The sequence below is a fragment of the Olivibacter sp. SA151 genome (genome assembly GCF_054130995.1).
The window spans coordinates 3,575,628-3,633,298 of record NZ_CP096391.1 but is presented as its reverse complement, the minus strand read 5'-3'; the positions used below and the strand labels follow the sequence as shown (position 1 = coordinate 3,633,298).

Sequence of the window (57,671 nt, the reverse complement as noted above, 5' to 3'; positions counted from 1 at the left end):
CCGCCTTTTCACGATCTTCGCTCACAATAGTTACATGTCCCATTTTACGAAAAGGTTTTGTGAATTTCTTACCGTAGAGGTGTATATAAACCCCTTCTTCCGCCAGTACCTCTTCAAGCCCCTCATAAATCGCCAGTCCTTCATAATTGGCTTCACCGAGCAAATTAATCATCACCGCATTGCTACGTGCAGCGGTGTTGCCTAGCGGCAAATTGAAGATTGCGCGCAAATGCTGTGCAAATTGCGATGTATAGTTTCCTTCAATTGTATGATGTCCGCTATTGTGCGGTCGGGGGGCGAGTTCATTTACCAGAATATTTCCATCCGGCGTTAAGAACATTTCCACTGCAAGAAGTCCTACGATTTGAAGATCCTCTGCAATCTTTATGGCTAACTGTTCGGCTCTTTCCTGTACTTCGAAAGGTAAAATGGATGGGGAAATTAAAAACTCAACCAAATTAACCTCTGCGTTAAATTCCATTTCAACCATTGGAAAGGTCGATACATCACCTTTATCATTTCGCGCTACGATGACGGCGATTTCCTTTTCGAAAGCCACCCATTGTTCAATCAAGCTCGGTGCCTCAAAGGCATTTACTAAATCAGCTTCATCTGCAATTTTATGCACTCCTTTTCCATCATAGCCATCTTTTCTCAATTTTTGTATATAAGGAAAGGGGATGGTTAAATCTTTTAATGCATCTTTTGAAGAAATCAACTGGAAGGGTGCTGTTGGAATATCGTTTTGTTTAAAAAACTGTTTTTGAAGTCCTTTGTCCTGAATTAAGCGGATGACACGCGCCTGAGGAAAAACGACAACACCCTCTTCCTCTAGTTTTTCCAGCGCATCTACATTTACTTTTTCGATTTCAATCGTAAGCATATCTACTTGCTTACCAAACTTATAAACTGTGTCAAAATCGGTTAGTGATCCTGCTTCAAACCGATCGCATAATTTTTTACATGGGGCATCCCGGTCTGGATCCAATACTGAAACACTTATGTTCAGATTGATCGCTTCTTGGATAAGCATGCGTCCGAGCTGTCCGCCACCAAGGATGCCCAAGCGTAAATCGCCATAAAAGTCTTTTTCCATAGATGTGTTTAGTTAAGGAGTAGCTTAACTAATAATTGTATTTTTTAAGAGTTTATTTTTTCGTTAATAATGTGTTCCGATCCTATTTTCTTTTGAAGTTCTAAAAATGCACCAATCAGCGCCTCAGGTCGGGGAGGGCACCCTTGCACGTATATATCAACCGGAATTATCTTGTCTACTCCTTTTACTACATGATAACCGTGTTGCCAGTACGGGCCCCCGCAATTGGAGCAGGACCCCATGGATATAACGTACTTTGGTTCGGGCATTTGTTCATATAAAAGCCGTATCCTATCAGCCATCTTAAATGTGACGGTACCCGCTATAATAATAACATCTGCCTGCCTTGGAGAAGCCCGCGGAAAAACACCGTATCGATCCAAGTCGTAAGTAGCGGCCATTGCACCCATCATTTCGATGGCACAGCAAGCGATACCGAAACTCACGGGCCACATGGACGATAACCGTGCCCAATTAAGGAGGTCGTCCAACTTTGCTACAACAATACCACTATCTGTTTGCGTGCTTGTACTCATTACGAATCCTTCTTTACAAATTTAGGTTTAAAAGCAGGTTTAGCGAGAGCAGACGGCTTATCCGACTGTACATCCTCCGTCTTATTCGTTGCTTGAAATGGCCTTAGCTTATAAGTCGCTCTGTTAATGTTCTCATAAACTTCGAGTGGGATTGTACCTGGTAAGGAAGGGAGGCTCGGGTTAGGTTTTATCCATTCCAAATCGCCTTTTTTCCAAACATAAAGTAAACCAACCAATAGAATTCCAATGAATATGAACATTTCCGCCAAGGTATACCAGCCCCATCTACCATCTGCATGGATTAAATCAGCAGCACCAAAAATGGTTGTCCATGGAAAAATAAACACCATTTCCACATCGAATAAAAGGAATACGAGGGCTATAACATAGAACCGCGAGTTAAACTGAACCCACGAACTTCCCCGCGCCACTTCGCCACATTCATAGGTGCTGCTTTTTGCCGAACTAGGTTTACGGGGAGACAATAGTTTTCCTAACAATAAAGTGAAGAGAACCAAGAACGTTCCAACGATCAGATAAATAAAGACCTTGCCAAATTCCGTTATTTGAGAACCATCTTCCATAGGTTCAAAAATAATAAAAAAATTGCTCAAAAAGATGTCGAATTTCTTTTCCCTGTTTACAGTTCAAGCTTTATCCGCTAATATGTCTTATGATTTGTTCTGCGTGAACGCGTGAGTTCTCGATAAACCAAAGGTGTGTATTCATGCCTCCGCAAACTACGCCTGCGAGGTACAAATGTGGAATATTAGTTTCCATTGTTAATTCGTCATGCTCCGGAATCAATAAATCATCAGGAGATAACCTAATGCCCAGTTTTTTCAGAAAGTCAAAATTAGGCTGATAGCCGGTTAAAGCTAACACAAAGTCATTTTTAATGGTAATCGGACCTTCAGGCGTAGCGATATGAACCACATGTTCTTCAATGGCTGTTAAACAACTATTAAAGTAGGCCTTGATTGAACCCTCTGCTATACGGTTGTCGATATCCGGACGCACCCAATATTTTACACGATGACTGATTTCATTTCTTCTTATCACCATAGTCACCTTAGCACCTTTGCGATACGTTTCCAACGCGGCATCTACAGATGAATTGCTACTACCTACTACCACTACCTGCTGATTTGCATAGTAATGGGGATCATTATAATAGTGTTTTACTTTCGGTAAATTCTCTCCCGGTATTTGCATCAAGTTAGGTTTGTCGTAAAAGCCTGTAGCAAGAATCACATTCTTTGCCCCAAAGACATTCTTTATGGTTTGGACGGTAAACAGATCATCCTTTTTCGTGACGTTTATTACCTCTTCGAACAAGCGAACGTTTAGTGAAAATTTTTGCTGTACTCTCCGGTAGTATTCCAATGCCTCCAGTCTCTTTGGTTTTGGATTAGTGGATACAAAGGGCACGCCCCCGATTTCCAGCTTTTCAGAGGTCGAAAAAAAGGTCATGTGCTGTGGATAATTGAAGAGTGAATTCACTAAACAACCCTTCTCTAAAATCACATAACGTAGCCCGGCTTTTTCGGCTTCAATTCCGCAAGCCAAACCAATGGGGCCGCCGCCTACAATGACGATGTCGAAAATATCCATAGTATCTAAACTAAGAAGTTACTTAAGGGAACGATCAATGAAGGTCCTTTAAGTAACTATAAACAATTTGCTTGTACAGAGCAAAATTAGAACGAACAGCCTATGTGGAAGACTATCCGGAGGAAATACTTGATAGCCTATTTACCGGCGGCTTTTGCATGATCAGCCAAAAACTGAGCCAGACCACTATCAGTAAGCGGGTGCTTCAACAATGTTAAAATAGCTGAAAGCGGTCCTGTCATTACGTCTGCTCCTATTTTGGCGCACTCAATAATATGCATGGCATGACGTACGGAAGCTGCTAGGATTTGCGTTTCATAGCCGTAGTTGTCATATATCAGGCGAATATCTTCAATCAAGCTTAAGCCATCGGTAGAGATATCGTCTAAACGGCCAATGAACGGAGAAACATAAGTGGCTCCGGCTTTTGCAGCCAAGAGTGCTTGTCCGGCAGAGAAAACAAGGGTGCAATTCGTTTTGATACCTTCACTGCTGAAGTATTTGATCGCCTTTACTCCTTCTTTTATCATGGGTACTTTAACGACTATTTTGTCGTCCAGTTTTGCTAGTGCAAGCCCTTCTTTAATAATATTTTCATAATCAGTGCTAATCACCTCCGCACTTACGTCACCATCTACAATATCGCAAATAGCTTTGTAATGATTGATCACATTTTCTTCACCGCTAATGCCTTCTTTCGCCATTAGGCTTGGATTTGTTGTAACTCCGTCTAAAACCCCTAAATCTTGCGCTTCTTTGATTTGCTGAAGATTGGCGGTATCTATAAAAAATTTCATAAGATATTATTGTTAAAACTTGGTTTTGATTGCAACAAAAGTAACTAATATTTGCTATTTTAGTAAAAGATAAGTGTAAAAAGAGGAAATAAAAAAAGGGCAAGCCCCTTTTATCGCACCGCTCAACCTTTTACCCTTGCTGTGTTCCCACCCTGGGGGAGTTCAAAGGGAGCTGGTCGTAAAAGACTTACCCACCGCAAAAATAGGAAAAAAACTTAATTTACTAAGTTTTTTTATTGAAATAGTGCTAGATCATTGGAGATCAGACTGTTTTTTTTATGCTGTATGCATTTTCATATTTGAAGCGCTTGCGAAAACATAGTTTACGATTTTTTTAAGTTTATTGTGTTATTCTAGATATTTCATCAAGTTTTTATCACAAAAAATAATAAAAATTTAATATTGTCGAATATTAATGTTATTTTAGCAATCTATTTAAACTAAGCAATAACAATGACAGTTGAAGATATGGAAGAACAGGGATTGTATCGTTCTGATTTTGAGCATGATGCGTGCGGGGTTGGTTTTGTGGCTCATTTAAAAGGATTAAAAAGTCACCGTCAGGTTCAGGACGCGTTGACGATGTTGGAGAACATGGAGCACCGAGGGGCCTGTGGTTGTGATGAGGAAAGCGGCGATGGAGCCGGTATTATGATTCAGATACCGCATGAGTTTCTTTGGGAAGAATGTAGTAAGCTGGATATAAGACTGGGAGAACCGGGTTACTACGGCGTGGGGATGACGTTTTTACCCAAGGAGGAATCACTGAACGAACGTTGCAGAGAACTTATTAAGGACTCCTGTGCCCAATTGAGGCTTAATTTTCTCGGCGTACGCGAAGTGCCTGTAACGCCGGAAGGAGTGGGAGTGACCGCCTTAAGTGCTGAGCCTAACATTATTCAATTTTTCGTTGAGCGTCCTAAAGAGGTTCGTAATACGGAAGATTTCGACCGAAAACTGTTTGTGCTTCGGCGATTACTTGTAAAAAGAATAAAAGAAGAGCTGGCAGAAGCAAAGGAGCAATTCTATATGCCGTCCCTATCCAGTAAAACACTTATTTATAAAGGACAGCTAACCACTTATCAGGTGCGTTCTTATTACAATGATTTGTCGGATGAGCGGGTGGTTTCTGCCTTTGGCCTGGTGCACTCGCGTTTTTCAACTAATACTTTTCCTTCCTGGAAATTGGCGCAACCATTCCGCATTGTTGCTCATAATGGAGAAATAAATACGCTTACAGGAAACTTGAATCGCTTCTACGCTGGTTTAAGGTCTATTTCTTCACCTTATTTTTCGGATGAAGAGCTTGATATTTTACTTCCTGTAGTAGATCCGGGATTATCGGATTCTGCTTCCTTGGATAATGTGGTAGAATTGCTTTTACATAGTGGGCGTTCTCTGCCGCACGTGATGCTTATGTTGGTACCCGAAGCATGGGATGGAAACACTTCAATGGATCCGTTGCGCAAAGCCTTTTACGAATACCATGCCACTATTATGGAGCCTTGGGACGGCCCGGCGGCATTATGTTTCACAGACGGAAAAACCATTGGTGCTACGCTCGATCGAAATGGATTACGACCCCTTCGTTATGCGGTAACGAATGATGATCGGGTAGTGGTAGCATCGGAGGCGGGCGCCTTGCCAATAGATGAGAGCATTATTATTAAAAAGGGCCGCCAACAACCGGGAAAGATATTCTTGGTTGATATGGAAAAAGGGGAAATTTTGAGTGATGCGGATATCAAGCATGAATTAGCCACTAAACAACCTTATGGCGAATGGCTTGACAAGTATAAAATCCATATTAAAGATTTGGCAGAGCCGCGTGTTACCTTCACCTATCTTTCGAAAGAATCTGTATTTAAATATCAACAAATATTCGGCTACTCAAGAGAGGATATCGAGGGTATCTTGATTCCGATGGCACTAGATGGAAAAGAGCCGGTAGGTTCTATGGGAACAGACGTGCCCCTGGCTGTGCTGTCTGAACATCCACAACATCTTAGCAGTTATTTTAAACAATATTTTGCGCAAGTAACCAACCCACCGATCGATCCGATTCGGGAACGTTTGGTGATGAGCTTATCTACCTTTATCGGAAACTCCGGAAATATTTTGGATGAAGATAAAATGCATTGCCATTGCGTTGCTTTGGAACATCCTATTGTTACTAGCAGGGATCTGGAAAAATTGCGTAGTATCGATACCGGAATCTTTCAGGCAAAAACATTGCAAACCTATTTTAAGGCGGACGGAAAAGAAGGTTCACTGGAAGAGGGCCTGGCACGTCTATGTCGTTATGCCGAGGACGCCGTCCGCGACGGATTTGAAGTATTGATATTGTCTGACAGGGCAATTGATTCGCAACACGCAGCGATCCCTTCGTTATTGGCGGTATCGGCGGTTCATCACCATTTAATAAAAACGGGCTATCGGGGCGCAGTAGGTTTAGTGGTTGAAGCAGGTGATGTATGGGAAGTTCATCATTTTGCTTGTTTACTTGCTTTTGGTGCTACGGCTATTAACCCATACATGGCTCTTGCATCTATAAGGACATTGAAGGAGGAAGGTGTGATCGAAACATCCCTCACTTGGCCTGAGCTGTCTAAGAATTACGTTAAAGCTGTTTGTAGCGGATTGCTTAAGATATTCTCAAAAATGGGAATCTCTACTTTGCAATCATATAATGGTGCGCAAATTTTCGAAGTATTGGGAATACATAAAGATGTTGTGGATCGATACTTCTGCGGTGCGGTATCCCGAATCGGTGGCTTAGGATTGGACGATATTGCGCGAGAAGTTTTAAGTAAGCATGATCGTGGATTCCGTAGTGAAAAGAAAACCAATCTGTTACCCGAAGGGGGAATTTATGCTTGGCGTAGAAGAGGGGAGGCACATTTGTTTAACCCCACGACGGTACACTTACTTCAGCAGGCTTGTAGAACCGGTAACTATGAAATTTACAAGCAGTATGCAGCGCATATCAATAACCAGAAGGAGCGTATGTACACCTTACGCGGTCTCTTTGATTTTGCTAAACACCGTGCTCCCATTTCGTTAGACGAAGTAGAGCCGGCAGAAAATATTATGAAACGCTTTGCTACCGGCGCCATGTCTTTCGGCTCTATCTCTCATGAGGCGCATAGCACGCTGGCTATTGCCATGAACCGAATAGGAGGGAAAAGTAATACAGGCGAAGGTGGTGAAGATGAGATCCGTTATAAGCCATTGCCTAATGGTGATTCAATGCGTTCGGCAATCAAACAAATTGCTTCTGCTCGTTTTGGTGTAACGTCAAATTACTTAACGCAAGCCGATGAATTACAAATTAAAATGGCACAAGGGGCGAAGCCGGGTGAAGGTGGTCAGCTTCCGGGACATAAAGTGGACGAGTGGATTGCCCGAGTTCGTCACGCAACGCCGGGTGTAGGTCTGATTTCGCCTCCTCCGCATCACGACATTTATTCTATTGAGGATTTAAAACAACTGATTTTCGATTTGAAAAATGCAAACCGCGCAGCCCGTATCAATGTGAAACTGGTGTCAAAAGCGGGTGTAGGAACTATCGCTGCGGGCGTAGCGAAGGCGCATGCCGATGTTATTCTCATTGCCGGTTACGATGGGGGTACGGGTGCTTCTCCGATTAGCTCAATTAAGCATGCAGGATTACCTTGGGAACTTGGTTTAGCCGAGGCGCAACAAACCTTGGTCAAAAACCAGCTCCGTAGCCGTGTGGTATTGCAAACCGATGGACAACTTAAAACGGGAAGAGACTTAGCAATTGCCGCTTTATTGGGCGCTGAGGAATGGGGCGTAGCTACCGCTGCTTTGGTTGCGGGAGGCTGTATCATGATGCGTAAATGTCATTTGAATACCTGCCCGGTTGGCGTTGCAACGCAGGATCCGGAATTGCGTAAGTTGTTTACAGGCAAGCCGGAAGATATTGTTAACCTGTTCAAATTTTTAGCAGAGGAATTGCGCGAAATCATGGCAAGCTTAGGTTTCAAAACCATTAATGAAATGGTTGGAAAGGCACAGTTCCTTAAAGTCCGTGAAGATATTAATCACTGGAAGGTCAATAAGCTCGATTTGTCCGGCATTCTATATGCACCCCAAAACCCATCCGGTAAGAGCCTATACCAAACCGAATCACAAGATCACGGCATGGATATGATTTTGGATTGGGGTATGTTGAAACAAGCTGCTAAAGCCTTAGAAAGTAAGACACCTGTATTTGGTACATTCAATGTGAAAAATACAGATCGTACCATCGGAACGTTATTATCTAACGAGGTTTCAAAAATATATGGTTCAGAAGGACTGCCCGATAATACCATTAACTTCAAATTTGTTGGATCAGCAGGACAGAGCTTCGGTGCTTTTGCCGCAAAAGGTTTATCTTTTGAGTTAGAGGGCGAAGCAAATGACTATGTAGGTAAGGGCTTGTCCGGTGCACAATTGGCAATTTATCCTGCAAGTAGCAGTCAGCTGGTTCCGCATGAGAACATTATTATTGGTAACGTAGCACTTTACGGCGCTACCTCCGGGCACTTGTTTGTATGCGGCCAGGCAGGTGAACGTTTTGCAGTACGTAACTCAGGAGCAACAACCGTTGTAGAGGGAGTTGGTGATCATGGCTGCGAATATATGACCGGTGGACGGGCACTGATATTAGGCGAAACAGGTCGTAATTTTGCTGCCGGTATGAGCGGTGGTATTGCTTGGGTATATGATATCAACGGTACCTTTAAAGATCGTTGCAATCTTGAGATGGTTGATCTAGATCCGCTGGATGAAGAAGATGAAACGCAAATTATTAATTTGTTGAAACGGCACATTAATTTGACAAATAGTAAACTAGCCTCAAGTATTCTAAGTAACTGGAAGAACGAGCGTAGTCTATTTGTAAAAGTATTCCCGAAAGAATACAAGCGTGTTTTACAGACGAAATTGGTTGAAGCATAATATTATTAGGTAAGAGAAATGGGAAAAGTAACCGGGTTTAAAGAGTTTGAAAGACAGCTCCCCACAAAAGATACTCCTGAAGAGAGACTTAAAAATTATAAAGAATTTGTTCATACGTACAGTGAGGAAGAATTAAATACACAGGCTGCCCGTTGTATGAACTGTGGCATCCCTTTTTGCCATTCAGGTTGTCCGCTCGGAAACGTTATACCTGAATTTAATGACGCTGTGTACGACGGTAAATGGGAAGAGGCTTTTGAAATACTATCCTCAACCAATAATTTTCCTGAGTTTACCGGGCGTATTTGTCCGGCACCGTGTGAATCGGCTTGTGTATTGGGTATCAATCGCTCACCGGTGGCAATTGAAGAAATTGAAAAACACATAGCGGAAATAGCTTACCAAAAAGGTTTTGCCAAAGCAAAACCGGTGGCTATTAAATCGGGTAAAAGCGTTGCGGTTGTTGGTTCAGGCCCTGCCGGTTTAGCCGCAGCAGCCCAACTGATTAAGGCGGGTCATGAGGTAACGGTGTTTGAAAGAGATGATAAACCGGGCGGTTTATTACGATATGGCATACCGGACTTTAAACTGGACAAGTGGGTGATCGATCGGCGTATTGAGCTGATGAAACAAGAAGGCGTTGTTTTCAGATGTAATGCGGAGGTGGGCGTCAATGTGCCGGCCGATGAATTGAAAGCCTTTGATGCCATCGTGTTGGCAGGGGGCTCTACCATTCCAAGAAATTTGAATATTCCCGGAAGAGAACTGAAAGGCGTTTATTTTGCAATGGAATTTTTGAAACAGCAGAATAAGCGTGTTGGTGAGTCTGCCTATCAGGAAGAGGATATCTTAGCAAGCAATAAGAATGTATTGGTGATCGGTGGCGGTGATACCGGATCTGACTGTGTAGGTACTTCAAATCGTCATGGAGCAAAAACGGTTACGCAGTTTGAACTAATGCCTAAGCCGCCTGCTCAGCGCACGTCCGCGATGCCTTGGCCTACTTATCCAATGCTTCTTAAAAATACCACATCACATGAGGAAGGCTGTGAGCGGTTTTGGAGCATCAATACCAAGGCGTTTTTAGGTGATGAGCATGGTAACTTAAAAGGTGCACTGGTGGTTGATTTGGAATGGGAAACTGATGCCCTGGGCAGACCGGTTAAATTTGCAGAAGTGCCTGGATCGGAACGTGAAATACCTTGCGAGCTGGCTTTATTGGCTATGGGATTCTTACATCCACAACATGAAGGCTTGTTAAAACAGCTTGGTGTTTCTTTAGATGCACGCGGCAATGTCAATGCAGCTGAAGGCAGCTATAAGACAACTGTTGATAAAGTGTTTGTAGCGGGTGATATGCGCAGAGGGCAATCATTGGTCGTATGGGCAATTTCTGAAGGACGCGAATGTGCTAGGAAAGTAGATGAATTTCTTATGGGGAAATCGGTACTCGAAAGTAAAGATTCGATTGCGTCATACGCATAAGATTTTTTAATAGTAAAAGCGGCGGTACTCCTAGGAGTCGCCGCTTTTTAGTTTTAGTTTCCGATAGAAATCCCATAAAACGATTCCCGCCGAAATGACAACATTAAAGGAGTGTTTGGTCCCGAATTGGGGGATTTCAACGCAATAATCGATCAGCTTCATTGCTTCTTCTGAAACACCATTTACTTCATTGCCGAAGATTAACGCATAGCTTTCGCCTAGCACCGGGGTGAAACGATGCAGCATAGTGCTGCCTTCCGCCTGCTCTATGGCGATTATTTTTTTTCCTTCCTGTTTTAAATTAATTATCGCTTCCTCAATATTCTTTTCGTATTGCCAGGCCACAGATTGTGTAGCTCCTAAAGCTGTCTTTTCTATATCCCGATGGGGAGGGGTACCGGTAATTCCACAGAGAAGAATGCGTTCCACCGCAAAGCCATCAGATGTTCTAAAAACAGATCCTACATTATGTAGGCTTCGCACACTATCAAGTACAACCGTTACCGGCAACTTATCTAATTGTTTGAATTCGTCAACACTGGGGCGCCCCAGTTCGTCCATTGATAATTTACGCATCCTTTGGTCTTATAAAGAAAAAAGACCTGAATTTTTATCCAGGTCTTTTTTAATATTTTGTTATTAGCTTCTTATTTGCTTTCTGCAGTAAGTTTATCTAAAACAGCATTATTTTTGGTGACTTGGCTATTTTTTGGCTCTTTCGATCTACTTCCAACTTCAATATTGCGGCCAAGCTTTAAGAATTGTACCTCTAAACGTGATACAGTTTTATTTCTTCTATCTTTTCTTTTTAAGCGTGTAACTCCCATGGCTTTTATTCTTTAATAAATCTTTTAATGAGGTCGGAAGCGGATTCGAACCGCTGTAGGAGCTTTTGCAGAGCTCAGCCTAGCCACTCGGCCATCCGACCCTTTCCGTTTAGGCTTGCAAAAATAGTAAAATTATCTTTCTTTACTAATTTTTTTCAACTTTTATGCAAATTATCTTTTCTGCTTATTTCCGAACAACATATAGCGGCTGAAACTGCTACATTGAGCGATTCAGCGTTTCCGAAACTTGGAATCGTGATACGTTGTGTTTTATTGCTGATCAGATCGGGCGCAATACCGTTCCCTTCATTGCCTAAAATAATGAATCCCTCACTGCCGAAATCGGTTTCGTAAATGGATTGGCCGTCCAAAACCGTCGCAAAACTCGGCAGCGTGACATTCTTAAGAAAAGCATGCAGGTCTGTGTAGTGTATAGAAACATGTGCTAAAGAACCCATGGTAGCCTGTACCACCTTTGGATTGAAACATTCTACAGTTTCTTCCGAACAGATAATATGTTTGATGCCGAACCAATCTGCCGTTCGGATAATCGTGCCTAGATTGCCGGGGTCTTGAATAGTATCTAATACTAGAGAAAATTGATCTCGTAATTCATCCTCCTGAACGGCAACTTCACTTGGCGTTTCTATTAATGCCACTATTCCCTGTGGCGTTTTCAGTGTGCTAATTGCCTCCAAATCACGTTCCGATATGGGATAATGTTTTATTTTCTCTCCGAAAATATCGATCTTTGGCCCTACTTTTGGAGTATAGTAAATACTATGTATTACATAATCTGAGTGAAAAAAATCCGTTATGGATTTAAAACCCTCTACAATAAAGAGACCATGTTCTTTTCTGAACTTTTTTTGATGTAAGGATTTAACAAATTGAAGCTGAGACTTTGAGAGCATCGCAATTATCTTACTTGTATTTTTTTGTATTCATAGTGCTCACATCACTATTTTTCTCGTCTTGCAGATCCACGAGATTGTTGAATGATGACCAGGCATTGGTTACAAAGGTAAAGTTAAATGGGATAAATAAAGAATTTAAAGAGGGTGCTGAAGCTTATGTTCAACGGGAAATCCGTCCGAACTCCAAGATAAATCTCTTCATTTATAATTTTGCAAACAGTAAAGGTGGAAAATATCGAACGGATAAAATTAGGAATGTCGGCGAACCTCCCAGTATACTAGACAGTTCCTTAGTTGAGATTTCCCGAAACCAAATCGAAAGGTTCCTAGTATCCAAGGGTTATTTTAATGCAGAAGTCAAAAGCCATATTTACGTGAGACGTAAAAAGGCAGAAATTGACTTCGACGTGAAGCAGGGAGGCGTTTTTAAGATCCGTTATATTGAGCATGAGATTGCTGATCCACAGGTTGATAAATTGTACAAACAACATATTGCACGCTTTCCCGTATTGCGACCGGGTATGCGCTTCGATGCAGATACTCTGGTAAAGGAGCGTGAGTCAATCTATAACCTTATGAAACATAATGGATATTACGATTATCTACGTCAATATGTTCGGTTTGAAGTGGATACCAATATGAACAGTAGCCAAGCTGATCTTAGGCTTTTCATCGATAATCCCGAGGGCAAGAGTGGGCACACTGTTTTTAAAATCGATAGTAGTTATGTTGTCATAAAAAACAGTGATGGAGAAGTCGGAATAAACAAACCGGATAGCACTCAGTTAGCTCATGGCTTGGAGGTAAAGGATTATACACAACGTTTTCGTCCAAAGCCACTTGCACGGTACATTTATCCCAAAATTGGCGATATCTTCGACATCGAAAAGGAGAACCTGACTTATGATCGATTATATGAATTAAATAGCTTTAGGGGAATAAGAACCAGCTATAAGAAAAAAGACTCCACGCATCTCACTGTTCATTATGAGTTGACGCCCTTGAAGCGGATGTCTAACCGTGTGGAAGGTGAATATGTATTCACCTCGGGGCGGAGTGGTTTCAATATTGGTAATACTTATACGAATCGAAATTTATTCGGCGGTTCTGAGCAGCTTGAGATCAAGGCACGTTTTGGCGCTTTGTTCGATTCGCAACTCGGAGGTCCTTTGTGGAGCAGGATCTGGAACCGCGACTTACAGTTTGGCGCTAATTTATCCATTCCACGATTGATCGTTCCTTTTCGTATCCCGTTAGTAGGTAAAAATGGTATGCCCCATACGATTTTTTCAACCAACTGGCAGATATTTGATCAGTTGAATACCTATAGCAATCGCTATATTATTAATTCGATCTCCTATAACTGGTATGATACGAAATATAAATTGCACAGTGTTACGCCAATATCCCTCGAATATCGACTGGGACGATTAGACAACGCATTCAAGGATTCCCTGCAGAATAATGGCTACGAACTTTATGTAAAGAGTAATGACCGTGCCTATTTTGGTATTGGCAGCCAATATACTTATACGTTCAATACTTTGCGGTTGAATACATACGATAACTTTTTATATTTCCGGGGTGCATTGGATTTAAGTGGTAATACGCTTAACTTACTCAGTAAGATCATTAATTTTAAGAAGAATGATATCGGCCAAAATACCATATTGAATGTTCCGTATTTGCAATATGTTAAAACGGAGGTTGACTTCAGGATATATAGGCATCTAGGGGGAGAACGCCAGTTTGTGGCCCGCATAAACGCCGGTATAGGTGTTCCTTTTGGGAATAATTCAGAGTTCCTGATTTTCGAAAAGCAGTTTTTCGGGGGCGGGATGAATGATCAGCGTGCCTGGCAGGCGAGAACTTTAGGTCCCGGTAACTACAATCGGTCGATTTTAACAGAAGACTTGAGAAATCGACTCCGAAATCTTGATCAACTGGGAGAAATTAAGATTTTCAGCAATTTTGAATATCGGTTTAAGTTGTTGAATGATTTTTTTGGTGCTAAATTGAAAGGGGCAACCTTTACAGATATCGGTAATATTTGGCGATTAAAGGAGAGCGCTGAAAACCCCGGCGGTGAATTTAAGTTTAATAAGTTCTTGGGGCAAATGGCCATTGGGGCGGGAGCCGGCTTACGGTTTGACCTGCAGTACTTTGTTTTCCGTTTTGACGCAGGTATTAAAGTCAAAGACCCACAATTCGAAGGCGCTGATCAATGGGTTATCACGGATTTATTCAATAGTCGCGAATTTAAACGAAACTATAAACTAACCAACGGACCGGATCCTTATAATTTCATTCAATATAATTTTGGTATTGGTATGCCTTTTTAGGTATTAGTAGTAAGTTGTTAGGCGTTAGCTATCGGCGACGGAACGTTGCTTTTGAAGTCCAGCACATAACAATAAAGAGACATAGATACTGTGCCTTGACAGCAATGTTACAAAGTAACACTTATATTAGAAAAAACTCCTTATCCCCGCAGATACCGTCTCAAAAAGACCTTCGAAACTCAGTCCTTTGTTATAATTGAAATAAGCAAAAGCCAGCAGCGCGACGATGGCCAACAAAATAAGCCTTTTATAAATAGTTGCTATAAATATTATGACAAGCGGAATCAACAATAAGAAAACCCAACTGATTTTAATTGGCTTTAGCCCGTCATCATTCTTCATGACATAATACAACTTACTATGCGTACCATGCTCATTTTGATGCTTAAGAAAGACAAAAGAAGATTTATCAATCTCTTGTGGAGAAATGGCGACCCCTCCGGAAAAATTAAGCTGCTGTTTAAATCCATTAATAACAAATAGGAACGTACCGTTAAGCTTATCTGTTGGTTCATCCAGTGAATCGCAGGCGATAATGGCTAATTTGTTATTTTTGATCAGATTCTCCTTAACAATAAAATTATCTAAATGATATCGTTGCTTTGCCAACACCAAATTTGTAAAGGAAAAGAAATAGATAGCACATAGCAATAAAATCGAGCTCTTTTGTTTCATCTGTTTCATTTGATACCACCCACCGCATTCTACATACAGGATTAGGCGCTCAAACTTAGATAAAATGCGCTTTATTTGCAACGACGAATCTAAGTATGTTGAGGTTATGGCCATTTTTTTGTGAAAGGTCGTATAATATAATGATGCACTCTTTGTTAGGTTCTTCTCCGGGAAATGTTTAGTTTAGGGCTACGTAAATTAGCGATGCTGAATAACCTGTTCAGGGCACGCAATAAGTGCGCTGAATGTAAAAATTAAAAAAAAGTCGAAAATTAATACTACTAATACGGTATACTTTATATATTTGCTAAATGGAAATATTATCAAGTCGTTTCGATACTGTTTTTTGGCTTAACGATTTTTTAATGTTATTTAAGTTTTTTTGTGTTTTTAGCAATCGATTAGGTTGAGCATTTGACAAATGAACTCGACATCAACATTTAATAAGGGGTAAACGATGCAAAGTTTCAGAACGGAATTAGAGAATCCAGTAGTGGAGCAAGATATTATAGATCTTGAAAAGAAAATCCATGCCTTTAGACAAGGTTCTATTCATGACGAAAAGTTTAGAAGTCTCCGGCTTGCTAGAGGGATTTATGGACAACGCCAACCCGGTGTACAAATGGTACGCATAAAGCTTCCGTTTGGAAAAGTGACTTTTAAGCAATTTTTGAGAATAGCTGATATCGCCGACGAATATGGAAGTGGTAATTTGCATTTAACTACGCGTCAAGATATACAGATACACTACGTGAGTTTGGATCGGACGCCGGAGCTTTGGTCCAAATTGGCAGCCGATGATGTGACTATCCGTGAGGCTTGTGGTAATACCGTGCGAAATGTTACAGCCTCTCCTACAGCTGGTATCGATCCGGACGAACCTTTTGATGTTTCTCCTTACGCTTACGCTACTTTCGATTATTTTTTGAGAAACCCAATTTGTCAGGAAATGGGGCGCAAGTTTAAAATTGCCTTTTCATCCAGTGAAAAAGATACTGCATACAGTTATGTGCATGATGTCGGGTTGATACCTAAAATTGATCCAAGTGGCAAACGGGGCTTTAAAGTCGTTATAGGCGGTGGCTTAGGTGCACAACCTATTTTGGCGCATCTTATTTATGAGTTCTTGCCTGAGGATCAGTTGATTCCTTTCATTGAAGCTGTTATACGCGTGTTCGATCGGTATGGTGAACGCAATAACCGTAATAAGGCGAGAATGAAATACCTGATTCAAAAATTAGGCTTGGATGAAGTCTTACAGCTTATAGAAAAAGAAAGAATTGCCATCAAAGCTAAACAACTTCCAATAGATATTGATGCAGTAAAAGCACCGAATATTCCGGTGAATACAGTTTTAGAGGATGTATCGGACGCAGAGCGTCTTCAATATGAATACTGGTTAAAAGCCAATGTATTTGAACAGAAACAGAAGGGGTACTATGGCGTATACATCAAAGTGCTTATTGGAGATATAAAAACGGATCTGGCAAGGGAATTCATTTCCTTGATTCAGCCCTTGGTAGCCGATGAAATCCGTATCACCCAAAATCAAGGCTTATTGCTGAAATACGTACCTGAAGCGCATTTACCAGCTTTATTTCACGCATTGAATAAAATCGGCTTTGCTAAAATTGGTTTTGATTCGGTAGCGGATGTTACTACTTGTCCGGGTACGGATACCTGTAATTTGGGAATTTCCAATAGTATGACCTTGGCAACGGTATTGGAAGACCTCGTGTATGAGGAATACCCCGAGTTTGTCTTCAACAAGGACATCAAGATCAAAATCAGTGGCTGTATGAACTCCTGCGGACAGCACGGACTTGCCGAAATAGGATTTCACGGTAGTTCGTTAAAGGCAGCAGGAAAGGTGGTGCCTGCTGTACAGGTAATGCTTGGTGGGGGAACGGTAGGGGATGGTGTCGGACGCGCGGCTGAGCGCGTTATAAAGACGCCGTCAAAACGCGCTACAGACGTTTTAAGATCTTTACTGGATGATTATAAGGCAAATGCGGAAAAGGGGGAGCGATTTCAGCAATATTACGATCGCCAAGGGAAGGATTACTTTTATCAATTGTTGAAACCGCTGGCAGATCTTTCCAGCCTAAACGAGGAGGAATTTGTAGACTGGGGGCATGAGGAAACCTTCAAGACGGCTATTGGGGTAGGCGAATGTGCGGGCGTGGTGATAGATTTAGTAGCGACCCTACTTTTGGAAGCAGAAGAGAAACTTAGCTGGGCTAACCAAGCCTTGGATAATGGCGCTTGGTCAGACGCTATTTACCATGCCTATAGCACCTTGATAAGTAGTGCAAAAGCGATGTTGTTGGATAAAGGAGTGAATAGCAGTACGCATATCGGTGTTATCAACGATTTTGATGCAAAATATGTGGACAGTGGTGAAATCGATCTTCCAACAAGCTTCGCGGAAATGGTGTTGAAAATTAATAAAGAAGAACCTTCTGCCAATTTTGCTCAGGCCTATTTTAAACAGGCCGAGGAATTTTTAAAACTAACGAGAACTAAACGAGAGACGGTATTACAATCATGAATGATATAAAAAAGAATAACGCACCGAGAATAACCTTGGTGGGTGCGGGGCCCGGCGATCCCGAACTGATCACCTTAAAAGGTTTAAAGGCTTTGCAAGGGGCGGATGTTGTACTGTATGATGCACTGGTTGGTGAAGAACTTTTGCAATTTATTCCACCAAACGCTACAAAGGTATATGTAGGGAAACGCTCAGGTGATCACAGCTACTCACAAGAGGTAGTAAATAGATTGATGGTGGATTATGCCTTGAATTTCGGGCATGTGGTACGACTAAAGGGAGGTGATTCTTTTGTTTTCGGACGAGGTTACGAAGAGCTTGAATTTGCCGCCGCTTACCGTATACCAGTAACTGTTATCCCTGGTATATCCAGCTCTATCGGTGTTCCGGGTCTGCAACATATTCCTGTTACGCATCGCGGACTGAGTGAAAGCTTTTGGGTGATTACCGGTACCACGTCTTCAGGAGAGGTTTCGCATGATGTCTATCAAGCGGCACAAACAAAGGCGACGGTAGTTGTACTCATGGGATTGAAGAAGCTCAAGGAAATCGTAGAAATTTTTAAAGCAGCGGGTAAGGACAAATTACCGGTGGCTATTATACAGAAAGGCTCAACGCAGGACGAAAAGTTGGTGGTAGGAAACGTGCATAACATCGTAGATAAAGCGCAACAGGAAACGATTACAGCTCCAGCTATATTGGTATTCGGAGAGGTGGTTTCTTTGCACCCATCATATAAATCGATTGTAAAGGAGTATGCCTCAGTTATTGGAGAATGATGCAGCCCTTTTAGCTGCAAGCAATGAAAACGCTATAGGAAATCAATTGTTTCCCGTTTTTTTAAAATTAAACGATTTGCACACCCTCGTAATCGGGGGTGGCCCTGTTGCATTGGAGAAATTACAGGCACTTCTTGGAAACAGTCCTCAGGTAAAAGTCAAGCTTGTAGCGAAAGAAATCATTCCGGAAGTATATCAATTTGCTGAAACGCACACACAACTTCAAATCTTCCAAAAGGCATTTGAGCCGACCGATATGGATGCCGTTCAGTTAATCGTGGCGGCCACAAACAACAATGAATTAAACGCAGAGATCAGAAAAGCTGCTCACGAACGGAAGCTTCTGATCAACATAGCCGATAAACCATCGCTTTGTGATTTTTATCTTGGATCTGTCGTTAAAAAGGGAGATCTCAAAATAGCAATATCAACGAACGGTAAATCACCCACAATTGCTAAACGATTAAAAGAAGTACTAGCTGAAAGCATACCGGATGAAATTGACCAAACGCTTCAGCAAATGAGTGCTTTACGGGGGAAACTGAAAGGGGATTTTTCTGACAAAGTCAAAAAATTAAATGCAGTAACTGCGACGCTTGTTACATCGGAACCAACGGAAAGTGTTCGTCGGAATTTTAAGTGGCTTATCTGGTTGGCTATAATTTTTTCGATGACGATTGGTGTCTTGGTTTTTTGGCATAAAGAGCCGGAATTCCAATCATTTTTAATGGAGCTTGACCCTGTATTCTATTACTTTTTAGGAGCAGGCTTTGTCTTTGCTATGGTGGATGGTGCAATAGGAATGTCCTATGGAGTTACTTCCTCATCTTTTTCCCTGGCAATGGGCATACCGCCTGCACCGGCGAGTATGGGAATACACTTATCAGAAGTGCTTAGTAATGGTATTGCCGGATGGATGCATTACCGCATGGGCAATGTAAATTGGAAGCTTTTTAAGTTGCTGCTCATTCCCGGTGTGGTTGGAGCCGTGATTGGGGCTTATCTACTTTCATCCTTAGAGCATTACAGCGCATATACAAAACCTTTAGTAGCTTTGTATACCGGTATTTTAGGAGTAGTTATTCTAATGAAGGCCTTTAATATCAAGAAAAATAAAAAAAGAAAAAAAATTGAGCGTATTGGCTTACTGGGTTTCTTTGGAGGCTTTATTGATGCGGCATTTGGCGGAGGGTGGGGATCCATCGTACTATCCAACTTAATTGCAGGTGGCCGACATCCATTATTTTCTTTAGGAACGGTTAAGATCACGCGATTTTTTATCGCTATATTAAGCTCCCTTACCTTTATTTCCATGCTTGGGGGTGCTCATTGGGAAGCTGTTTTGGGATTGATTCTGGGAAGCGCACTGGCAGCACCTATTGCGGCTAAGGTTTCTAATAGGATATCGGCAAAAACAATTATGGTATTAGTTGGTGTCATTGTCCTGATCGTAAGCTTAAGAAATATTGTACTATTTCTAACGCATTTATTTGTTGGATAAAGTTTTAAGGAGGTTCAGAAAAAATAGCTGAACAAAAATAAATCAAAATGGACTTACACGATTTGAAAGAGAAGCTGAGGGGACTAGACATAGTTGGGTCGTTAACATTTTTGGCAAAAGAATTTAATGACAAAATTGTTTTTTCTACCAGCTTCGGTTGGGAAGACCAGGCTTTAACGCATATCATCTTCAGTAATAATATACCTATAAAAGTATTTACACTGGAAACAGGGAGGTTATTTCCAGAGACCTATTATGTTTGGAATCGAACATTGGAAATTTATAATAAACCCATTCACGCCTTCTATCCTGACAAAAACTTGCTGGAAGAGATGGTGAGCACGAAAGGGCCCAGCAGTTTTTATGAGTCGGTTGAAAATCGGAAAGAATGCTGCTATATTCGCAAAATTGAACCGTTGAAGCGCGCTTTAGCAGGTAATGCTTGTTGGATTACCGGTATTCGGGCTGAGCAATCAGCTAATCGACAAGGAATGGATAACATCGAATGGGATGAAGGAAATCAGATCATTAAATTTCATCCTATTTTCGATTGGACTTTGGCTGATGTAAAGGCTTATATAAAAGAAAATCACATCGTTTACAACACCTTGCATGATAAGGGTTTTCCTAGCATTGGATGTGCCCCGTGTACCCGAGCAGTTAGAGAAGGAGAAGATTTCCGTGCGGGACGATGGTGGTGGGAAGATCAATCAAAGAAAGAATGCGGCCTACATGCCGCTCAATCATAATGTAATTAAAATGAGTAAAAACAGTTTAGATTATTTAGATCAGCTAGAAGCAGAGGCTATACATATTCTGAGAGAAGTGGCTGGTCAATTTGAAAAGCCTGCTCTCCTTTTTTCCGGTGGGAAAGATTCTATTACGTTGGTTCGTCTGGCTGAAAAGGCGTTTAGACCGGGGAAGTTTCCTTTCCCATTGGTACATATAGACACGGGCCATAATTTTGAAGAGACTATTATTTATCGCGATAAAATGATTGAGCGAATTGGCGAAAAGCTAATCGTCGGCTATGTACAAGATTCGATCGATGAAGGAAAGGTCATCGAACAAAAAGGAAAAAATGCCAGCCGTAATGCGCTTCAAACTGTAACACTGCTAGATACCATAGCGAAAAATGGTTTTGACGCCTGCATTGGTGGTGCTCGGAGAGATGAGGAAAAAGCACGTGCCAAAGAGCGTATATTTTCGGTTAGGGATGAGTTCGGACAATGGGACCCTAAACGACAACGCCCTGAATTATGGAATATTTACAATGGGAAAATTCACAAAGGCGAAAACGTCCGCGTATTTCCCATTAGTAACTGGACTGAATTGGATGTCTGGAATTATATCCGAAGGGAAGGAATTGAGCTTCCTTCTATATATTTCGCTCACGAGCGGGATTGTATTACACGCAATGGACAGTTGATGGCTGCTTCACCCTTTCTCAATATGGACGAGGAAGACAAGGTCGTCAGAAAACAAGTGCGTTTTCGTACGGTAGGAGATATGACTTGCACGGCGGCAGTAGAGTCGAGCGCAACCTTAATTGACGATATCATCGACGAGATCAGTCAATCGAAAATCAGTGAGCGTGGCGCCCGGATGGATGATAAAGTTTCGGAAGCCGCTATGGAAGATCGTAAAAAAGGCGGTTATTTTTAATGGTTGCCAATTGTAAGTATAGCAGATAAAGGAAATAAAAAAAGGTGCCAAAAGGCACTAAAATACAAAGAGAGAAATGAATATATTGAAATTCTTTACGGCTGGTAGCGTGGATGACGGCAAGAGTACGCTTATTGGACGGATGCTTTATGATACAGGCTCCATTTTGGCTGACCAACTGGAAGCATTGCAGAATTCCAAACGTAAAAATGACGATGGAAGTATCGATCTAGCCATATTGACCGATGGCTTACGGGCAGAGCGGGAGCAGGGTATTACGATTGATGTTGCCTATAAATACTTTCAGACAGAAAAACGTAAATTTATTATAGCCGATACGCCGGGCCATATACAGTATACTCGTAATATGGTGACGGGGGCATCTACCGCCGACTTAGCAATTATTCTAATTGATGCACGTAATGGCGTTGTGGAGCAGACCATTCGCCACTCTTACCTTGCGTCTTTATTGGGTATCAAACATTTAATTGTTTGTATCAATAAGATGGATATGGTTGACTATAGTGAAACGGTTTTCGATGCCATTATTTCAAAATACAAGGCACTGGCTCATCAATTAAATTTGCAACAGGTCAATTATATTCCCGTGAGCGCGCTTAAAGGAGATAATATCGTGCAAAAGTCTGAACACATGCCTTGGTATCAAGGAGAAAGTTTGTTAAATTATTTGGAAAACGTAGATGTCAGCCATGATTTAGATGTAGAATACGCGCGTCTGCCCGTACAATGGGTTATTAGGCCACAAACAGAAGAGCTTCATGATTACCGTGGCTATGCCGGTAAAGTTGCCAGCGGGACCTTTAAAGTGCATGATGAAGTAACAGTGTTGCCCTCGGGATCGAAGTCGACAATCACTAAAATCGAACAGCTTGATAAAAACCTAAACGAGGCCTTTGCCGGTCAATCGGTAACCATTCATTTAAAAGATGATATTGATATCAGCAGAGGGGATGTCATTGTAAACAGCGACAGTTTACCTTATCAATCACAGACCGTAGAAGCCGATTTATGTTGGATGGATACAAGACCTTTAGACCTGTCGTTAACCTATCTTATACAACACAATAGTAAATTATCTCGTTGTAAAGTTCAAGAAATCGTCTACAATGTAGATATCAACACACTGGAAAAACATAGTGCTGACGAATTTAAGTTGAACGATATTGGTCGGGTACGGTTGAAAACCGCTGATGTACTTCCATTTGATTTATATGATGACAACAAAGCAAATGGAGCAGCCATATTGATTGATAGTCGAACCAACTTGACGGTCGGAGCGCTTATGTTCCGCGTGGCGCTTGACTATTAAACAACCTTATGTTTATTTAATATAAAAAGAAAACGCTATCGAACTTCGATAGCGTTTTCTTTAGAAGAGAATGTTCGGTTTAGATTCTAAATCCTAAACCAACAGTCCAAACACGATTGGTTTGCTTCATATCTGTTCCTTCGAATCGTGCGTTTAAGTTAGTCAATCCTAAGCCATAACCACCATGGATCATTAAGCCGTTGGTAAACTCAAACCCGCCGATGAAGTTCAAACCAAAATCAGTTGATTTCAATGCACCGTCGCCTCCGAATTCAAAATCAGGAATGTCTGTTTCCGAAGAGCCGCCATTGTTAGATTCCCATTTGTTCTTACCTGAAATACCAAAAGCGATGTAAGGACCAGCCCCAAGGAAGAAGCTACCTGCATCAGCAGTTGGAAATTTAGCCACAAAGTTTACTGGCACTTCTATCCACATAGTATTCTGTTTGTAAGAGCCAAATTGATTTTCTTCAAGTTTTCCACCTTTTCCTTGTAAAGAGATACCAGGCTGTACATAAAACCAATCAGTCGCAATAGGCGCATCCAAAAAAGCAGTTATATGGAAATTGGTCGTTGAACCGGTAGATGATACGCTTTCTCCATTGTTGGAGAAATTGTACTTAGGAAAGTTAACACCTGCTTTTAAACCAAAGCCCATTTCCTGTTGAGCAAATGCTCCTGTTGCAAAAAGTAAAGCTGTAATCGATAATAATAACTTTTTCATGATTTTCTTATTTTTTAACTTTTTATTGTTGTTAGTCAAATTACAATAGCTAAGCCAAAAAATGCAACTATCTGTAAATAAGCTTTTTAAATTTTATTTAATTTTTTGGACAGCTGTACTTATTTTTAGACAGTGATCTTAATGTTAGAAAAATCTGACGAGCTTTTAGAACAATGAGAGCTGATTGTCTTCCGATTTAGCAATGTTAAAATTGGATACAGTTAGCCCCAGCAGCCTTATAGGTTTGCCGTCTATGGGTGCTGCTTTTAAAAGGTCAATTCCAAAGGCTTCCACTTGGTCCAGATGGATGAGATTGGAATGGGTGTAATTGCGGGTAATTTGTTTGAAATCAGCAAATTTAATTTTAAGTGTCAAGGTGCTGCCCAGTACTTGTTTTGCCTCCAATCTCTTAACCACCCGTTGCGCGATCAGTTTTAGTTCCGTTATGAGTTCCTGTTCTTCCATTAAGTCGCTTGTAAAGGTATCCTCGGCACCAATTGATTTAAGCTCCCGAAAAGTTTGAACGGGACGTTCATCTATTCCGCGGACAATATTGTAGTAGAAATTTCCTACTTTACCAAAGAGATTCAGTAGATGGTCCTTTGATAACTTTTTTAAATCGGCTCCTTTATAGATTTGCAAACTATTCATCTTTTTTGCCGTCACTTTACCGATTCCGTAAAATTTTTGAATTGGCAAGGCTTCTATAAACGCTTCGATTCTTGACGGACCGATAAAAGTAAGCCCGTCGGGTTTATTCATATCCGACGCTATTTTAGCAACAAATTTATTCGTGGATACACCTGCCGAAGCTGTAAGATGAAGTTCGGTTCGAATAACATTCTTTATCTCCTTCGCAATTTCTATTGCAGAGCCAATTCCCAGTTTATCTTCGCTGACATCTAAATAAGCCTCGTCAAGGGATAAAGGTTCAATAATATCGGTATAGCGATGAAATATTGATCGTATTTGATTGGAAACAGATTTATAGACTTCGAATCTCGGGCGTACAAACAAGACCTGTGGACAGAGTTGTTGCGCCTTTCGGGAAGACATAGCCGAGTGTATACCATAGGCCCTCGCTTCGTAGCTGGCGGTAGCTACCACACCGCGCTGATCCGGTTGTCCGCCAACAACAATGGGAATGCCTCTATATGTTGGATTATCCCGTTGTTCTACCGATGCATAAAATGCATCCATATCTACATGAATAATCTTACGGAACGACATAAATACAAGTGAAGTGTTATGCCTTTTTCTGCAACAATGAAAGGGCTAAGTTTTCTAATTCGTCCAGATCAAACGGTTTTCTAAGATAACTGTCGGCACCTGCTTCTTCCGCCAAAGTAGGTAAATTGCTATTAGCCGAAAATATAATAACCGGAATATCTTTTAAATGGGAGGTGGCTTTTAAAGTTTGCGTTCCTTTTACACCGCCCAGTCCAGGTATCCAGTTGTCTATTAAGATGATGTCCGGATTAGCCTTTTCTACCTGTTCGATAATATCCTTGCTGTGAGGAGATGATATAACCTCAAAATCTAAGTTCTCGAATACCACAGAGCAGAAGTAAAGGATATCCTCGTCATCATCAAGAATCAGTATCTTGTTCCGCATTCTCTTTTCTTATTGCTTTTTACAAAAATACTTTTTTCATGTTAAGCACCTAAATTTTCTACTAATATTTTACGCAACATCCCATAGGGTTTGAATGGGTGTGCATCCAAATCAGAAGTAAATACCTATTTTTATGACAGAAACATCTGTCTGGCTTACAATGCTGCAACCTAGACAAGGCGCCTTTCTTTGAGTTGAATTTATATTTCTCTAGTCTTGATGCTCACTGTAAATACGCATGGCATTTTTTGGCAACTGTTGCACATGCAGTAAATATTTGGTTACATTTTGATCCCAATCCCTACGGTAGTTATATCCTAATTGTTGAGCTACATACGTTGCAACTTCCCTAAATAGCTCGATTGTCTTATAGAGGGCAATCCAAGTATTATCTAAATGTGCATCTGAGTAAGTGGCTAAGAACTTTTTATATACTTCCCTTTCTAGGTATCGCTCATAGAATTTGCCAAATTTACCCGGATTAACCGTGAAATCGTGACGACATCCAATATACCAGTCCATCATCTGCATCAAAGCAGCATGGATCACTTGGCTGAATAATTCTTTAACCAGTACCAATTCACCACGCCATAAGCCTTTAGCTAAGCCGGCAGTGGTGTACCAAAATTCATTGCAGCAATCTTCAAACGAACGTGCCGAAGGCTTTTTTACTATATAGCTAGCATCACTAGCAGGAGGGAGTGGCCTTTCTTTGAAAAGGCCGTTTTTGTCCCAAATTACCTTACAAAGACTATCGTTCGTAAAATGGTGCAAACGTTCGAGCGGCACGATGGTTAAATCAATGCGATTACCATCTTTAAATTGCAATAAATAAGAAAATGCGCCAGCCATCTCAGGCGTTGGTGGGTATAATTCCATGTCTTCCGGTATTTGCATAATCATAAGCTCGCCAAATACCTCCAACCAATCTGCATTTAGGTAACGTGGTTCAAGACTTTCAACTACGTAAATAATGTCGTAATCCTGAAATATATCCTTGCTTACATTGGGATTTGATCGAGAACCATCTTGTAAAACGCCGAGGATCTTTGTGTCTTTTGCCGCAACGCGCAAAATTAATTCCATCATTTCACTTTCGCTTCTGCTAATTACAGGTTTGTTTGTCGTCATATAGAACATTCTTTATTACTTTGCAAGATTGATTTCATGAAATGCTTATAAAGCATTATAGGCTTTGTTTCCGTAAGACTTAAAGGTTTTATGCTTTTTTTTGCAAGAGCGATAAAGCTAAGTCTTCCAGTTCGCTTAAGTCAAATGGCTTTTTCAAGTAGTTGTTTGCTCCCGCCTCTTCCGCCAAACTAGGTAGGTTACTGCTAGCAGAGAATAAAATAACCGGTATATTCTTTAAATGGGGTGTATTTTTTAGTATTTGTGTCGCTTTTACGCCCCCCATACCCGGTATCCAATTATCAATTAAGACTATATCCGGAGCTGCCTGTTCTACTTGTGTGATAATATCCTTACTGTGAGGAGACGATATTACCTCAAAGTTCAGGCCCTCAAATACGACAGAGCAAAAATATAATATATCCTCATCGTCGTCGAGAATTAATATCCTGTTCCTCATTATTTTATGTGCTTATGACGCGTAGCTGTCGATGATTTGTGCTAGTTGATTTTGTGGCACTACGCCGCTTTGTCGCCATTTAATCTCCCCTTCTTTAAAAAGAATCAGTGTGGGAACGCCTCGAACTTGATAATTAGACGCGGCTTTCGGATTTTTATCTACATCAACTTTTAGTATGGTGACTTTATCACCAAATTGCGATTTGACTTCATCTAATATCGGGGCCATTATCTTGCAGGGACCACACCATTCTGCAAAAAAGTCAACCAGTACGGGGGTTTTTCCTTTGATGATTTCGGAGAATGTTGCCATTGTATATTAGTTAATATAACTACTAATCTAATAAAAAAATGGATAAATCTAAGAAAAATTGCAAAATAAACTTGTGAAATATAGAATCGTTCAGTTAAAATATAGCTTGGGTCTTTATGGTTGATTTAATGTAAATAGACGGGGAGGGGGGACGCACGAAGGCTTGATAGAAAGCAAAATTTTTTATATCTTTGTAGGCTATATATTACATGGGGTCGACCGGAATTGACAGGATGGAGACGGTTATGTAAGCATGCAGTGCGTTGTTAGTCTAGCACTATAATCTGAACTTTCAACCTTATAAATGGCGAAAATAACTACGCCTTAGCTGCCTAATTTAGAATTAGCATAGCTTTTGTTCCGTTGCAGTCTGCTTCGTGCTGTAACATCGGGAGCATCGATCAACGAAGCTAGCTGACTTAGCGGCACGATGAGTTGGCGAAATTAAGTGCCTACGGAAACTGGTATAGGTAAGCGACCGGCCTTCCACTTCCCGACAATTAAACGGAAGCTAAGCATGTAGAAAGCATATACAGTACCATGTTTGGACGAGGGTTCGAATCCCTCCGGCTCCACCAAACCCTAAAAGGCCCGGCTTTTGCCGGGTCTTTTACATTTTACTCCACTTTAATGAGATGGCTGTGCCTTGAGTGTGCGGAACGCAGGACACGGATTTCCGTCATTACCAATTGAATATATCAATATTCGCTTTGATGTTCATGGTTTTACACATAAGGAAGCTTGGCTAATCCAGGTGTTGTATTTACAGTGAAACACCTGGATTTAATCATCAGAAAATCAACGTTTTTTTATCCTCTTAGCCTCATCTGAAATTCTAGCAAAAGATTTGGCTCTTTTACGCTTTTCATATTCAGAAGTCGAAAAATGCCAAGATTCTTTTCGCAATTTGAGATAACTATTGTATACTTCCGGTTCTAAAATGCCACTGTTTACAGCTTCAACAACGGCGCACCCGGGTTCATTGATATGCATACAATTCTTAAAACGGCAGGATTCTGCAAAAGCAGAAACATCGAGCATATCTGCTAATGCCTCAGCATTGTCTGAGGCTAAGCCGAATTCTCTTATACCGGGTGTGTCTATTAGAATGCCACTATCATCCATCAAGACCATCTCTCTTCGTGTTGAGGTATGTCTCCCTTTACCTGAGGACTTACTTATTTCAGATGTTAAAAATACCGTCCGTTCACACAGTGCATTAATTAATGAACTTTTTCCAACGCCCGACGATCCTACCAATACAATCGACTCTCCCCGGCTGACAAATTTTCGTATAGGAAGGATTGTTTCGGGAGAAAGAATACTCGTGAAAAATACCGGTATCTGGCGATCAATATGTTTCAGCGACTCATTGACTTGGTGACGATTGAATTCCAAATCAGATTTAGTGAGTATTAATATCGGCTGTATGTTTTCTTCTAATACCTGAAACATAAAGCGCTCCATTCGGCGAACGCTGAAATTGGTATCAAGGCTTTGTACAATAAACGCCTTATCGATATGGGATGCAATGGCCTGTCTTTTGGATACGGTTCCGTTCTTTCTTCGGTACAGGGTATGTTTACGTGGTAAAATATCAACGATTATTCCTTTGTTATCGTCAAAGGGTTGAAAAATAATCCAATCGCCCGTACAGGGAAGTTCAAATGATGACCTTCCATAAAGCACATTACCGCTTAGTTCGCATAGTAGCACACCATGCTCGGCGATAACTTCGTAATTGGTCTTGTTTACTGCCGAAACGCGGCCATGAAAAAGATGTTTATATGCTGAATTTTGTTTTAGTTGGAATAAACTGTCGTTCCAACCATATAATGATAAGTTATTCACTACCTTAATAATTTAAAATGATGAAATAAAATTGCTTAATTCTCTATCATCCGAACGGTTTGCAACATATAAATCACCCTTGGTAATATAGGAATTACCAAGTCAGCGATTTTAGAAACAAGCCCTCGGAATTAGGCAATCATTCCAACCACCAAATTATAATATGTGAATAGCTGTTTTTGCATAAGATACAAAGATACAAAAGATTAATTCAATGTCCACTATGATTAGGACGAATATTAAAAGAAATGCCGGCATTGGCAATCAACTTTTGTGAGACGCTTTTTTGACAGCACCGCAAATAATAGAAAAAGATAGCCCCTCCAAAACACTTATGGGAAGCGCGGAGGGGCTCAACCTAAACCTATTTATCATAAAAGTACTAGATGAATCAGATGATTGCAAGAAACGTTCTAGGCATTCCGCTAATTGTTACCCGATTTCCCAATGGATGAGAAAAAGTGATCTATCCTAATGCTTGTTACCCTTCTCCTAAATTGTGGTACACGGAAAAAGCCAAATAATAAAAGGCTGATTTTGCAATGCAAACCAGCCTTTTCTTGGAACTCTATTATTATGTTGTCAAATCATTCCAAATATAGAAGTAGTATGTTAAGCCGATATTATGGCTAAATTATCTATTCTATGTCTGGCAAAAAGAGATCGACAAAAAACGAACGTATAATAAGTCATTAAATCAACACGGCTTTAAGGGTAATACATTAACACTTATGAAAAAGTGTTCTTAATCCAAGATTTTCGCTTTTCAAACCAATACACTTACTTATTAAGCTTACTGTGTACGACCCGGATAGTTTTCCAGTCCTTTTTCAATGCAACTTATGGCGCTGGCCAAGTCTTCCAGGCATAAAACATAAGCAAGCCTAACTTGCTGTTCACCTAAACGGGTATCTGAATAGAATCCGGTTGCCGGTGCCATCATAACCGTCTGGTTATTATAGTCAAATTCTTCCAGCATCCATTGGCAGAACTTATCCGCATTATCAATTGGTAGTTTCGCAACTACATAAAATGCACCACCCGGAGTAGGGCAGTAGACACCTGGGATTTTATTCAGTCCTTCTACCAGTAAATCTCGTCTTTTTGTATATTCACTGATTACATTATCAAAGTAACTTTGTGGCGTGTCAATAGCAGCTTCGCCTGCTATCTGGGCAACTGCTGGAGGGCTTAATCTTGCCTGTGCAAATTTTAAACCGGCTTCCAGTATCTCTCGGTTTTTGGTGATTAAACAGCCTAGTCGAGCGCCACATGCACTATACCTCTTGGATACGGTATCGAAAACGACGACATGATTTTCCAATCCTTCCATATGCATCGGAGAAATGAAGGTATTACCATCGTAACAGAATTCTCGGTAAGCCTCATCAGAAAAAAGGTAAAGATCGTGTTTAAGGCAGAGTCCTTTCAGTGCCTCCATCTCTTCCTGCGAATAGAGGTATCCCGTAGGATTGTTGGGGTTGCAAATGATAACGCCTTTCGTCTTCGGACCAATCAACTTTTCAAATTCGGCAATATTGGGTAAAGCAAAGCCATTATCTATACTGGAAGGAATTGGCTTTACTTCCACACCGGCCATGCATGCGAAGCCGTTATAATTGGCGTAAAAAGGCTCCGGTATAATCACTTCATCTCCGGGATCGAAACAAGATTCCATGGCAATTGTAATTGCCTCCGATCCGCCGGTGGTTACGAGAATGTTATCTGCTGAGATATTATAACCAATGTTATTATAATAAGTGCTTAACTTTTCGCGATAGCTGGCATTTCCTTGTGAGGGAGTATAGGCCCACACCTTGAAGTTAATGTTTTTAACGGCATTGAGCATGGTTTCCGGCGTTTCAATGTCAGGTTGTCCGATATTGAGATGGAAAACTTTTTTGCCCATTTTTTTTGCTTCGTCGGCATAGGGTGTCAATTTTCTAATAGGGGAAGCGGGCATGCGCTTACCCTTGTTGGATATTGTTGGCATAATATATTGTTGGCAATTTTGATACAAACTTACTAAAGTAAATCAACAAAAAAAGCCGCTTAGTTTATGAAGCGGCTTCCTGTTGTTCTTATTAAATGCTTTATTTTACTACTTCTCCTTTTATATAAAGGGACTTTAGCGGCGTCTTTGCATTTGAACGGATGGTTACCGACTTGCTGAAAGGTGCCGCCTGGGCTGCGTTGAAGGTTACACTGATGGATCCCGCTTCACCCGGCTTTATCGGCGCATTTGTGTACTTGGGAACGGTACAACCACAAGAAGACTCGACTTTGGTAATAATCAAAGGTTCAGTTCCTACGTTCGTAAACTTAAATTCATACGAAACGGGTTTACCTTGGGGAATCTTGCCAAAATCATAAGTCTCTTTTTCGAACTTAAACTCTGCATTGCCATCTACTTTCCAAGCCGTGAAGGCTGTGAAAGCCACTAAAAGCGTAAAAATGGTTAATAGTTTTTTCATTTGCATACATTTTTTAGCGATGAAGTAATCTGCCGTTATCTGAGACAGTCTCATCTTTTTGTTTTTGTATAAGAATCTATTTCCTATGCTTTACAGCACCTTTGCCGGTGCTGTCCAAAAGCAAGCAAATTTCAATTCTTCGCATAAATTTATAACAAAAATATGATAAAAGGCAATTATAATGCCAATAAAGTAAGTAATATATTTGTTTCTATTTGATAGTGAAGCGCTTCATTTTATGGTGCCAACTAGTGCGAAACAATTCCGTTTTTTTATAGTCGACTAATAATGTTACTTTTACAGAAGAATGAACCAATTTAATTTATGATATAATGCTTTATGTGCACAACTGAAATTTTGTTTGTTCTTTATGTGAAATTTTAAAATAGCTTTGGGGTTTGTCGGCATAACGCAGAATTTTATATAATTTTTATTACTTTTGAATTTTAAGCATGATTTCTTGATATGTCAGATACTCACTTGAAATATACGGATCCGATTGATACCTCGAAACTTAGCTTTGAAGATTTTAAAGCTACAGTATTGAACGATTATCGCATTATATGCGAGAGTAGGGAAGCTAGCTTGTTAGGACGGAAAGAGGTGTTAACGGGAAAAGCCAAGTTCGGCATTTTCGGTGATGGCAAGGAGGTGGCACAGATTGCAATGGCAAAGGTCTTTAAAGAGGGAGATTGGCGTTCGGGTTATTATCGAGATCAGACTTTTGCTTTTGCTACCGGTATATCAAATGTGTATGAATTTTTTTCTCAGATGTATGCACATCCGGATATTGAGGCGGAGCCTGCATCAGGAGGTCGCATGATGAATGGCCATTTTGCTACACGCGAGCTAAATGCCGATGGAAGTTGGGTCAATCAAACGCAGCTTAAAAACTCTTCGGCAGATGTTTCTACCACCGGCGGACAAATCCCGCGATTGCTTGGCTTAGCGCAGGCGTCGAAAGTATATCGAGAAAACAAGGAGCTTGCTTATTTAACGCATTTTTCAAACAATGGGAACGAGGTGGCTTTTGGCACGATCGGTAATGCTTCCACTTCGGAGGGGGTTTTCTTCGAAGCATTCAACGCTGCCGGCGTGTTACAGATTCCCTTAGCTATTTCTGTTTGGGATGATGGTTACGGCATTTCGGTCCCCAATAAGTACCAAACGACGAAAGAAGACATTTCGGAAGTATTGCGAGGTTTTCAACGAGATGAAAAGGGGGAAGGGTATGAGATATTCAAAGTGCGCGGGTGGGATTATCCAGGCCTTTGTGAAACTTACGAACGTGCTATTCGTATGTGTAGGGAGGAACATGTTCCGGTATTTATCCATGTGATAGAGATGACGCAACCACAAGGGCATTCCACTTCCGGATCTCACGAGCGATATAAATCAAAAGACCGGCTCGACTGGGAAGCTGAATATGACTGCCTGGTGCAGATGAGAAAATGGATGCTCGAATCGGCCATCGCAACGGAAGACGAACTGGTCATAATTGAGCAGCAGGCGAAAGAATTTGTGAAGGAAGAGCAAGTGAGAGCTTGGAAAGATTATATAGGCGCTTTTGCCGAAGAAAAAGCAAAGGCTATTGAATTGCTGAATGCGATTGAGCATAAGTCGGCAAAAATTTTAGCTAATCGACTAAATGCAATCAAAGAACCGAATTTAAAGCAAATTTACGGTACCATTAGAAAGGCTTTAAGAGAATTGAGGGGGCAAGAAAGCCAAGGAAAGGATGCTTTAATCCGATGGTATAGAAAGCAACAAAATGTCAATTACGAACGTTATAATTCAAAGCTATTTACTGATACGCCGGAGGCGCCGGATAAGGTAGAGATGGTACCGGTGGCTTACGATGAAGATGCAAGAATGGTAGACGGGCGCGAGGTGCTTAACGCTTGCTTCGCTGCCAATTTTAGTCGTGAACCGCGTTTATTGGCTTTCGGTGAAGATGTAGGAGCTATCGGCGATGTAAATCAGGGTTTCGCAGGCTTGCAAGCTAAATTTGGCGAACATCGTATTTTTGATACCGGTATTCGGGAAACGGCTATCATCGGACAAGGCTTGGGTATGGCACTAAGAGGACTGAAGCCAATTGCTGAAATTCAGTATGTAGATTATCTACTATATGGACTCACGGTAATGAGTGACGATTTGGCGTCTTTAAGTTATCGTACCAAGGGTGGGCAAAAGGCACCTTTAATTATTCGTACCAGGGGACATCGCTTGGAAGGAATATGGCATTCAGGTTCGCCTATGTCGATGATCTTAGGCTGCTTGAGAGGACTTCATGTATGTGTACCACGTAATATGACGCAAGCTGCCGGTATGTACAATACCTTGTTGCGGTCGGACGAACCGGCGCTGATGATTGAGAGTCTGAATGGTTATCGCTTGAAAGAACGAATGCCTGCCAATGTGGGCGATTTCACGGTTCCTTTAGGAATCGCTGAGGTGGTGAGAGTGGGTAGCGATATTACGGTTGTTTCTTATGGATCTACACTTCGCTTGGTACAGGAGGCTGCGGGTGAACTAAGTGAAATGGGAATTTCGGTTGAAATTGTAGATGCACAAACCTTACAGCCTTTTGATAAACTACATACTTGTGGGCAATCGCTCTCAAAAACCAGCAAACTGTTGGTAGTAGATGAAGACGTTCCTGGCGGAGCTTCTGCCTTTATATTGCAACAAGTGTTGGAAGAGCAAAACGGATATTTCCATCTCGATTGTAAACCTCGTACTCTATCCGCTAAAGCACATCGGCCACCTTATGGTTCGGATGGGGATTACTTTACGAAACCATCTGTAGATGATATCATCGAGATGATTTACTCGATGATGCATGAATCCAATCCTGATAAATTTCCGGAAATTATCTAAAAAAGAAGTTAAAAGTCGTCATTTCGATTAGGCAGTGCGAAGCTGGAAATTTTCTAGTTTATATTCATCGCACTGGTCTCAACTGAAATGACGACGATAGATAGAGATCGTTACGCACGACCTAAATTCAAATTGCGTAAATAGTGATCAACAATTACTAAGGCAGCCATCGCTTCTACAATCGCTACCGCCCTGGGAACAACACAGGGGTCGTGCCGACCTTTTCCTGAAATCTCTGTTTCTTCTCCTTGCTGGTTAATCGTAGATTGTGAACGCATAATCGTTGCGACAGGTTTAAACGCGACCCTGAAATTGATGTCCATACCATTTGAGATACCGCCTTGAATACCACCTGAAAAGTTCGTTAAGGTTTTAAGCGAAGTCGCCTGCTTAATAGGATTAACGAAAATATCGTTATGTTCTGAACCGCGCATGCTTGCACCGCTAAAGCCTGATCCGTATTCGAAACCATGAACCGCATTGATACTTAACATAGCTTTGCCTAAATCGGCATGCAATTTGTCAAATACCGGCTCACCTAAACCGACCGGAACTCCCTTTATAACCGCACTCACCACGCCACCAACGGTATCTCCCTCTTTTCTGACGGAATCAATAAAAGTAATCATTTGGTTGGCCGTAGCAGGATCGGCACATCGAACAATGTTTGCTTCCCGAATAGCCACTAATTGATTTACATCCAGATCTCCCAAATTAGGGGCTTCTATATTTCCAACGGCTGACACGTGGGCAAAAATGCTTATACCAAGTTCTTTAAGAAAAAGTTTGGCCACAGCCCCTGCTGCTACTCTTGCCGCAGTTTCTCTAGCCGAAGAACGTCCACCTCCTCGATAATCACGTATGCCGTACTTCGTTTGATAAGTATAATCGGCATGAGAAGGACGATACTTATCCTGAATATGAGAATAATCCTTCGAGCGTTGGTCTTCGTTTGGAATGAGCATTGCCAACGGAGTGCCGGTAGTTTTTCCTTCGAAAATGCCGGAAAGAATTTTAACGGTGTCGCTTTCCTTTCGTTGGGTGGTGATTTTTGACTGACCAGGTTTGCGTTTATCGAGCTCAGCCTGTATAAAATCAAGGTCGACACTTATATTTGGAGGACAGCCATCAATGATTACACCAATAGCATCTCCATGAGATTCTCCAAAAGTAGTAATACGAAAGCTCTGTCCGAATGAATTTCCTGCCATAGGTAATAATTTTTGTTAAAGTAATTGTATGTTCTCGAAGGACGCTTGCTTAATCTAATATAAAACCTACGCTTGCCAAATGCTCCCAGAAAGCGGGGTATGATTTCCCCACTACCGCAGGATCTTCGATTACAATCTCGTCAAAAGCAAGAGCCAACGGAGCAAAGGCCATTGCCATACGATGGTCTTCGTAGGTTTTTATTACGGTGCTTTTTGGCATCGCTTTGTTTGATGTCCTCAAGTGATAAATTTGATTGTCTTCAAGCAATTGCACTCCAAATTTAGCTAATTCATTTTGAAGCGCTAAAATACGGTCTGTCTCTTTGATCTTAAGGGTTTCTAAACCGGTAAAGCTTGCATCGTATCCCAGGGCTGCACAACAAGCAATAATGGTTTGTGCTAAATCAGGGCATTCTTTTAAATCAAAAAACCGTTTGCTGTCCGATGTAGTCGTTTTCTCAATTTTAACACCTTTATTTTCAAAGGTGGAACGAACACCAAAGTTTGCCATGATTCCAGCAATTGCACGATCGCCTTGTAGACTGCGATCTTTAAGTCCGGGTAAAAATAAGCAACTACCCAGCGGCGCAAGTGCTACTACGGCATACCAGTAAGATGCGGCACTCCAATCAGGCTCTACGTGTAGGATCGAATCTTGTACGGGTTGCTTGCGGATTGTAATGCTATTTTCATTCCACTCATGAGTAATTCCTGTTTCTCTTAACATATCCAAGGTCATATCGACGTAGGGTTTGGATGTTAAGGTGCCTAGGATATTTAGGCGAAGACCCTTAGGAAGAAACGAAGCAACAAGTAATAAAGCGGATAGGTATTGACTGCTGACATCACCTTTTATAAAGACTTCTTCCTGCTGTTGCGTGAAATTACCATGTATTTGCAAAGGAGGGAAGCCTGGTTGTTCAATGTAATTTATATGCGCGCCAATGGTTTGAAGCGCATCAACTAAGATACCTATGGGACGTTGTTTCATCCGTTCAGACCCCGTTAATACGAAGGAGCCCGGAATGGTTGAAAGGTAGGCGGTAAGGAAACGCATAGCCGTTCCCGCAGGTCCGACATCAATTGTTCGGTTTTCCTGCGGTGTATGCAGCGAGTCCAAAACAGCTTTCAGGGTTACAGTATCATCTGCATTGGATAGATTCTCGATGCGAACTTTTCCTTTGCTGAGCGCGCTTAAAATAAGCGCGCGATTACTTTCACTTTTAGATCCGGTTAATTGAACGGTGCCTTGTATGGCCCCGTTCGGATACGATACGCTGAGTGTTTTCGTGTTCATTAGGCCTCCACTGCTGGTTTGGCGTTCATGATTTGATTCTGTTTGCGAATAGATTCACCGTGAATCAATTCTAATAATTTAACAGTAAAGTCTTCCTCCAGGTTTAAGGCCTTTGCAAATTTGCTGCGTTTCTCGATGATTTCCTCCCAGCGATTTACCTGTAAAATCGTTACTTTATTGTCTCTTTTGTATTCACCGATTTTTTCAACGATTTTCATTCTATCTGCAACTTTTTTGATGATCTGATCATCAATAGCATCAATCTCTTTCCGCAGGGCAGCAAGTTTATCTTCGAATACGGGGTCATTTGATTCTGCTTTTCGAAGGGAAAGGTTGTTAATGAGATCTGCTAATGCTGCCGGAGTTACTTGTTGCTTTGCGTCTGTCCAAGCTACCGATGGGTCGATGTGCGACTCAATGATAAAGCCTTGCATGTCCAAATCCACTGCTTTTTGCGCTACGTAAGGTATTAATTCTCTTGTGCCGCAAATATGGCTAGGATCATTGATGATAGGAAGTTCGGGGGCCACCGTTTTTAACTGAATAGCTAGATCCCACATAGGCTCGTTACGGAAAGCTGTTTTTTCATAGGAAGAAAAACCACGATGTATTGCGCCCAATTTCTTGATTCCTGCGCGATTGATACGCTCTAAAGCACCAATCCACAACGATAGGTCGGGATTAACCGGGTTTTTTACTAAGACTGGAACATCGACGCCCTGTAGGGCATCAGCAATTTCCTGAACGGTAAAAGGATTGGCAGTTGAGCGGGCACCTACCCATAGTATATCCACACCGGCAGCTAACGCCTCCTCTACATGCTTGGCGGTAGCCACTTCTGTTGCGGTCAATAAGCCGGTCTCTTCTTTAGCTCGTTTTAACCATTCCAGGCCGATGCTTCCAATGCCTTCAAATTCGCCCGGACGAGTACGGGGTTTCCAGATGCCTGCGCGTAACACAGAGATCTTGCCGGTGGCAGCCAGCAAATGAGCCGTAGCAACTACTTGTTCTTCTGTTTCGGCACTGCAGGGTCCCGCAATTACTAAGGGTTCTTTGCCGGTAGCTAACCATGAGCTTAAGGGCAAGATGTCTAAATTTAGCTTCATTGTTCTATTGTATTATATTTTGTATTGCTGTTAATAATTTCTAGTTTATTATACCTTATCGTTTTTTATATACTCGCCTAAAATGTTAAAATTAATGGTGTGTTTGAGCGTTTTCCGAATCGCTGCATCGTAGTTGTTTTGTTTTTTCCACTCAATGTCCACGTAAAAATCATATTCATTGCGCTTTCCCAATACGGGCATCGACTGGATTTTACTCATGTTTATTTGCTCTTCAGAAAAAAAGTGAGTACACGAGCTAAGGATCCGATACTATTGTCTGTTTGAAAGAGCAGCGTTGCTTTGTTGGCTTTGGGATTTTCTGTTTTTTCCTTGGAGAGAATCAGGAAGCGCGTATAGTTCTTTTTGTTTGTTTCAATCCTCCGATCAATGATTTCCAAACCATATAATTTTGCCGCTAACTGATTCGCTACAGCTGCCGTGTCAGTTAATTTATTTTCGGCGATTTTTTTTGCGCAGGAGGCCGTATCGGTACCTTCCGTTATTTTAAATTGAGGGTGTTCCTCCAAGTAATCAGCACACTGCCGTAAGGCAATAGGATGAGATTCTACCTTTTTGATCTGTTCTAGCTTAGTTCCTGGTAAAGCTAGCAGGTTAAGCTGAATGCTTAAATAGACCTCACCTACAATCGGGAAGTGATAATCGTGCAGTAGTGTGTAGTTAGGAAGCAAACTTCCGGCAATGGAGTTTTCGATGGCCATTACAACATAGTCTGCCTCATTCTTCTTTAAAGCCTCGCATGTATGTTTAAAAGTTTCGCACTCCACCGTCTGGATGTCTTGACCGAAATATTTGAAAGCTGCTTCCTCGTGGAAAGAAGCACGTGTTCCTTGAATAGCTACTCTTATTTTGCTCATTTTAAATCTCAAAAAAAAAGTCCCGGTGAACAACCGGGACTTTCTTATACATTTTATTTCTTTATACATGCATATTAATCCCGGCCCTTACTGCTAAAGTAAAAGTAACCAAAGAACCAATATGCAGCTGTGTATTTCATTTTTTCTTTTTGATACCGCAAATATATGTAAGAATTATTATGAAACAAGAAAAAAAATAAAAAAATGTAAATATTCTTTCTTGATGCAGTTCTCTTCAAAAGAAAATAGCTGCATCAGGCATCGTTGTTTAGGCACTTGGCGATGAAATCAAAGTGCCCTGTGTATAGTTTTCGTTGTGTTGCGATAAATCTAAACCTTGCTCTTCTTCCTCGGAAGTAACACGAAGTGGCTGAATCAAATTAACCAGCTTAAAGATGACGAAAGATACTGCAAAGCTGAAGGCTACAACGATAAGCATCGCTTTCAATTGGGTGAAAAAGAACTCTGGATTGCCATAGAAGAGGCCGTCGTTACCTATTGGATTCACCTTTTTGCTGGCAAAAACACCCGTCAACAACATGCCAACCATACCGCCTACGCCATGACAAGGGAATACATCCAACGTATCATCCAAAGCTGACTTAGATTTCCATTGAACGACAAGATTAGAAATGATAGCCGCAACCACGCCGATGAAAATGCTTTGCGGAATTGCTACGAAGCCCGCTGCGGGGGTAATGGCTACCAGGCCGACAACCGCTCCGATACAAAAACCTAGTACAGATGGTTTTTTTCCTTTAATGACATCAAAAAACATCCAGGACAGGCCTGCTGCAGCGGCGGCTGTATTGGTCGTGCCGAACGCTGATACCGCTAAATCATTTGCAGCCAGAGCCGACCCTGCGTTAAAGCCAAACCAACCGAACCAAAGCAAACCGGTGCCTATTAATACATAGGGAATGTTTGCCGGTGGTACTTCTTGGTGTTCGAGGTGCGATTTTCTGCGTTTTAGTACCAATGCTCCTGCTAGGGCAGCGCAACCTGCAGATATATGTACCACGGTTCCACCAGCGAAATCAAGCACGCCCATCTTAGCTAAAAAGCCTTCGGGGTGCCAGCTCCAGTGTGCCAAGGGAGCATAGACAAACAGACAGAACAATACGATGAAAAGGATGTAGGATGTAAATCGGATGCGTTCGGCAACGGCACCGACTACTAATCCAGGGGTAATGATGGCGAACATTAGCTGAAAAAGTGCAAATAAGGAAAGTGGAATCGTAGGTCCACCGCCCCAAGGTTCACCGGAAATTACATTATTAAAGAACAGAAATGTTTTTGGATCACCAATGAAACCGCCTATCGAATCACCGAAACAGAGGCTGAACCCAACAATAACCCAGATTACACTTACGATTCCGGCCGCAACTACACTTTTGATCATCGTGGAGATTACATTTTTTCGATGCACCATACCTCCATAAAAAAAAGCCAAACCGGGAGTCATCAGGAAAACTAAGGCTGCTGCCGTAATTACCCATGCAATGTCAGCTCCACTGTAAACGCCCTCACCATTAAATGCTGTGACGGGTTGAATAAAAATTGAGGCAATAGCCACCGCAATCAAGACCAGAAAGGGTGTCGATTGTTTGATTGAATTTGTTTCCATAATTGTACTTAAAGTTGATTTCTACTATTTTCTTTAGAATGCGTACACAGCTGCAATTAAAAACTGTGACGCTGTTTTTGTCGTATTTAAATTCTTTTTGAAGAATATTTCCTCCGAACCGGAGTCGAGCCGGAGTTCGGGTATGATCGTTAAAGGACCCGCTTTTACATTCCCGCTAAGAGTGATAGCCTTAATCGAAGTGCCTTCCGTTTTTACATTATCTACCGTTGTGTCCTTGTTTTTGAAATACTCGCCCCGTGCACCTAAGGCAAAGGCATCAGAAAAGGCGTACTGGGCGTACAAGGCACCGCCGTGATAACCACCTTCGTCATCGGAAATCTTATAATTTGCACCGTTCAGACCGAGTTTGAATGCGTCGGTTATTTGGTAAGAAGTGGTTAAGTCGAAGATGGTGCCGGTACCACTTACGTCAGGTGCCGAATGGCCATTAAGAAAATTGAGGTATGCATCCCACCCTTCTACAGGCGAAACGTGAAGTTGGGCCCCCACATGTGATACGCCATTGAGATCCTGGTATTGATTCCAGTCATTGAAAAGACCAACCATTAAACTTACCTTCTCTGAAAAGGTGTACGTGCCCTTTATTCCAGCATTTTGAAAAGGACCTGTCGAAAAAAGATAGGAAGTAGAGTAGTTAAAGTTACCCGTAGGTGAAATAATTTCATATCCTATAAAGGTTCCCATGAAACCTGCAGTCATTGAAAACTTGTCGGTAAAATCATAACTAACATACAGGTTTTGCAAATGGAAGGAATCGCCATCTTTGCCAGGAACAATGGATTGACCTTGTCCGCGAGGGCCAAAAGAAATTTCTCCAACAAAAGAAGCTTTATTCACCTTTTTGCTGACAGCTAGGTCTAACATACCTAGTGAAATAGAATTTTGCTCATTAGCAAAGCTGGTAGGGATATTGGAATACCCATTTTCCGTTCTATACCCGGAAAAATCGTACTTATAGTACATGTCAGCCGAACCGGTTATGACTAATGGACTTGTTTCATTCTCTTGAGCATTTGCACCTAGGGCAAGGGCGCAAAACATAAATGTTGAAGAAATTTTGGTAATCGATTTCATTTTTTTCGTTTGGTTTACGGTGTTTGGATAATTTGATAACGGTTTTTTTACTGTTTAGTCTTTTTTATTTCATGCAATTGTTTTGTTATGGTTTTTAAAATTGTTGTTTAACTGGAATTTTATTCTATTTTTTTTATAGAAATTAGTTTTAGGTTATTTTTTTGATATATATATCTTTCATTTTTTGTCAAATCTATAATTGTTGTTGGTTATTTCCAAAAAAAAATGACTTTTTTTGATAAAAAAATAATATAATGATGTTTTTATTGGTTTTATGGCGGTTTTATTGAGGTATTTTATTCTTTATATGTAATTGTATGGAAATATCTTTTTACTTCTTTTTGATTTTTGTTGCTTTTGTATTGAAGTGTCCGTTGTTTTTTAATGTTTTTTTCTTATTTGCCTTTTTTTTAAGATTAGATTGGTTGTTTTGGATAAATCTCGCAAGAAAGCCGAATTCACTATTGACTTGCATCTGTTGCCATTTATCCTTGTTCCGAAGTTTATAATGGCATTCTAATACTTGTAGCGTATCCTTGCTTTTAATCGCATGTGCTGCGATCGATCTACTATGAAAGCTGGTGCAAAAATTTTTGGGTCTCCTATAATCATATGCTTACTGCTAAATCCTAACCTACGGGCACAAGGTCTAAAAGATAGCTGGGTGGGACGCCAGGTCCACCGAATTTTTAATGACACAGCTTCTGCCGCGGAAAAAAGCTTTACGGTTTATCCCACTTTTGGCTATGCGCCCGAAACGGGGATAGAGCTGGGGGCTTCGGCCCTTCAGCTATTTCGTGCTAAGAACGATTCATTGAACAGGTTGAGCGAGCTGCAGGCGTTCGCTTTCTTTACTTTTAAGGCTCAGTATGGCTTATGGCTTGATAATGCGATATACGGCGACAAAGACAAGTGGTTTTTTCTGGGAAGAACGCGTATCCAGCGTTTTCCTCTGTTTTATTATGGTATCGGGCCTCGTACCGGAGAATCTAATCATGCGGTGGTGGACGCTTTTAGCATTGCCTTTAAGCAACGTGTTTTAAGGAAAATCAGTAAGGATTTTTTTGTTGGCCCTGAGGTTGATTTTCAACAACTCACCGATGTGTCTTTTAATCGACCTGCTTCAGGAGCGCCAATGCTTCCTTTGGGAGCAGATGGTTCGTTAAACCTCGGACTGGGTGCGGCTTTGGTTTATGACAATAGGCACAATGTGTTAAATGTAAGGAAAGGGTTCTTTGGGGAGCTTTCTTTTTTGAACTACAGCCCCTCATTGGCCAGTGATTACCGCTTTAATAGTGTTAATTTAGATATACGGTCTTTTCATGTGCTAAACAAGCGCAATACCCTTGCTTGGCAGCTTTTTGGCAACTTTGTCCGTGGAGATGTACCCTTCAACCTGTTAGCCCTGATGGGGGGCGATATGCTGATGCGTGGCTATTACCAAGGTCGGTATCGAGATAAGAATATGTTAGCCTCACAGGTTGAGTTTAGAATGTTGCCGTTAGCGTTCAGTAAAAGGGTAGGAGCGGTTGTATTTGGATCAATGGCAACGGTGGGTCCGAGCATTGACGCGCTTAGCTTTTCCAATCTAAAATGGTCAGGTGGTTTTGGCCTTCGTTATTTACTCTTTCCAAAAAAGGATATTTATATCCGTTTGGACATCGGTTTCACACAAGAAGGCGCCGGTTTCTATATTTTCAATGGAGAGGCTTTTTAGGATTTTTTTTTCATGCGGGTAAACAAAACGAATTTCCGGGCTGTTTTCTTTATACATCCGATAATAAACTGTATATGGAGCAAATGAGGATCCCTGAGGAAATGCTAGTTCATTTCAATTATGAAGCGAAAGATGTACCGCAAACGGTGCGGGAACTACGCCCCATCATATTCCAGGACGGAAATGACTTTTGTTGTGTGTTGGGACCTGATATGAAAAAAGGCATTTTTGCATGTGGTTTATCGCCGCAGGAGGCGTTGAAGAATTGGCAACGTAACTTAGACGAACGGATAAAGAACCATTCCGACAATGATGAAGTAGCTAATTATGTTGTAGATGCATTAAAGGCTTCAAACAAAAAGATTTGGTGATGATCTTTTTGAATAGCGGTAATACATAATGGACGCGTTTATAATAAAGGACATAACTACATGCTATTAATGTTGTATGTAAGATCGGATCTGCAGGCGATATGCACGGAACGATGCAAACAATTATAATAATAGCGGGTTTTTTCTTTGATTTGCAATGTCTTTAAAAAGATTCTCTTAAAGACGGCTAAAAAAAGAAAAAAATGCTTCTTCCAATTGGAGACGATAATCGGGATCGGAAGACGATCCCATTTGTAAATTATATACTTATCGCTATTAATATATTCGTGTTCGTTTTTTGGCAACATTTCGGTAATAATATTTATTTCACTTTTGCTTATGCAACGATCCCCGCGGAAATATTAACAGGTAGGGATATTATCACTGAGAGTCAGCTGATTGCTGACCCCTTTACTGGAGATGTTTTCGAGCTGCCGGGATTACAAAAAACACCTGTACCGGTTTTTTTAACATTGATAACTTCCATGTTTATGCATGGCGGCTGGGCCCACTTGGGAGGGAATATGCTGTATCTCGGTATTTTCGGCGATAACCTGGAAGACCGTATGGGACATATCAACTATTTGCTCTTTTATCTGCTAACAGGAACATTAGCCGGTTTGAGTCATGTGTTCAGTACTTTTATTCTTGGACAAGATCTACTGATTCCCAGTTTAGGTGCGTCGGGCGCCATTTCCGCTGTATTAGCAGGATATATGGTTTTGTTCCCGCGAAGAAGCGTTTACGTATGGATTTTATTCGTTGTGATCTCCGTACCGGCTTTTCTGGCGGTGGGACTATGGTTTCTTTTCCAAGTATCAAATGGTCTTGGTGCGCTAGGTGGGCAGCAAGCGGGCGGCGTTGCCTATGCCGCCCATATTGGTGGTTTCCTTTTTGGCTTATTGTTGGTAATGCGATTTGTAAAGAAAAAGAAATTTAGAAAGAGGGTATAAAGCCAATATCATCCAAAGCAATCACACCGGAGGGCGACTGATCAAAAATAAAGGAGATGCTTTGCAGATTATTTAAATCGAATGAAGCGCTGTTTTTTTTCAACCTGCTTAGATCAAAGTAGAAGAAGTCGGGTATCGCTTCGGCATCTTCGTTTGCATTGAGAAAAGCATATTTTGTCAATTTTTTCTGTATCTGCGGTTGTAAAGGGAAACAGTTGCTCAACAAAAAATGAAGCCGATTTCCTGAACGGTCTACCAATTCTATTGTGAAATCAATGGGCGGCATTTCTTCGATATTTTGCTTTTGTTTTTTCTCTTTCGTACTTGCATCCTTTTCTTGTCTTTTCTCTCGCTTACTCTTTTTTCCCTTTGTTAGGTGAAGCGAACTTTCGTCGCTTGTTGTAAGGTTAAAGACAAGCGCCTTATCTTCTGTTGCCAAATGGATGCTGTCATTAAAGTTAAATGTATATTTACCAATTAGCTTCTTGTCATCTTCCAAATTCCACCCTATATAGGCTACACGTGAGAGATGATCTCCCCACATTAGCTTATGTTGTGCTTCTCTCCACACACTTAAATTCGTTGCATTTATATTTACACCAGGTATGGTCGCTGTCGTCAGATTCAAGTCTTCTTCATAGCGTGCCAGGAATATGGACTTGCTTGATTCATACTGGTTAAAATAGATTTGTTCGGGAAGCCAATCACGACCACATCGGTAGTCCATAAATAAAGGTGTATAGGCTGTCATACCTCTTAGATGTACGTCAAGGAAGGCGCTAATATAAACCTTGGCTATTTGTTCCTGATCTTTTGCCTCCATGACGTTGGTCATGTTAAACTGGTTGATGAAAGGTCGACTAGCGTCATATTTACCCCAGCTTGTATTGAACTGCCCATGGTTGGCATGATGAACATACAAGCCTGCCTTAAAACCTTGATAAGAGGGATTGTATTGAATACGCTTATATGTACTTAGTCCTCCATACGACTGCATATCCATATCGTGTGTTCCCTGTATTACAAGATAGTTGATGTCTTGAAGGGGGGCTAAGATGGATGCAGGTTTGTATTGACCATCTACGGGCGCTATCGCTACATAAGCTTTGATGGAGAAGTTAAAGTCGAACTTTTCATTTGCATTATCCGGAAAGCTGGGTAGACTATTGAACAAGGCGGCATGAGACATCGCTTCACCGCCACGTGAGTGGCCCACTAAGGCGATGTTATTCATATCAACGCGCCGATAAAATGGATTTGATTGATCTTCATTCCATTTTTTCCACAGTTCCAAGTGTTTTAACATTAACCATCCGCGTGTGCCATTTTCTTTTTCCAAACCACCTCGGGGCATATCAGTAAAACTCCCATTCAAAAAATTCTCGTCAACGGATGCAACGATATAGCCTTTGCTGGCAAGTAGTTCGCCTAAGTAATCATAGCCACTTTCTGACCAGTCTTGCGCCAGATGATTTCCATGTACAATCAAAACAAGGGGAGCAGGCCCTTGTAAGTTGTTTGGATACCAGACCATCGCGTTTAATGGAAGTGCCGTTTCATTAAAACCGAAATACCAAGTACGCAATTTACCTGAAATACCGGTCCAAGATTTTAACAAAAAGGATGCGTCTACAGTAGGGGATTTTATGGTAGCATCTTTGCCATATATTGTACGATGTTTATCGTTCCCCGATCCATAGCTTAAAAAGGAAACCTGCCATTTACCTCTCTGCGCTGGATTGGCTGCCTTTATGGTTGGGGGAAGTTTTGCCAGTAACTTGTAATTTTTAATGGACTCGACCCTTCTTCCGGGATATAGAAAAAGAAATAAACCAAGTCCCAAACCAACAAGTCCCAGACCAAAGACCATAATAGCCGGTAATTGCCTTTTTCTTGTATGTTGGCTTTCTTTATGTTGTCTCCAATAAGATAAGGCACCAAAAATCAAGGCAGGGAAAATAATAACGAAGCCGATAACGATCCAATTGTATGGCCAACTCAGTCGATCAAAAAATAAAATAAAGAAAATGACAAAGGCGATGGATTGTCGAAAATAGCGTGGGGTTTTTGCGGCAAGACCTATGGCAAAACTGATGATAACAGCAATGAGATAAGACGCGATAACGTAACAGAATAGAGTGAGCAGATAATAACTGAATCCGACAGCCGAAAGGAAACCATCAATTGTATTGAAAGCAAAAAAGAGCAATGAGACAAGGAAAATTCCTATCCCGCTGGCTTTGAGCGTTCGATTATTTGGCGTGAAAAATGCAATTGCTTTTTGGAACCAATTGCGAGTTCGTTTCCACCAACTATTAGGATGCTGTTGTATGTTTTGTTCCATTGTTTAAACCAACAAGTAAAAAATTACAAATCGCTTGATATTAAGGTGTAAACGAAGGTACAAAGCTTTTCCAATATAAAATTGTATGATATTAGCCTTGCGTATTGCTTATAATTTTCTGTATTGATTGGGAGTGAATCCTGTTAGCTTTTTAAAAATTTTCGTGAAATGGGCTTGATCCGAAAAGCCGCAGCGGTAAGCAATTTCAGTAAGTGTGGCGTGCTGCGATTTCAGTAGGATAAGTGCTTTTTCGACTTTGATCTGGCGCAGATATTCACCGGCTGTACAGCCAAAATAACGAGCGAAATACCGAGAAATTGTTACTGGATGTACTTGTAGATAGTGAGCCAATGTATGAAGGGATAATGGCTTATCCCATTCGTCATACAGGATCGATTTAATTTTTTTTGTCCATTCAGGAAAAAGATGTTCCCTTTTGTTGGATTTACCGTTTAGTGTTAAACAAAGCTGTTGAAGCGACAGGGGAGTATCCGCATCATTTAAGTAAATTTCACGCATAATCTGCATGAGGCAAGCGGTATTGATTGATGGCAGCGCTTCGAACATAAATGATTCATCCGGTATCGAGATATCATAATTCTTGAAAAAGTCAGCGGTTAATTCCATATTAAATATCCGCGTTCCCTGCACATAGTTCAGGTTTTGATGTGGTATTCCGGGATAATAGTACAGACTAGTACCAGCCATTTGTATTTGTGTCCCCTTTTCTCTCAATTCCCTGCTGCCTCCCGACAAAATATGTGAGAAATGCGGGTTACTATGGTAATGCCATTCGGATGACATGCCTGGCTTAAACGTTGTTTCACTTGCTATAATGCCGTCAAATATCAATTGTTTCACTTTTTCACCGACATAAGTGCCTATTTCAAATCGGACGGGAGGACAAGCCAGCATGTGGAATCGGAATTAATGTTAATTATAGTATAGACGATGAAAGTGCTGTGTTGTTACGCCTAATTAACTTCATTTTATGAATTCCTTTCATCTCTGTGCGATTGCAAATATTCATCATCACAACAGATATTCAATGCTTCTTATAAACCTTGAATCTCAGATGGCTAAGTGATAAAATCGTTAATTTTAATTATTCCGGCCAACTACATGATCGTTCTTCATATCCAACAGCTTAATAGCTGATGCTGCAACGATTCCACCTAGGGTGTACCAAGCTACCGTGAGAATTTTACTGACCATACTTTTATTGATTGGTGCGTCGTTTAATCCCAAAGGTTTTGTAAGACCGATTGCTCCAAGTCCGGCGGTTAATCCGTAACCTGCGCCTCTCCAGAACAAGCCCTGTGGATCGCCTTTCCCAATAGCACTGTAATACATGGTATTACTGGCAAGATCGCTTAAAAGCGTAGTCGTATACAATTTTTTTCCGGTTGGAGGTGTTATGCCAACAGTTCGACTGGTTTTCTTGATAGCTTCCTGACCGACCTTGTCGATTTCCGGCGCTTCTTTAAACAGTTTTTTAGCACTTTCGTGAATGATATTTAAAATAAGGGCTCCTGCTAACCCCCCTAACATATTAATTGCGAACTTCATATCGTTTTCTCTTTTATCTTCGATGCATTATGACCAGCTACCGTCAGCCGATCGCTTAATCCCTAAAAGAACAAATGACGATAGATAATGTTGTAAATGCCTTAAATTTCATGCGTGAGAATGATGCTAGCCAAGCAAAATTCATCAATAGCTGCCTATTGGTTGAGTCGACTATTTCTTTATAGGCTTATTCCCTTTACATTTGCAGATATGGATTCAATTAAACGACTATGCGGTGCGTCAACCTGTTTTCTCTGTAATCAAGTTAGCGATGAAATATTTAGAGCGATTAAGGCCAAAGGCACCCAAGGTCAAATAGCTAAAGGCCAAATACTTTTTAAAGAAGGCGATAAAGCTGATACCATTTATTTTATTACAGAAGGTTGTATCAAGACCCATATGAAATGGAGCGAAGATCGGGAATTTATACTCCATTTTAATCGGCCAGGCGAAGTTCTGGGATATCGGGGAATGGGAGGCGACTTGAAATACCCAATTTCCGCAACTGCCCTCCAAAAAAGCTACGTATGTTCGCTTAGCCTCGATTCCTTTGACCGCTTGTTAGATGCCGACTCAGCTTTCGCCAGAAAATTTTTGAACTTTCATATTAATGAATTACGCGACGCCGAAAAAAGAATGCGTGATTTAGCATTAATGGAAGTGAAGGGAAGGGTAGCGAATACGGTTATTACCCTAGAAGCACAATTTGGCTGCGATAACCTTGGATTTATTGCAATTGAACTAAAGAGGCAAGATTTGGCTTATTATGCAGGAACGGTCTATGAAACCTTCTTCAGAATGCTCAAACAGCTGGAGGAAGAGAATACGCTCGAATTAAATGGAAAGAAAATTAAGATTTTAGATAAGAAGCTATTACAAGCCTATTGTGCCAATTAAACACTATCAGATTGATTCAAAGGTGATTCGGACTGTGATGTAACAAAAATTGATGGAAAGATTTTTTAAAATATGATATAAGTCATATTTTTGCATCAAATTTATAACATGTCAACTAAGAAGTCCGGAATTCCTATTTCCGTTTCCTTGTCATCCACTTTGGAGTCGGAGGCCATTTATCCTCAGCAAGTAAGGAACAAGAAAAGATTAATCATGATATCTTGTTATGCCGTAGCTGTAGGAGCAGCCATCAGTTTAATTGCTCGTTTTTTAGTCTATTTAATCAGTCTAATAACCAACTTATCGTTCTATCAAAACTTATCATTTCATGAGGTTTCTCCTGCCCATAATCAATTGGGAATGATCGTCATCGCTATACCTGCGTTGGGCGGTATTATTGTAGGATTAATGGCTAAATATGGGTCAAAGGCAATTCGAGGTCATGGTATTCCCGAAGCCATGGAGCAAATTCTGACGAATGAGAGCAAGATACGTCCTACTATCACTTACCTAAAGCCAATTTCCTCAGCAATAGCGATAGGAACCGGTGGGCCTTTTGGTGCTGAAGGGCCGATTATTGCTACCGGTGGGGCTTTAGGTTCGACTTTAGGTCAGTTATTACGCATCACGCATACGGAACGGAAAATTTTGCTTTCAGCAGGAGCCGTGGCAGGAATGACAGCCATATTCGGGACACCGATAGCGGCCATTTTTCTAGCGATTGAGTTACTCCTTTTCGAATTTACACCTCGTTCCATTATTCCTGTAGCACTGGCCTGTATAACGGGTGCGGCAGGACATCACTTATTATTCAGCGCCGTTCCTGTGTTTTTCAGCGGTGCCAACATCGATGTGGTTTCGAACGTATCGATTTTCTTTTATAGTTTAATGGGATTGCTGATCGGTTTTTTGGCAATTTTAGTGACCAAGTCGGTTTATGCGGTTGAAGATTTGTTTGAAAAATTGCCAATACATTGGGTATGGTGGCCCGCAATCGGTGGAATTGCTGTAGGACTGATTGGCTATTTTTTTCCTCGCACACTGGGCGTTGGTTATGAAAATATTACGGATCTCCTTTCGGGTAAGATGCCGCTGTATTTTGTTCTGACGTTGTGTGTTTTTAAATATCTTTCCTGGGTTTTAGCCTTAGGTAGCGGTACGTCAGGCGGGACATTAGCTCCGTTGTTAACGATTGGAGCTGCTTTAGGCGTGCTAATTGCCATGGTCTTTAAACATTTAATGCCCGATTTGGATATTAACCTGGCCCTGGCTGCTCTGATTGGCATGTCAGCCATGTTTGCAGGTGCATCAAGAGCCTTGCTTACTTCTATCTTATTTGCATTGGAAACGACCGGTCATTTTAACGCCCTTATTCCCTTGCTTGCTGCCTGTGTTGCTTCTTATACGGTATCCTATCTATTTATGCGCAATACAATCATGACTGAAAAAATTAGTCGACGCGGTGTTTTAACCCCTGATGAATATGAACCGAATTTATTGGAAATGGTTAATGTTGGCCAAATAATGGAGCAGGTAGCTGTGACCGTGTTGGAGACAGTAAGTATCCTGGAAGCACAAGATTGGTTCAATAAATCGACGGAAAGACCCGATTATTTGATCATTGTTAATGAGGAACAACAATATGTGGGGCTTATCGCTACAAAAGAGCTATATAAATTTACCGGCGATGACAAAACACAAGTAAGTACGCTAATTGAAAAACCGGTTAAGCCCCTTTATACAGATAACAGCCTACGAGCTGCATTGAACGTTATGTTAACAGAAAATAAGCACTGCCTTCCTGTCATCGATAGAAAGCGTGAAATAGCTGGGCTTATTACCTATGATCGATTGCTTAACTCTTTTCAGGAAATATCGGCTAAAAGTGAACGACGGACAATTAACATTTCACTCCGAAGAAGAGGGCTTAAATTTATCGCTAATCGTAGACGACCAAATCATATTCGATAAGTTGCTTTTCCGATTAAGATTGTAAAAAAATACAACTTTTTGTATTTATAACTGTTCCTATATACAGTTATTGTTGATTTATAGTAGGGAGGAGTTATGCCGGAATTACCCGATTTAGAGGTTTTTAGTAGAAACCTTACGAGAATCCTTAAGGGGAAAAAACTGGAACGGATACATGTTCATGAGCATAAAAAAGTCAGTGTTCCGGAAAAAGAGCTCAAAGAAGCTTTGGAAAAACGTGAATTAAAGAAAGTATATCGCTTAGGAAAACAACTTTATTTCGATTTCGGAAAAAATGCATTATTATCTCTTCATTTAATGCTTCACGGTAAACTGGTATATACCAACGAAGAAAACCCTAAGTATGCCCTATTATCCTTGAAATTCGAAAAGGCTCAAACGCTCTTCATAACAGACTTTCAAAAGATGGCCCATATTCAGCTAAATCCGAAGCGGACAGCGTCGGTAGATGCTTTGTCGGATGATCTGCATGCTGAACGACTGTATATGATCCTTCAAAACAGCAAGGCAACTATAAAAACACTTCTAATGGATCAACATATAATCGGTGGTATTGGAAATGCCTATGCGGATGAAATTCTTTGGGAGGCAAAGATTGCACCGCAATCTATCGCCAATAAAATACCAAAAGAAAAAGTAAGCGAATTAGTGGAAAGTATTAAAGAAGTTTTATTGCAGGCGGAAAAAATGATATTAAAAGAACACCCCGATATCATAAGCGGTGAAATTCGCGATTTTATGAAGGTTCATCGTGTGAAGGCCAAAGAAGATCCACAAGGTAATCCGATCCGAACGGAAAAGATAGGTGGCAGAACTACTTATTTCACAGATCGCCAACATGTCTACGCTTAACTCAAGTGCATCGATCGATATTGTATAGAGCTGGCAACGCTTACTTAATTAATAACGCTTTTAATATTTTAACACAGTGAACTAGCTGAGGATTAACGAGTAGATCAATAAAGGTCTTTCGTTTCTTTTTGCTCCCAGCTTAAGAAAGGCGCCTGTGATTCGTTAATTTGTCGAAATTCGAAGGGAATTCTTCTTTCTGTTCCTGTTAAATTTATTTCTTCATAAATAAAAGCATCATCAAAGCCAGCTTGTGCTGCTACAAATCTTGTCGCCGCATAGACTACACGCGATGGCCGCGCCCAATAGATCGCGCCTAGGCACATAGGGCATGGTTCACAAGAAGCATAGAGTGTGCAGTCATCCAATTGATATTCACCAAGGTGTTTGCAGGCATCTCGTATAGCTACAATCTCCGCGTGTGCGGTAGGATCTATAGTAGATGTCACTGAATTGCATCCTTTGCCGATTATTTTGCCGTCCTTTACAATGATACACCCAAAAGGCCCTCCTTTGTTCTGTTTAACACCTGTTACCGCTAAATCAATTGCCTTCTTTAAAAATATTATATCGTCTTTTGAAGCCATCGTTAATCATTACCTCAGCTAATTTACAATTTTTTGTACGTCTTTCGATCATACCCTACGAATGATATATTGATCATTATTCCATGCTTACTTCCATTTTCCAATCTTTGGGTTGGTTGTTCCAGTATATGCTTACGTGCTCGTTGCTTTTATGCCTTAGAACCTCCAAGTTGATTCGTAAACTGTCTACTTGGATACCACTTAGTTTTATCCAGCTTAGAAAGCTTGGCAGGTAAGGTTTATTAAAACGAATAACTTTTTTGTCAGGAATAATTTCTAAACCAAGCAATGATTGTAGCAACAAGAATACCGAAGATACGGACCACGCCTGCGGGGAGCAGGCTACCGGATAAGCCGTTGGCCCTTCACCCTGACGTCTCTCAAAACCACAAAAAAGTTCAGGTAATCGTTGAAGAGGAATAAAGAGCGAAGCGTCAAACAACGCAGTCGTTAATCGGGCTGCTTCAACGACAAAACCATATTTTGCAAATCCACTGGCTATCAGCGCTACATCGTGAGGCCAAATAGAGCCATTATGGTAAGACATCGGATTGTATCTCGCTTCATTTGCTGCTAATGTGCGGATACCCCAACCAGCAAATAGATCGGGATGGAGTAAGGTTTTTACAAGTTTTGATGCCAAATGTTCATAGGCAATCCCCGTAAACAGCGCATGCCCCGCATTCGAAGTGTTTATCATACATGGTTTTTTGTCGCCATCCAGCGCTAAAGCAAAGCACTGCTTCTCTTCGATCCAAAACTGTTCGTTGAATTTTTTTCTCAAGTCAAGGGCACTCTTTTTCAGTTTTTGTGCAACGGCTGTTTTACCTAAGGCGTATGCTATATAGGATGCGGATTTCTTGGCGGCATATACATACCCCTGAACTTCACATAAGGCAATAGGGCTTTTGGCCAGTGTACCATCAGCATGTGATATGGCATCAAAGCTATCCTTCCATCCTTGATTAGTCAATCCTTTTTCCGCTTTATGTTGATACTCTACAAAACCATCACCGTCAAAATCACCATAGTTGTCGATCCAATTTAAAGCAGCTTCAATGTGGGGCCATAATTGCTTCATTGTAGAAAGATCGCCTGTGCGTTGATAGTAAGCGCCAGCTAACATAATGAAAAGTGGGGTAGCATCAATTGTTCCGTAATATTTTTTAAAAGGTAATTCGTTTAACGCAACCATTTCGCCATTTCTCATCTCATGCAGTATTTTTCCTGGTTCAGCATCTGAAGCTTTGTCTTCTTGTTCGGCCTGATGTGCGGCAAGAAAGAGCAATACCTCTTTAGACAATTGTGGGGCGAGCCACAATGTCTGCCAAGCGGTGATGATGCCATCCCGTCCGAAAGCTGTATTGTACCAAGGGACACCGGCGTAAGGATATTTACCGTAAGGTGTTTCTGCCATTAAGGAGACTAAATCAGCCTGTGAACGATTCAGCCAATGTGTAAATTGCTCGTTGCTCGTTTCAATAATAGGGAAGTATGCATTTTTATGCTTTAACCTAGGTATCAGTTCGTCTTTTGCCGTTCCATAGGCGATTTTCGGTTGCGATGCTCGTCCGGTTTGCTCAAAATGAATGGCGTATTCCAGTTGACCGAAACCTTTGGCTGCTAAGTCGAGTGGAAAATGAAGCAATTGATGCGCTAAATCTGCTTCAAATGGCTGCGAAAAGTATATAATCGCCTTCCTCCTAATATGGTCCAGTCCCTCATAGCTGATCACTAACTGCCCATCCTCACTTTTGGTCAAGGGCATAAGTCGTCCTCTTGCTTTGCGTTTTACACCCCGTACTTCAAAAATATCAGCAAAGTCGCCCTTAATAACTAAAGACAACTTAACAGAACAGGGATGATCCAGATAGTTTTGAATATCCAGTTTTTCATGAAAAACCTCATCTTTTAAAAATTGGCTTCGATGAATATGTAGCGAAGCAGCGGCGACCTTGATACCATTTAAAGATGTAAACCCGGGATTGCTCAAGTCGGTAGACAGTGTCTCGTTCTCTTCGGTAATGCTTGAGCTGAGTAAATCAAGGGGCATTCCGTTAAGTAACAGATGTAAGTGGTTAATGAAGCGTGTATCCCGATTATATATTCCTTGAATTTGGTTGCCGCCGGAATCTATATTGCCCCAACGGTTAAGTATAGCAAAGGTATCGCAATGATTTAAAACGTTAAACTTCTCCTCGTAACTTTCCATAGTTCCAATATTACGCTGTTAATTTGCTGTCTATTGAATCGAATTTTTTTGAATGATGACTTACAGATATACGATGCCTATTACATAATAGTTCGTAATTACGGACATAATCCTGGGCCATTCTATCTGAACTAAAGCGTTCTTCAAATAAACGTCTAATCATTCGTGGATCTAAAGCGGACGCTTTTTCAATGGCATATGCAGCTTCTTCGACCGAGGAAACAAGATAGCCATTTTTTCCATGCTCAATAATTTCAGGAACAGACCCATGGGCGTACGCTATGACCGGAGTGCCGCAAGCCATTGCCTCAATCATAACCATTCCGAAAGGTTCCGGCCAGTCGATCGGGAATAATAACGCTTTGGCTTTTCCAAGGAAATCATTCTTCTCAGATTCCCCGATCTCGCCGATATATTCTACAAAAGGCTTTTGGAGCAAACGCTTTATATGATCATGAAAATAGGATAGATCCGCTTTATCGATTTTTGCTGCTATTTTTATTTTGCAGCCCGCTTTTTCTGCAATTTCGATAGCTCTATCAGGCCTTTTCTCCGGCGATATTCTGCCAATGAATGCCACGTAGTCGTCTTTTGTTTCAATTGCTTGATACAAATCTTTGGGAAGACCGTGATACACAGTATCCATCCATGCTGCCTGCGGTAAAGGGTTCCGCTGACTGTTTGAAATGGAGATGATAGCTTGCGTGTCGAATTTATCGTATAGTGGTTTTAACTCAGGTATATCTAAGCGGCCATGTAGTGTCGTAATACAGGGCCTTTGTAAAAGTTGTGAAGCGGGAAAGTGAAGATAATCTGTGTGAAAATGTATAATATCAAATTCATGTGCGCGTTCAATCACTTCTTGTAGCTGTAAGATATGAAAGGCTAAGGGATCGATTACTTTCGGGTTTAAACGCAGTGCTTCTTGCGTATGACTGACAAGTTTCGCACGAGTTACCGAATCACCGGATGCAAATAAAGTGACCTCATGGCCATGATCTACTAGGGCTTCTGTAAGATAGGAGACAACCCGTTCCGTACCGCCATATAGTTTAGGAGGCACAGACTCAAACAATGGGGATACTTGTGCAATTTTCATAGAACATATGAAATTAATAAATTAATAATGACAAGAATGCGTGTGTTTACTCTTTGTAAGAAGTGCAGATATAAGAAAGGCTTGTATTTACAAGCCTTTCTTACTAAGAAATTTCAATAAGGCGAGGTGCTTTTTTCTTTGCTTCCTCTTTTTTTGGAATGGTTAAACGTAACAAACCATTTTCGTATTGAGCACCTATTTTATCTTCATCAACGACGTCTTTGGGTAAAGTAAAACTGCGTTGGAATGACTGATAACTGAACTCCCTTCGGCTGTAGCCGTCCTGCTTATCTTCTTGCTCATGCTTTTTACTTGAAGAAATGGTCAGGGTATTGCCATCAAGCTCTACCTTAAAGTCATCCTTGCTCATGCCGGGAGCTGCCATTTCAACTTCAAAATTGTCATGGGTTTCCCGGATGTTTACCGATGGGATTGTTGTTTGCGTGGATGAATAATTGCTATTGTTCCAGTCAAAGAGATTGCTGGCAAAAAGATCATCAAAAAATGCCGGAAATGATGGAAAATTACTTCCGTTTCTTTTAATCAGTGACATAAATAACCTCCTTTTTTAAATTTAATTATTTATTTACCAAGAAAATGAAACTATTTCTACCTAAAGCTATCAAGTAATATACCAAATCGTTGTATAGGCGATCTTAGGTCAATTTGGCGGCTTTAGGTAGTAAGGCAATTAGGTTGAAGGACAATTTGACATGTGGAACGGCTAATATCTGATAATGTTTATGTTGCGTTCATCCGTTCTTATTTATAATTTTATCAAATGGAAAAACTAAACTGGCCAATTATAACGCTTTTTGTAGGAATATGCTCCTGCACAGGATCTGATCATTCGCTCGTACCTATAAAGGGTACTTGGAAATTGCTGTCTGCCACCGTCGTTACAGGCAAAGACAGCGTTACGACCGATTATAGCAAAGGGACAAGTATGATAAAAATTATTAACGATTCTCACTTCGCCTTTTTAAGACATGATGAAAATACACCTAAAGATTCGTCCCATCATTTTGACGCCGGCGGTGGTAGATATACGCTGAAAGGAAATGCTTATACCGAATATTTAGACTTTTATGCTAATCGAAATTGGGAGGGGAATACCTTTAATTTTCAAGTTACTATTCTTAATGATACACTCGTGCAGAAAGGAACGGAAAAGGTGGAAAGCGAAGGCATTAATCGTGAGATTATCGAGCGATATGTGCGTGTTCAGTAGAATCTTCCAAACAATTGCAATCACACAGTTAGGAACATTTTAGGCTAATTTGATTCGTATGTCTACACCGTTCTTATCGATCCAACTTATGGTGTTGTTGGTTGTTTCT

Annotated in this window: 48 protein-coding genes, 1 tRNA gene, 2 other RNA genes and 1 pseudogene (2 of these 52 cut by a window edge); 18 read left to right on the top strand and 34 right to left on the bottom strand. The window is 41.0% G+C overall.

Annotated features, from left to right (window positions below; all coding sequences use genetic code 11):
* The 6 genes from M1D52_RS15065 to ffs all read right to left on the bottom strand — a co-directional run.
* Nucleotides 1-1,096: the 5' portion of a 5-(carboxyamino)imidazole ribonucleotide synthase gene (locus M1D52_RS15065; protein WP_013666441.1), read on the bottom strand. It extends 47 nt beyond the left edge of the window; the window shows 1,096 of its 1,143 coding nt (coding positions 1-1,096); its start codon is at nt 1,094-1,096; its stop codon lies off the left edge, out of view.
* 44 nt (nt 1,097-1,140) lie between these two features.
* The gene (locus tag M1D52_RS15060) at nt 1,141-1,632 is read right to left on the bottom strand and encodes an NADH-quinone oxidoreductase subunit B (RefSeq protein WP_013666442.1); all 492 of its coding nucleotides are present in this window, start codon (nt 1,630-1,632) and stop codon (nt 1,141-1,143) included.
* Entirely contained in the window at nt 1,632-2,216 is a 585-nt protein-coding gene (locus M1D52_RS15055) for an NADH-quinone oxidoreductase subunit A (protein ID WP_013666443.1), read from the bottom strand. Before M1D52_RS15055 ends, M1D52_RS15060 begins: the two co-directional genes overlap by 1 nt.
* Nucleotides 2,217-2,286: 70 nt before the next feature.
* Nucleotides 2,287-3,246: a YpdA family putative bacillithiol disulfide reductase gene (locus M1D52_RS15050; protein ID WP_013666444.1), complete on the bottom strand. Its 960-nt coding sequence runs from the start codon at nt 3,244-3,246 to the stop codon at nt 2,287-2,289.
* A 137-nt stretch (nt 3,247-3,383) separates the two neighbouring features.
* On the bottom strand, nt 3,384-4,043 hold the full coding sequence (fsa, locus tag M1D52_RS15045; protein ID WP_013666445.1) for a fructose-6-phosphate aldolase: 660 nt from the start codon (nt 4,041-4,043) through the stop codon (nt 3,384-3,386).
* A gap of 94 nt (nt 4,044-4,137) precedes the next feature.
* Nucleotides 4,138-4,236, bottom strand: an RNA gene (ffs, locus tag M1D52_RS15040) — signal recognition particle sRNA small type.
* A gap of 260 nt (nt 4,237-4,496) precedes the next feature.
* Between ffs and gltB the strand changes: the two genes are divergently transcribed.
* Together gltB and M1D52_RS15030 are read left to right on the top strand one after the other, a co-directional pair.
* Nucleotides 4,497-9,011 (top strand): glutamate synthase large subunit, encoded by a 4,515-nt coding sequence (gltB, locus tag M1D52_RS15035; RefSeq protein ID WP_041387452.1) that lies wholly within the window; start codon nt 4,497-4,499, stop codon nt 9,009-9,011.
* An 18-nt stretch (nt 9,012-9,029) separates the two neighbouring features.
* The gene (locus tag M1D52_RS15030) at nt 9,030-10,496 is read left to right on the top strand and encodes a glutamate synthase subunit beta (RefSeq protein WP_013666447.1); all 1,467 of its coding nucleotides are present in this window, start codon (nt 9,030-9,032) and stop codon (nt 10,494-10,496) included.
* A gap of 30 nt (nt 10,497-10,526) precedes the next feature.
* On the opposite strand, the gene M1D52_RS15025 is transcribed toward M1D52_RS15030, so the two are convergent.
* The 4 genes from M1D52_RS15025 to M1D52_RS15010 form a co-directional block, all read right to left on the bottom strand.
* Nucleotides 10,527-11,072 carry an RNA methyltransferase gene (locus M1D52_RS15025; protein ID WP_041387454.1) on the bottom strand — a complete coding sequence of 182 codons (546 nt, stop codon included), beginning with the start codon at nt 11,070-11,072 and terminating at the stop codon, nt 10,527-10,529.
* A gap of 71 nt (nt 11,073-11,143) precedes the next feature.
* Nucleotides 11,144-11,323, bottom strand: a complete 180-nt coding sequence (locus M1D52_RS15020) for a hypothetical protein (RefSeq protein WP_013666449.1) — start codon at nt 11,321-11,323, stop codon at nt 11,144-11,146.
* A 30-nt stretch (nt 11,324-11,353) separates the two neighbouring features.
* Nucleotides 11,354-11,424, bottom strand: a tRNA-Cys gene (locus tag M1D52_RS15015).
* Between the two features lie 54 nt (nt 11,425-11,478).
* The gene (locus M1D52_RS15010; RefSeq protein ID WP_013666450.1) at nt 11,479-12,237 is read right to left on the bottom strand and encodes a TrmH family RNA methyltransferase; all 759 of its coding nucleotides are present in this window, start codon (nt 12,235-12,237) and stop codon (nt 11,479-11,481) included.
* A gap of 35 nt (nt 12,238-12,272) precedes the next feature.
* Here M1D52_RS15010 and tamL point away from each other — a divergent pair, with 35 nt between their 5' ends.
* A complete protein-coding gene (gene tamL / locus M1D52_RS15005; RefSeq protein WP_457941571.1) occupies nt 12,273-14,582 on the top strand; it encodes a translocation and assembly module lipoprotein TamL in 2,310 nt (769 codons plus the stop codon).
* Nucleotides 14,583-14,708: 126 nt separating this feature from the next.
* Here tamL and M1D52_RS15000 read toward each other — a convergent pair whose 3' ends face one another.
* Nucleotides 14,709-15,257, bottom strand: a complete 549-nt coding sequence (locus tag M1D52_RS15000; RefSeq protein ID WP_437392899.1) for a hypothetical protein — start codon at nt 15,255-15,257, stop codon at nt 14,709-14,711.
* Between the two features lie 457 nt (nt 15,258-15,714).
* On the opposite strand from M1D52_RS15000, the gene M1D52_RS14995 reads away from it, so the two are divergent.
* The 6 genes from M1D52_RS14995 to M1D52_RS14970 all read left to right on the top strand — a co-directional run bounded on the left by M1D52_RS14995 (nt 15,715) and on the right by M1D52_RS14970 (nt 23,083).
* Nucleotides 15,715-17,808 carry a HEPN domain-containing protein gene (locus M1D52_RS14995; protein ID WP_437392898.1) on the top strand — a complete coding sequence of 698 codons (2,094 nt, stop codon included), beginning with the start codon at nt 15,715-15,717 and terminating at the stop codon, nt 17,806-17,808.
* Complete coding sequence (gene cobA / locus M1D52_RS14990) at nt 17,805-18,587, top strand: uroporphyrinogen-III C-methyltransferase (protein ID WP_013666454.1); 783 nt, start codon at nt 17,805-17,807, stop codon at nt 18,585-18,587. The genes M1D52_RS14995 and cobA overlap by 4 nt, the downstream gene beginning before the upstream one ends.
* The gene (locus M1D52_RS14985; protein ID WP_437392897.1) at nt 18,565-20,088 is read left to right on the top strand and encodes a TSUP family transporter; all 1,524 of its coding nucleotides are present in this window, start codon (nt 18,565-18,567) and stop codon (nt 20,086-20,088) included. Before cobA ends, M1D52_RS14985 begins: the two co-directional genes overlap by 23 nt.
* A 47-nt stretch (nt 20,089-20,135) precedes the next feature.
* Nucleotides 20,136-20,837: a phosphoadenylyl-sulfate reductase gene (locus M1D52_RS14980; RefSeq protein WP_130857461.1), complete on the top strand. Its 702-nt coding sequence runs from the start codon at nt 20,136-20,138 to the stop codon at nt 20,835-20,837.
* Nucleotides 20,838-20,847: 10 nt separating this feature from the next.
* Nucleotides 20,848-21,753: a sulfate adenylyltransferase subunit CysD gene (cysD, locus tag M1D52_RS14975; RefSeq protein ID WP_041387458.1), complete on the top strand. Its 906-nt coding sequence runs from the start codon at nt 20,848-20,850 to the stop codon at nt 21,751-21,753.
* Between the two features lie 76 nt (nt 21,754-21,829).
* Complete coding sequence (locus M1D52_RS14970; protein ID WP_013666458.1) at nt 21,830-23,083, top strand: sulfate adenylyltransferase subunit 1; 1,254 nt, start codon at nt 21,830-21,832, stop codon at nt 23,081-23,083.
* A gap of 79 nt (nt 23,084-23,162) precedes the next feature.
* Here the strand turns inward: M1D52_RS14970 and M1D52_RS14965 are convergent, their stop codons facing one another.
* From M1D52_RS14965 to trxA, 6 genes are all read right to left on the bottom strand, one after another.
* Entirely contained in the window at nt 23,163-23,807 is a 645-nt protein-coding gene (locus M1D52_RS14965; protein WP_130857462.1) for a porin family protein, read from the bottom strand.
* A 165-nt stretch (nt 23,808-23,972) separates the two neighbouring features.
* On the bottom strand, nt 23,973-25,037 hold the full coding sequence (dinB, locus tag M1D52_RS14960; protein ID WP_377609249.1) for a DNA polymerase IV: 1,065 nt from the start codon (nt 25,035-25,037) through the stop codon (nt 23,973-23,975).
* Between the two features lie 16 nt (nt 25,038-25,053).
* Nucleotides 25,054-25,422: a response regulator gene (locus tag M1D52_RS14955; RefSeq protein WP_013666461.1), complete on the bottom strand. Its 369-nt coding sequence runs from the start codon at nt 25,420-25,422 to the stop codon at nt 25,054-25,056.
* A 210-nt stretch (nt 25,423-25,632) separates the two neighbouring features.
* Complete coding sequence (locus M1D52_RS14950) at nt 25,633-26,553, bottom strand: aminoglycoside 6-adenylyltransferase (RefSeq protein ID WP_377609247.1); 921 nt, start codon at nt 26,551-26,553, stop codon at nt 25,633-25,635.
* An 88-nt stretch (nt 26,554-26,641) separates the two neighbouring features.
* Nucleotides 26,642-27,010, bottom strand: a complete 369-nt coding sequence (locus M1D52_RS14945; protein WP_013666463.1) for a response regulator — start codon at nt 27,008-27,010, stop codon at nt 26,642-26,644.
* 12 nt (nt 27,011-27,022) lie between these two features.
* Nucleotides 27,023-27,322: a thioredoxin gene (gene trxA / locus M1D52_RS14940; RefSeq protein WP_013666464.1), complete on the bottom strand. Its 300-nt coding sequence runs from the start codon at nt 27,320-27,322 to the stop codon at nt 27,023-27,025.
* A gap of 211 nt (nt 27,323-27,533) precedes the next feature.
* Here trxA and ssrA point away from each other — a divergent pair.
* Nucleotides 27,534-27,900: a transfer-messenger RNA gene (gene ssrA, locus M1D52_RS14935) on the top strand.
* Between the two features lie 220 nt (nt 27,901-28,120).
* Here the strand turns inward: ssrA and rsgA are convergent.
* The 3 genes from rsgA to M1D52_RS14920 all read right to left on the bottom strand — a co-directional run bounded on the left by rsgA (nt 28,121) and on the right by M1D52_RS14920 (nt 31,647).
* The gene (gene rsgA / locus M1D52_RS14930) at nt 28,121-29,173 is read right to left on the bottom strand and encodes a ribosome small subunit-dependent GTPase A (RefSeq protein ID WP_437360350.1); all 1,053 of its coding nucleotides are present in this window, start codon (nt 29,171-29,173) and stop codon (nt 28,121-28,123) included.
* Between the two features lie 793 nt (nt 29,174-29,966).
* Nucleotides 29,967-31,166 (bottom strand): pyridoxal phosphate-dependent aminotransferase, encoded by a 1,200-nt coding sequence (locus M1D52_RS14925; protein ID WP_130857476.1) that lies wholly within the window; start codon nt 31,164-31,166, stop codon nt 29,967-29,969.
* 100 nt (nt 31,167-31,266) lie between these two features.
* Nucleotides 31,267-31,647 (bottom strand): DUF1573 domain-containing protein, encoded by a 381-nt coding sequence (locus tag M1D52_RS14920; RefSeq protein WP_013666480.1) that lies wholly within the window; start codon nt 31,645-31,647, stop codon nt 31,267-31,269.
* 465 nt (nt 31,648-32,112) lie between these two features.
* Between M1D52_RS14920 and M1D52_RS14915 the strand changes: the two genes are divergently transcribed.
* Nucleotides 32,113-34,530 carry an alpha-ketoacid dehydrogenase subunit alpha/beta gene (locus tag M1D52_RS14915; RefSeq protein WP_130857477.1) on the top strand — a complete coding sequence of 806 codons (2,418 nt, stop codon included), beginning with the start codon at nt 32,113-32,115 and terminating at the stop codon, nt 34,528-34,530.
* Nucleotides 34,531-34,640: 110 nt separating this feature from the next.
* Here M1D52_RS14915 and aroC read toward each other — a convergent pair whose 3' ends face one another.
* The 6 genes and pseudogenes from aroC to M1D52_RS14885 all read right to left on the bottom strand — a co-directional run bounded on the left by aroC (nt 34,641) and on the right by M1D52_RS14885 (nt 41,741).
* Complete coding sequence (gene aroC / locus M1D52_RS14910) at nt 34,641-35,741, bottom strand: chorismate synthase (protein ID WP_013666482.1); 1,101 nt, start codon at nt 35,739-35,741, stop codon at nt 34,641-34,643.
* Between the two features lie 49 nt (nt 35,742-35,790).
* Nucleotides 35,791-37,038, bottom strand: a complete 1,248-nt coding sequence (gene aroA, locus M1D52_RS14905) for a 3-phosphoshikimate 1-carboxyvinyltransferase (protein ID WP_013666483.1) — start codon at nt 37,036-37,038, stop codon at nt 35,791-35,793.
* The gene (locus M1D52_RS14900; RefSeq protein WP_013666484.1) at nt 37,038-38,144 is read right to left on the bottom strand and encodes a chorismate mutase; all 1,107 of its coding nucleotides are present in this window, start codon (nt 38,142-38,144) and stop codon (nt 37,038-37,040) included. Before M1D52_RS14900 ends, aroA begins: the two co-directional genes overlap by 1 nt.
* Nucleotides 38,145-38,192: 48 nt before the next feature.
* Nucleotides 38,193-39,019: pseudogene (locus M1D52_RS14895) on the bottom strand (prephenate dehydratase).
* A 268-nt stretch (nt 39,020-39,287) separates the two neighbouring features.
* Nucleotides 39,288-40,646 carry an ammonium transporter gene (locus M1D52_RS14890; RefSeq protein WP_130857480.1) on the bottom strand — a complete coding sequence of 453 codons (1,359 nt, stop codon included), beginning with the start codon at nt 40,644-40,646 and terminating at the stop codon, nt 39,288-39,290.
* A gap of 33 nt (nt 40,647-40,679) precedes the next feature.
* Complete coding sequence (locus M1D52_RS14885) at nt 40,680-41,741, bottom strand: porin (protein WP_130857481.1); 1,062 nt, start codon at nt 41,739-41,741, stop codon at nt 40,680-40,682.
* Nucleotides 41,742-42,405: 664 nt separating this feature from the next.
* Between M1D52_RS14885 and M1D52_RS14880 the strand changes: the two genes are divergently transcribed.
* The 3 genes from M1D52_RS14880 (at nt 42,406) to M1D52_RS14870 (ending at nt 44,782) form a co-directional block, all read left to right on the top strand.
* Nucleotides 42,406-43,458: a BamA/TamA family outer membrane protein gene (locus M1D52_RS14880; RefSeq protein ID WP_437392895.1), complete on the top strand. Its 1,053-nt coding sequence runs from the start codon at nt 42,406-42,408 to the stop codon at nt 43,456-43,458.
* Between the two features lie 74 nt (nt 43,459-43,532).
* On the top strand, nt 43,533-43,829 hold the full coding sequence (locus M1D52_RS14875; protein WP_130857871.1) for a hypothetical protein: 297 nt from the start codon (nt 43,533-43,535) through the stop codon (nt 43,827-43,829).
* Between the two features lie 203 nt (nt 43,830-44,032).
* Nucleotides 44,033-44,782 carry a rhomboid family intramembrane serine protease gene (locus M1D52_RS14870; protein WP_437392894.1) on the top strand — a complete coding sequence of 250 codons (750 nt, stop codon included), beginning with the start codon at nt 44,033-44,035 and terminating at the stop codon, nt 44,780-44,782.
* Here M1D52_RS14870 and M1D52_RS14865 read toward each other — a convergent pair.
* From M1D52_RS14865 to M1D52_RS14855, 3 genes are all read right to left on the bottom strand, one after another.
* Nucleotides 44,766-47,126: a hypothetical protein gene (locus tag M1D52_RS14865; RefSeq protein WP_437392893.1), complete on the bottom strand. Its 2,361-nt coding sequence runs from the start codon at nt 47,124-47,126 to the stop codon at nt 44,766-44,768. The two genes, M1D52_RS14870 and M1D52_RS14865, sit on opposite strands and share 17 nt — an antisense overlap.
* Before the next feature lie 108 nt (nt 47,127-47,234).
* Nucleotides 47,235-48,041 carry a helix-turn-helix domain-containing protein gene (locus M1D52_RS14860; RefSeq protein ID WP_437360361.1) on the bottom strand — a complete coding sequence of 269 codons (807 nt, stop codon included), beginning with the start codon at nt 48,039-48,041 and terminating at the stop codon, nt 47,235-47,237.
* Nucleotides 48,042-48,227: 186 nt separating this feature from the next.
* Nucleotides 48,228-48,695 (bottom strand): hypothetical protein, encoded by a 468-nt coding sequence (locus M1D52_RS14855; protein WP_437392892.1) that lies wholly within the window; start codon nt 48,693-48,695, stop codon nt 48,228-48,230.
* Nucleotides 48,696-48,905: 210 nt separating this feature from the next.
* Here M1D52_RS14855 and M1D52_RS14850 point away from each other — a divergent pair, with 210 nt between their 5' ends.
* The 3 genes from M1D52_RS14850 (at nt 48,906) to M1D52_RS14840 (ending at nt 52,436) form a co-directional block, all read left to right on the top strand.
* Nucleotides 48,906-49,592: a Crp/Fnr family transcriptional regulator gene (locus tag M1D52_RS14850; protein ID WP_437392891.1), complete on the top strand. Its 687-nt coding sequence runs from the start codon at nt 48,906-48,908 to the stop codon at nt 49,590-49,592.
* 108 nt (nt 49,593-49,700) lie between these two features.
* Nucleotides 49,701-51,563 (top strand): chloride channel protein, encoded by a 1,863-nt coding sequence (locus M1D52_RS14845; protein WP_437392890.1) that lies wholly within the window; start codon nt 49,701-49,703, stop codon nt 51,561-51,563.
* A gap of 96 nt (nt 51,564-51,659) precedes the next feature.
* Nucleotides 51,660-52,436, top strand: coding sequence for an Fpg/Nei family DNA glycosylase (locus M1D52_RS14840; protein ID WP_437360367.1), 777 nt, complete (start codon nt 51,660-51,662; stop codon nt 52,434-52,436).
* Between the two features lie 104 nt (nt 52,437-52,540).
* On the opposite strand, the gene M1D52_RS14835 is transcribed toward M1D52_RS14840, so the two are convergent.
* The 4 genes from M1D52_RS14835 to M1D52_RS14820 all read right to left on the bottom strand — a co-directional run bounded on the left by M1D52_RS14835 (nt 52,541) and on the right by M1D52_RS14820 (nt 56,884).
* Entirely contained in the window at nt 52,541-53,020 is a 480-nt protein-coding gene (locus M1D52_RS14835; protein WP_130857878.1) for a nucleoside deaminase, read from the bottom strand.
* Nucleotides 53,021-53,096: 76 nt separating this feature from the next.
* Nucleotides 53,097-55,232, bottom strand: coding sequence for an amylo-alpha-1,6-glucosidase (locus tag M1D52_RS14830; RefSeq protein WP_437392889.1), 2,136 nt, complete (start codon nt 55,230-55,232; stop codon nt 53,097-53,099).
* A 10-nt stretch (nt 55,233-55,242) separates the two neighbouring features.
* Nucleotides 55,243-56,331 carry a glycosyltransferase family 4 protein gene (locus tag M1D52_RS14825; RefSeq protein ID WP_437392888.1) on the bottom strand — a complete coding sequence of 363 codons (1,089 nt, stop codon included), beginning with the start codon at nt 56,329-56,331 and terminating at the stop codon, nt 55,243-55,245.
* Between the two features lie 103 nt (nt 56,332-56,434).
* Nucleotides 56,435-56,884, bottom strand: a complete 450-nt coding sequence (locus M1D52_RS14820) for an Hsp20/alpha crystallin family protein (protein WP_013666503.1) — start codon at nt 56,882-56,884, stop codon at nt 56,435-56,437.
* Between the two features lie 228 nt (nt 56,885-57,112).
* Here M1D52_RS14820 and M1D52_RS14815 point away from each other — a divergent pair, with 228 nt between their 5' ends.
* Nucleotides 57,113-57,562, top strand: a complete 450-nt coding sequence (locus M1D52_RS14815; RefSeq protein WP_130857862.1) for a hypothetical protein — start codon at nt 57,113-57,115, stop codon at nt 57,560-57,562.
* 86 nt (nt 57,563-57,648) lie between these two features.
* Here the strand turns inward: M1D52_RS14815 and M1D52_RS14810 are convergent, their stop codons facing one another.
* Nucleotides 57,649-57,671, bottom strand: partial view of a carbohydrate-binding protein gene (locus M1D52_RS14810; protein ID WP_013666505.1) — the end only. Its footprint extends 172 nt past the window's final position; 23 of the gene's 195 nt are visible here — the last part of the coding sequence; the start codon falls outside the window, past its right edge — the gene reads right to left on this strand; its stop codon occupies nt 57,649-57,651.

Coding starts and splice junctions, on each gene's coding strand:
- M1D52_RS14855 (WP_437392892.1), bottom strand. CDS start 48,695: ATGAAGTTCGCAATTAATATGTTAGGGGGGTTAGCAGGAGCCCTTATT.
- M1D52_RS15010 (WP_013666450.1), bottom strand. CDS start 12,237: ATGCTCTCAAAGTCTCAGCTTCAATTTGTTAAATCCTTACATCAAAAA.
- M1D52_RS14815 (WP_130857862.1), top strand. CDS start 57,113: ATGGAAAAACTAAACTGGCCAATTATAACGCTTTTTGTAGGAATATGC.
- M1D52_RS14915 (WP_130857477.1), top strand. CDS start 32,113: ATGTCAGATACTCACTTGAAATATACGGATCCGATTGATACCTCGAAA.
- M1D52_RS14820 (WP_013666503.1), bottom strand. CDS start 56,884: ATGTCACTGATTAAAAGAAACGGAAGTAATTTTCCATCATTTCCGGCA.
- M1D52_RS14830 (WP_437392889.1), bottom strand. CDS start 55,232: ATGGAAAGTTACGAGGAGAAGTTTAACGTTTTAAATCATTGCGATACC.
- M1D52_RS14950 (WP_377609247.1), bottom strand. CDS start 26,553: ATGACGACAAACAAACCTGTAATTAGCAGAAGCGAAAGTGAAATGATG.
- M1D52_RS14890 (WP_130857480.1), bottom strand. CDS start 40,646: ATGGAAACAAATTCAATCAAACAATCGACACCCTTTCTGGTCTTGATT.
- M1D52_RS14845 (WP_437392890.1), top strand. CDS start 49,701: ATGTCAACTAAGAAGTCCGGAATTCCTATTTCCGTTTCCTTGTCATCC.
- M1D52_RS15025 (WP_041387454.1), bottom strand. CDS start 11,072: ATGCGTAAATTATCAATGGACGAACTGGGGCGCCCCAGTGTTGACGAA.
- M1D52_RS14865 (WP_437392893.1), bottom strand. CDS start 47,126: ATGGAACAAAACATACAACAGCATCCTAATAGTTGGTGGAAACGAACT.
- M1D52_RS14945 (WP_013666463.1), bottom strand. CDS start 27,010: ATGAGGAACAGGATATTAATTCTCGACGACGATGAGGATATATTATAT.
- M1D52_RS14860 (WP_437360361.1), bottom strand. CDS start 48,041: ATGCTGGCTTGTCCTCCCGTCCGATTTGAAATAGGCACTTATGTCGGT.
- cobA (WP_013666454.1), top strand. CDS start 17,805: ATGAATGATATAAAAAAGAATAACGCACCGAGAATAACCTTGGTGGGT.
- M1D52_RS14840 (WP_437360367.1), top strand. CDS start 51,660: ATGCCGGAATTACCCGATTTAGAGGTTTTTAGTAGAAACCTTACGAGA.
- dinB (WP_377609249.1), bottom strand. CDS start 25,037: ATGTCGTTCCGTAAGATTATTCATGTAGATATGGATGCATTTTATGCA.
- aroC (WP_013666482.1), bottom strand. CDS start 35,741: ATGGCAGGAAATTCATTCGGACAGAGCTTTCGTATTACTACTTTTGGA.
- M1D52_RS15055 (WP_013666443.1), bottom strand. CDS start 2,216: ATGGAAGATGGTTCTCAAATAACGGAATTTGGCAAGGTCTTTATTTAT.
- M1D52_RS14970 (WP_013666458.1), top strand. CDS start 21,830: ATGAATATATTGAAATTCTTTACGGCTGGTAGCGTGGATGACGGCAAG.
- M1D52_RS14870 (WP_437392894.1), top strand. CDS start 44,033: ATGCTTCTTCCAATTGGAGACGATAATCGGGATCGGAAGACGATCCCA.
- M1D52_RS15000 (WP_437392899.1), bottom strand. CDS start 15,257: ATGAAACAAAAGAGCTCGATTTTATTGCTATGTGCTATCTATTTCTTT.
- M1D52_RS14825 (WP_437392888.1), bottom strand. CDS start 56,331: ATGAAAATTGCACAAGTATCCCCATTGTTTGAGTCTGTGCCTCCTAAA.
- M1D52_RS14835 (WP_130857878.1), bottom strand. CDS start 53,020: ATGGCTTCAAAAGACGATATAATATTTTTAAAGAAGGCAATTGATTTA.
- M1D52_RS14985 (WP_437392897.1), top strand. CDS start 18,565: ATGCCTCAGTTATTGGAGAATGATGCAGCCCTTTTAGCTGCAAGCAAT.
- M1D52_RS15020 (WP_013666449.1), bottom strand. CDS start 11,323: ATGGGAGTTACACGCTTAAAAAGAAAAGATAGAAGAAATAAAACTGTA.
- aroA (WP_013666483.1), bottom strand. CDS start 37,038: ATGAACACGAAAACACTCAGCGTATCGTATCCGAACGGGGCCATACAA.
- M1D52_RS14885 (WP_130857481.1), bottom strand. CDS start 41,741: ATGAAATCGATTACCAAAATTTCTTCAACATTTATGTTTTGCGCCCTT.
- cysD (WP_041387458.1), top strand. CDS start 20,848: ATGAGTAAAAACAGTTTAGATTATTTAGATCAGCTAGAAGCAGAGGCT.
- gltB (WP_041387452.1), top strand. CDS start 4,497: ATGACAGTTGAAGATATGGAAGAACAGGGATTGTATCGTTCTGATTTT.
- M1D52_RS14980 (WP_130857461.1), top strand. CDS start 20,136: ATGGACTTACACGATTTGAAAGAGAAGCTGAGGGGACTAGACATAGTT.
- M1D52_RS15030 (WP_013666447.1), top strand. CDS start 9,030: ATGGGAAAAGTAACCGGGTTTAAAGAGTTTGAAAGACAGCTCCCCACA.
- M1D52_RS14920 (WP_013666480.1), bottom strand. CDS start 31,647: ATGAAAAAACTATTAACCATTTTTACGCTTTTAGTGGCTTTCACAGCC.
- fsa (WP_013666445.1), bottom strand. CDS start 4,043: ATGAAATTTTTTATAGATACCGCCAATCTTCAGCAAATCAAAGAAGCG.
- M1D52_RS14925 (WP_130857476.1), bottom strand. CDS start 31,166: ATGCCAACAATATCCAACAAGGGTAAGCGCATGCCCGCTTCCCCTATT.
- M1D52_RS14995 (WP_437392898.1), top strand. CDS start 15,715: ATGCAAAGTTTCAGAACGGAATTAGAGAATCCAGTAGTGGAGCAAGAT.
- M1D52_RS14955 (WP_013666461.1), bottom strand. CDS start 25,422: ATGCGGAACAAGATACTGATTCTTGATGATGACGAGGATATCCTTTAC.
- M1D52_RS14900 (WP_013666484.1), bottom strand. CDS start 38,144: ATGAAGCTAAATTTAGACATCTTGCCCTTAAGCTCATGGTTAGCTACC.
- trxA (WP_013666464.1), bottom strand. CDS start 27,322: ATGGCAACATTCTCCGAAATCATCAAAGGAAAAACCCCCGTACTGGTT.
- M1D52_RS14850 (WP_437392891.1), top strand. CDS start 48,906: ATGGATTCAATTAAACGACTATGCGGTGCGTCAACCTGTTTTCTCTGT.
- M1D52_RS15050 (WP_013666444.1), bottom strand. CDS start 3,246: ATGGATATTTTCGACATCGTCATTGTAGGCGGCGGCCCCATTGGTTTG.
- M1D52_RS14965 (WP_130857462.1), bottom strand. CDS start 23,807: ATGAAAAAGTTATTATTATCGATTACAGCTTTACTTTTTGCAACAGGA.
- M1D52_RS14875 (WP_130857871.1), top strand. CDS start 43,533: ATGGAGCAAATGAGGATCCCTGAGGAAATGCTAGTTCATTTCAATTAT.
- M1D52_RS15060 (WP_013666442.1), bottom strand. CDS start 1,632: ATGAGTACAAGCACGCAAACAGATAGTGGTATTGTTGTAGCAAAGTTG.